Below are 56,162 nucleotides of genomic sequence, written 5' to 3'. Positions count from 1 at the left end.
CGAAGAACCAGCGCCACGGCCGGGCGACCGCCCGCTGGAGCCGGTCGTAGCCGCTGCCGGGATCGGCGCCCACATGCTCGACGAAGAGCAGGCGGCCGCCGGGCCGCAGGATCCGGGCGATCTCCCGGATTGTCGCGGCCGGGTCGGGCACGGTGCACAGCACGAGGGTGCTGACGACGGCCTCGGCCTCGCCGTCGCCCAGGCCGGTGTGCTCGGCGCCGGTGGCCCGCAGGTCGACCGTGACGCCGCGGCGGCGGGCATGGGCCAGCAGAGGCTCATGCATGTACGGGTTGGGCTCGATCGCCACCAGGCGTGTGCCGGGCCGGTAGTGCCGCAGATTGGCCCCGGTGCCGGGCCCGATCTCGACGACGGTGCCGGGCAGCGAGGCGAACAGCTCCCTTTTGCGCTCACGGAACAGCCGGTCGGCGTACCCGTCGACGCTCCGGAAGACAGCGGCGTTGAGCCGGCCGCGCACGGGGTGGGCGGTGAAGGTGGTCATTCTCCGACCCTGCCCGGCATGCCTGTCAGGCTACCGTCATCCCGCTGCCGCCCACCTGCCTCAATCGAGCCGGTAGAGAAGCCTGCCGTCGATCTCCTCGCGGGTGATGCCCAGGCCGTCGACCGGGCGGTCAGGCAGGCCCTCCCACGGGGTGCCGCCCAGCCACTCGGGCAGGACGACGACCGACTTGATGCCGGCCTCCCGCAGCCACGCGATGCTCGCCGAGTCGGGGAACGACATGCTGACCGAGCGGATCCGCTCCTGGCCGGTCGGTACGAAGGTGACCACGCCGTTGGGGACGCGCGGGAACCCGTTCGTGGTCCACAGCATGATGGACATCTCGAGGCTGCCGCCGCTGGGCAGGACCAGGATCGGCTCCTCGGCGGCGGCCATCGCGGCCGGGTGGCGCAGCAGCTCCGGATGTGAGGTCCGGTTGACCCCCTCGGCGGTGACCAGCACGAGCGGGATCAGCAGGGCGAGGCGCAGCGCGACGAACTTCGCGCGGGCCAGGACCCCCGGCCGCCAGGGCGCGGTGGCCCGCGCCTGGGCGACGAACGCGCTGACCGCGCCGGCGGCCAGCAGGGCCAGCAGCAGCGAGGACCACACCGTCAACCGGCCGGGTGTGCGCAGCGCCGACCAGCCCGGCAGGTGCTTGGAGAGGGTCAGATAGCCCGGGTCGCCGTTCCAGGGCAGGGTGGCGCCGAGGGCCAGCACCACGGCCACGGCGACACCGAGGGCCAGCAGGACCCGGTGACGGACCCGGAAGACCGACACGAACATCCCGACCGTGGCCAGGGCGATCAGGGCCACGCCGCACAGCAGCGCCATCTCGGGCGGCCACGACAGGTCGGCGCGGGCGCCCGCGTGGCGGTCACCCCACAGCCAGGACGCCTCGGGCGCGACGAAGAAGCCCCGCCACGGTGGCGAATACATCTCCGTCCAGTTCAGCCCCCGGTCGGCCTGCGGATGGAGCTCCACGACACGGGCGAAGGCGAGCCCCATGTACAGCGTGGCGCCCGCGAAGACCGCCCCGCCGATCAGATCGGCCGCCAGCAGCCGCCGCCCGAACCGCGGGCGGCCGCGCCGCCACCACGTCCAGCCGTACCAGGCCGCGACCACCAGGCAGAGGGCGAGCATGACGTACGCGAAGACGAGCCCGATGGCGAGCCCGAGGGTGATCTGCCAGGCCCCGACCAGCCAGCCGGCCAGCGCCCACCACGGGCTGTGCCGTTCCGGCCGGTGCCCCCTGCGCAACGACCAGCCGTGGCCCCGGGCGATCATGGCCAGGCTCAGCGCGATGCCGCCGGTCGAGATGACGTTGAGGTGCCCGACATGGGCGAGCCGCCACGGTGCGAACGCCCAGGCCACGCCGGCCACCGTCGCGCCGAGCGGGTGGGCGCCGAGCTGGCGGGTCAGCGCGTACGCCCCGACGAAGGCGAGGGCGTGCAGCAGGACGTACAAAATGTTGTATCTCAGAACCGCCGCTTCCATGCCCGACCCGATCATCCCGAAGGGCGCGTAGCCGAGAACGGTGTCGGTGAAGGCCAGCGAGTGCGGATCGGGGTAGAAAGTGTTCGAGTTCCACAACTGAAGGGGATCGTGCAGCAGCGCCTGCCCGGCCCAGGCGATCTGCCAGGCGAACAGGGCCGGATCGCCGATGTCGCCGGGCACGGTGTGCCGCGGGTCGCGCAACGTCGGCCAGGTCAGCGCGGCCGCCAGCGCCAGCCCGCCGAGGACGACCAGGATCCACTCGCGGCGATCCCAGAGCCGCTTCAGCGCACTTCTCCCCGCTTCGGGAGCGCTCCCACTGTCGCTCTGCTCGCCGCGGGCGACCGCGGTGGCCCCGATTCCGCTCACCTAAGCCCCCGCATTCCCCATAGCTGCCGCGACATTGTTGCACATCGATGTCGTGGGGTGACCGATGAGTTCGGCCGCCAGGGCGAGTCTGATGTCCTTGGAGAGAGGAGTCCACCATGAAGATGCCACCCGTTGTCGACGAGGCGGCCTGGCGCGCGGAACTGGACGCGCTGCGGGCCCGGGAGAAGGCGGCGACCAGGGAACTGGACGCGATCGCGGCGCAGAGGCGCAAGCTGCCGATGGTGCGGATGCCGGAATACACGCTGACCGGGGCGGACGGCCCGGTCAAGCTGGCCGGCATCTTCGAGGGAAGATCCCAGCTGATCGTCTACAACCACATGTGGAACCCGGACGCCGAGTGGCAGTGCGGCGGCTGCACCAGCCTCACGTCGGTCTACACCCGGCTGGGCTTCCTCGACAATTACGACGCCCGCTTCGTGATCGTCACCCAGGGCCCGATCAAGGACGCCCTCGCCTACGCCGACCGGGTCGGCAACAAGATGACGTGGTACTCGACGGCGGACAGCCCGTTCGGCGCCGACGTCGACGCTCCGGCCGGCGGCGGCTTCGCCATGAACGTCTTCCTGCGCGACGGTGACACGGTCTATCGCACCTGGCACACCACCGGTCGTGGGGTCGAGCTGCTCACGTACACGTTCGCGCTGGTCGACGTGCTGCCGTACGGCCGCCGGGAGGACTGGCAGGACTCACCGGAGGGCTGGCCGCAGTCGCCGGCGTACAGCGGCTGGCTCGACTCACCGGACGTGGCCCGGCTGTACGGCCCCTGATTTGCCGGAGTGCGGCATGATCGGCGCCGTGGTTGGACTGCGCCGGTTGCTCCCTCTGCTGGTCGTTCCGCTGGTGGCGGCGTGTACGGCGCCCTGGCAGGCCGCCAGCGGGCTCACGCCCACAGCGGCGCCCAGTGTTTCCCCCAGCTCCGCCGTTCCAGCCTCACCCACCGCTCCTGCGGCTCCGGTGGCGGTCGAGCCGGCGGCGGCGTGCTCGCTGATCGGCGTGCTCATCACGGCGGAGCGCGGGGACGCGGCCGCGGGATATCGGGAGATGCCGCTGACCATGCGGAACTGCGGCACCAACCCGTACGAGGTGTACGGGCGGCCGGACATCGTCGTGCTCGACGAGGACGGCCGCCCGCTGAAAATCGCGGTCGTGGCCAGCCGGCACTACACCGCGGCGCCGCGGCGGCTCGTGCTGAAGCCGGGCACGAGCGCGCGGGTGGTGCTGTCCTGGCGCAACACCGTGACCAGCGTCAGCGGCGGGGCGGACACGGGGGAGTCCCTGGCGGTGGCCGCGTCCGAAGGCGGGACACGCCAGCTGGTCACCCTGCCGGCGCCCCTCGACCTGGGCAACACCGGCCGGCTTGAGGCGAGCGCCTGGTTCTAGGGTGTGCCGTGTGACGGCTGTGGCGGAGGCGTGGGCCCGCATCGAGCGCTGGTTGCATGAGCACACCCCGAAGAGTGAGGCCCTGCTCGCCGGCCCGGCGGCGCCGGAGGCGATCGCGGTCGCGGAGACCCGGCTGGGCGTCGCGTTCCCGGCGGAGCTGGTCGAGTCCCTGCTCCGTCATGACGGCCTCACCGAGTGGGACAACCTTCTGCCGGAAACGACACCGATCGGCCTCGGAGAAATCGTCGAACACTACGAGATCCGCATGGACGTGGCGGCTGACGTCGACGGCTTCGCCGTGCACGAGCCTAATTCCGAGCCGTGGTGGCACGAGCTCTGGTTGCCGTTCGGAGACGCGGAGGGTGACCTCCAGGTGATCGATATGAGGCCGGGCCCTCAGCGCGGCCGGTTGGGCTCGGCGCCCCATGACAACCCCGCCGACTTCTCAGACGCGTGGCCGTCCCTGAGCGCCTATTTGTCGGCGGTGGCGGGCGCTCTGGAGCAGGGCGCCCCCTGCGGCGTGTGGCATCCCTACATCACCGAGGACGAGACCCTGTGGTGGGACCTGGCCGGAAAGGAGGAACTGAACGGCGAACCGCTCCGCCCGGCCAGCTGCCGGGCGGGCTAGGTGAGCGCGCCGAAGGCTGGGTGTTTGGTCAGCCAGGACGCGTAGCGGGGGCGGCGGTCGACGATCTCCAGGTAGGAGGCTGTGGCCAGCGTGGCCACCTCCGCCGCGTACGGGGAACGGGGGTCCCAGCCCAGCATGTGGCGCCAGCTCAAGGGGGAGTCGGTCAACGGGACCGCTACCGCGCCGGGGACGTCTCGTACTGTGGCCTGGCACAGGGCCACCGCCCGGCCCGACGTGACCAGGTCGAAGACGGCGCCCGCGTCCAATTCGTACGGGAAACGCGGTGCGAAGCCCGCCCGGGCGCAGGCGGCGGCGAAACACTCGTTGAAGCAGCCGTCGCCGGGGGCGCTCACCCACTGCTCGGCCGACAGTTCGCTCAGGCTCACCTCCTCGCGGGTGGCCGCCGGGTGGTTCTCGTCGACCAGCACCCACACCGGGTCCACGCAGAGGGCTCGCCATGACAGGCCGGACAGGTCGTCGGTGCCGGGGCGGCCGGTGGCGCACGCTCCGACCAGGGCGTAGTCGAGGCGGCCCTCCTGGACCAGGCGGACGATCTCGTTCTCCGACCACGTCGAGTGGACCGAGACGGGGCTGGACGGGTACGCGTCGGCCAGGCGCTGGACCAGGCCGGCGACGATCGGGCCGTTGGTGGCCCCGATCCGGAACCGGGCGTCGGCGCCCGCCGTCACCAGGACGCCGGCGTCGTCGTGCAGGCCGCTGACCGCGGGGATCAGCACCCTGGCCCGGGCCAGCACCAGGTCGCCCAGCTCGGTCGGGAGGACGCCGCGGCGGCCCCGCACGAACAGGGGGCCGCCCAGCATGCGCTCGACCCGGCGCAGCTGGGTGGCCAGGGCCGGCTGCGCGACGCCGAGGACGGCGGCGGCTTTGGTGACGCTGCCGGCGTCGGCTATCGCGCAGACCAGTCGCAGGTGGCGCAGTTCCAGCTCCACCGGGACGAGAGTAGTTCATCAATGTCTCACGGAGGTCCCCGAAGCTCGGGCCGCGGCGGCGCGGCCACCCCGGTAGCCGAAGACCACGGCGGGGGCGATCGTCGCGCCGGGACCCGGATAGGTGCGGCCCATGACCGACGCCGTGGTGTTCCCGGCGGCGTACAGGCCCTCGATGACCTCGCCCGAAGTGTCGATCACCCGGGCATCCGCGTCGGTCAGCAGGCCGCCCTTCGTGCCCAGGTCGCCCGGCACCAATTGCACCGCCGTGAACGGGCCCTTCTCCAGCGGGCCCAGGTTCGGGTTCGGCTTGACGCGGGGGTCGCCGTAATAGTTGTCATATTCCGTGCGGCCCCGGCCGAAGTCCTCGTCCACCCCGGACCGGGCGAAACCGTTGAACCGGTCGACCGTCGACCGCAGTCTCGCCGGTTCCATGGCGAGCTCGGCCGCCAGGGCCTCGATCGTCGGCGCCGAGCGGACGATGCCGGCCGCCCGCAATTCCTTCGTTCCCGTGAGGAACGCGTTGAAGAGATAACGGCGGCGATGCCGTACGTCCAGAATCAGCCAGCTCGGAATGGCCGGCACCGTCTTGTCGCGTTCCAGCATGGCGTGACCGAAGTCGATGTAGCTGGCCGATTCGTTGGTGTAGCGGGAGCCCTGCGAGTCGACCACGATGCTGAACGGCATCGACCGCTCGGACAGCACGAACTGGCTGGTGCCGTTGGGCAGCGGCACCGAGGCGCCCCACCAGGCGTCGTCCATCAGCTCCAGCCGGGCGCCCAGTTCGGCCGCGATGTCGATGGCCTGTCCCAGATCGCCCTCCGGCGCCGAGCTGTATCCGGGGATGCCGTGGTGCTTCTCGCGCCATTCGCTGTTACGCGCGAAGCCGCCCGCCCCGAGGACTACTCCGCCCAGCGCTCTCACCCGTACACCCGAACCCAGAACCGCGCCCACGACGGCGCCGGAAGCGTCCCGCTCGAGCCCGGCCAGCGGGGTTTGCAGAAGGACCTCCGTGCCCTGGCGCCGCACGATGTCCATCAGGCTGGCCGACAATGCCGAACCGATGCCGTAAAGGCGTTTCCCGGTGGCGAGGCCACCGATCGTCCGGAAGACGAAACGCGCGCCGCGCACGAATCCGCTCGGGGTCGACCACGCGCGCGAAAGCAGCCAGACGTCATCGGTCTTCAGCGGGGCCGGCATGCTGTCGAGGCCGCGGAAACTGTCGCGCATCGGGCCCAGCTTGCGAATGTCGAACGGCTCGGCCTCGATGCTGCGCCCGGTCATGCCGCCGGGCCGGTCGGGGTAGTAGTCCGGATAGTCCTTGGCCGCGGTCCAGCGCACGCCCCGCTTGGCCAGCAGCTCGAAGACCTCGGGGATCGTCTCGACGAAGGCCTGACGGCGTTCCGGCGAGCTGGCCGGCCCGGCGTCGCCGATGGCCTCTTCCATGTACGTCAGGGCTTTCGCGACCGAGTCCTCGCGCCCGTGCTTGCCGATCAGCGGGTTGGTCGGCATCCAGAGGCCGCCGCCGCTGAGCGCGGTCGTGCCGCCCCACTTGGCCGTGCTCTCGACGACGAGCACCCGCATCTTCGCCTCGGCCGCGGCGATGGCCGCGCTCAGGGCGGCGGCGCCGGTCCCCACTACCAGTACGTCAACTTCACGATCCCACGCCACGACGCCTCCCTTTACTAGCCGATCGGCTAGGCAGCAAGGTAGCCGGGCGGCTAGTTCAAGACAAGGGGTCGCTACGATCCTGGGCATGAGTGCTCGCGATCGGGTCATCGGCGCCGCCCTCGACCTGTTCGCCGAGAACGGGGTCAGCGGCACGTCGCTCCAGATGATCGCCGACCGTCTGGGTGTCACCAAGGCGGCGGTGTATCACCAGTTCCCGACCAAGGAGGAGATCGTTCTGACCGCGATCGCGCCCGCCATGGAGCGCCTGGTCGCGCTGGCCGAGTCCACGGCCCGTCTGCGGAGCCGTCCGGCCCGGGTGCGGCACGCGGTGGCCGGCGTGGTCGATCTGGTCGTCGAGCACCGGCGGCTGTCGGCGGTGCTGAGCTTCGACCCCGTGGTGATCCAGCTCGTACGTCCCCACCCGGCCATGCGCGCGGTGGAGAGCCTGGTGGACATGCTCGCCGGTCCCGATCCCGATCCGGCCACCCGGATCGGCGTCACGATGGTGAGCGGCGGCCTGATCATCGCCGGCACCGACCCGCACCTGGCCAAGATGGACGACGAAGACCTGCGGGGCTTGCTCACCGCGTCCGCGTTGCGCCTTTTGGGGGTACGCCCGACGCGCGCCACCGTCACCTGATCAAGCTACATTTACGACATTTCCGATTCGGCACCCCTAGCGTTTCCGGCGTCACGTCGCCACGTTCCGGGGGGTACGCATGAGGAGAGTCCACCGCCTGCTGGCGGCGTCGCTGCTGATCGGCAGCGCCGTCGTCACCGCCACCTCGCCCGCCACCTCGCCCGCTGCCGCGGCGGCTCTCGCGGCCGCCGAAGCGGAACCCGCGCACCCGCCGGTCGTGGCCGCTCCTGGCGGTGGTCAGGGCGGCGCCGCGCCCGGTGGTGGTCAGGACGGCGCCGCGCCCGGCACCGTGATCAGCTCGTCGCCCGCGACGCTGCCCAAGGAACTCGCCGCGGCCGCCACCGGGCGGCTCGTCAAGTACGTGACCACCGACGTCCGGGGTGAGCGCATCACCGCGACCGGCCTCGTGCTGACCCCGCGCGCCAACCGCAAGGACCACGTCGTCGTCTGGGCGCACGGCACCACCGGCCTCGCCGACCGCTGCGCGCCCTCCACCCACCTGGACGTCTTCTGGCCCGAGGCCCGCGCCGCCGTCGCCGAGCTGCTCAGCCGGGGCTGGACCGTGGCCGCCCCCGACTATCCCGGCCTCGGCACCCCGCAGGCCCACCCCTACCTGATCGGCGGCAGCGAGGGGCGGTCGATCATCGACAGCGTCCGCGCCGCCCGCCGCCTCAACCCTTCCCTGGGCACGAAGTACGCGATCGACGGGCACTCGCAGGGCGGGCAGGGCGCCCTGTTCGCCAACCAGCTCGCGCCGTCGTACGACGGCGACCTGCAGCTGCGCGGCACGGCGAGCATCGCCCCGGTCTCCAACGTCGACGTGCTCGCCCCGCAGATCCCCGGCACGCCCGGCCAGGGCTACCTGGTCATGGGTGTTTACGGCCTCAACGCGGTCGAGCCCTCGTTCCGCCCGGCCGACGTGCTCGCCGCCCCCGCCCGCCAGCGGGCCGGCGTCCTGGAGACCGGCTGCCTCACCGAGATCCTCGCCGCGTACGCGCCGCTGACCGCCGCCCAGCTGCTCAACGGCGGCCAGCTGCCCGCCGCCTGGGTGGCCAAGCTGGCCCACTACGACAACCCCGGGCAGACCGCGCCCAGCGCCCCGATCCTGATCGTCCAGGGCACCGCCGACGAGGCCGTGCCGGCCGCCGTGACCGACATCCTCGTGGACCAGCTCGACGACTACCGCCCGATCCGCTACGACAAGCTCCCCGGCCAGACCCACGACGGCGCGGTGTTCGCCTCCACCGAGACGGTCGCCGACTGGATCGGCGACCGCCTCCGCTGAGGTCAGACCCCGGCCGTGTCGAGACGGGACAGCTGCTCGTCGCTCAGCTTCACATCGAGCGCGGGCAGCATGTCCTCGAACTGCCCGGGCGTGCGCGGCCCGATCAGCGGCAGCACCCGGGGCGAGCTCTGGTGCATCAGCCAGGCCAGCACGAGCTGGTTCGGGGTGACCCCGGCCTCGTCGGCCACTTCGAGAAGGGCCGCCAGCCGGGCATCGGTGTCGGGGCCGCCGTAGGAGCTGAAGACCCAGTGCTCGGCCCGCTTGGCGGCCGAGTCGTAGATGCCCTTGAGGATCGGCGAGTAGGCGACCAGCGTCTGGTCGTCGTGCTCGCGCAGGTAGTCGAGCTGCTCCCCGTCGACGATGGAGGCGCTGTCGGCCCCCGCGTTCGGCCGCAGGTACGAGTGCTGCTGCTGTACCGCGACCGGCAGCGGCCACCCGTTCGCCCGGCAGAGCCCCCGGATCCGTTCGAGCCGCCAGGTGCGGACGTTGGACCAGCCGAGGTGACGTACCTTGCCCGACTGAACCAGACCGGCCAAGGCCTCCAAGGTCTCCTCGAGCGGCGTGTTCCGGTCGTCGACGTGCACGTAGAACAGGTCCACGTGATCGGTGCCGAGCCGCTTGAGGCTCCCGTCGAGCGCGGTGCGCAGGGTTTCCGCCCCCGCCCCTTCGAAGGTGCGCCGGGCCAGCTCCCAGTCCGGCGTCCCGTCGGCCGCCCACAGGTCAGGGGAGTAGTGAGGCAGCGCCGTGGCCTTGGTGGCCAGGAAGACCTCGTCGCGCCGGTTGCCCTGGCGCATCCACCGCCCGAGCAGCTCTTCGCTCTCACCGCCGCGGCTGTCCCGCCGGGCCCACCACTCGTAACAGTTGGCGGTGTCCACGAACGACCCGCCCACTTCGAAGTACCGATCGAGAATACGGAACGAGTCCTTCTCATCGGTCGCGTTGCCCATCTGCATGGCCCCCAGCGCCAGCCGGCTGACCTGCTGTCCGGTACGGCCCAATTCGATCGTCTGCATGGGGGGAACGCTAGGTCTTCGAGCGCACTCGAGGTCAAGAGGCGGAACAGCATCCTCCGGTTGGTCCTAGGTTGTGTCTCCTCAGGCGAGACCCGTCACGCCGGACATCCGGAACCATTTGCCGGTGAGCCAGCGGATGCCCTCTGCCGATGAACCTCGATTCCCGAAGGTCGCGACCCACCTGCCCGAGTCCGACATTCGGGCGGTGGCCAACTTTCTGATCAGAACGGAGAAGGATCTCAGTCACGGTTCGCACGCTAGAGAGGCGCTGATCGGAGAGGCTGTCCGGCGGCAACCGGAGATCGCGGCCGACGTCCGGGCCGAGGCAAGAAAGATGCAGGCTGTCGCCTTTGTGTCCCTGGCCGACCGGCTATCTCTCGGCGTATTGCCAGCGACGATCGTCCTGGCCGCCCTCACTGCGTTCAAAATTGTGCCGATGGTGGCCGAGACGCCCACGGGAGGCGGATGGTTTCTCGTAGGTCTCGTTACGGCGGTGATAATTGTCGGTTTCGGTTTTTCGGTGACGTCGTCGCGTCGCTGGTTGAATCGTCTGATAGAGCGTCGGAATGCTCATCTTCTATATTATCGAGCCGTTGCCGAGAGCGTCGGAAAAATCCTTCGTCAGATTTCTTTCGAGTGGGATTCGGACGAAGTCCTGTGGGGTCCGCTATTTGCTTCGACTCATGCGCCCACGCTGGTCGGGATCGGTATCGAGAACGCCATATCGTCAGAGACTTACCAAGAGTTGCATCAATTCGTCAAGCAGCATCCCACCTCGGCGATCGGCATCGCGGGACCGCGCGGGGTCGGCAAATCCACTCTCATGGCGAAATTGACGAATGATCGATCGTTGCCATCGCTGGGTGTGGTCATTCCCTCGCCGAAGCGCTATGAACCCGCGGCGCTCGTCCGGCTCATCCACAGTGCGGTCGCCAATACAATCCTGGGGCGCAACTCTTCCGACGGAGGGCGTCAGCCTTTCCGGCGAGCGCCGTCGCACGTAACCGTTCGGCGCGTCGTCAGCGTGGCTCTCGTCTTCCTGCTCGCCGTGGGGTTGCTGGTCGGATGGATGCTGGATCAGCAGGACGCGGCTTATGCCGCGGCCGACAAGGGCTGGCGGGTCAGCAACGTTTCGATCTTCCTCGCGATGGCCACCTCGGCCTTGATCGGGGCGGTCCTGGCCTCCGCCTGGCGGGCGGCGTGGATCCACTTTCCCGGCAATCGGGGACCGGCGTTCTCGCCCACGCGGCTGGCTCGGCAGCAGATCGACTTCCTGCGTTTCAGCATGGCCGGGCAGACCAAGACGAAGGGTGGCTGGCGCGGCGGCGGGTTCCGGTTCGAGGCCGAGGATCAGGTCAGCCACACCGAGCGCGACCTGACCGAGGCGGAACAGGTCGACGCCTTGCGAGACTTCCTGTTCCAGTTGACGGCCCGCTTCGGCATTCGCGTCATCATCTGCATCGACGAGCTCGACAAAATAGACAAGCCCGACGATGTCGTCTCCATCGTGAACGGGGTGAAGGACCTGTTCCATCAGGAGGGCGTACACATCCTGGTTTCGGTCTCCACGGACGCCATGCATTCCTTCGCCGCTCGCGGCGTCCTTGTCCGGGACGTCTTCGACTCGGCTTTCGACACGGTGATCGAAGTCCGGCGGATGGGGCAGCTGGAAAGTCGCGAACTGCTCAAAGGGCGGGTGACCAGCTTCTCCGTGCCCGCCATGATGTTCTGTCACGCCTGGGCGGGTGGACACCCGCGGGATCTGATCCGGGTCGCGCGCCACTGCGTCAAGGTGCGGGCCGGCAATCAGGCGGATCTTCCACTGCGGTCGGTCGTCGACTCGGTGGTGCTCAGCGACACTTTGGAGGTCGTCGACGCCGCGATCGAGAAATTGCGCAGCGACGCGGAGAAGGAGCAGGACGAGGTGGTACGCGACCTGATCGCTTTCCGCCTGTTGCTGGCCGAGGACACCGCGTCACCCGTGCACGAGCAGATCCGGGCGGTCACCGCAGCTATGGAGCTTCCCCGGCTGGCGGAGGCCAACACCGAGGCCACCGCGCTGGTCAACGCGCTCGCGTTCTATGTGGATCTCGCGGCCGTGATCAGCCGGTACTTCTGGCAGGGCCGGTCTTTCGCCGAGTGGCAGACCGAGGAGACCGCGGTGGCGATCCAGCTGCTCGCGGAAGCTCAGGCGACGCTGTCCAGGCACTCCGCCGAAGCCGAGGCGAAGGTGGACAAGGCGAAGGCGCTCCTCAGTTGATGACGTGAATACTGTGGCGCCGTGGATGTTGCGGTGGTTCTTCGGAAGTATGACGGGCGGCTGCATCGGCGGCTTGTCATGCGCAGGCTGGGGGAGGACTCGCACGGTGTGTGGCTCGGGGCCCCGGCCGGCACGGCAGTGCACTCCGGGATGGCGGGAAAGGGCTTCGTGACTCGGCATGACACCGTGCGGCTGGTGCCGGCCGGGCAGTGGTGGTCCGCGATCTTCTTCGGTGAGCCGGGTGAATGGGATGTCTACTGCGACGTCACCACGCCGGCCACCTGGCTCGGGCCGGGGACGGTGGAGATGGTCGATCTGGATCTCGATGTTCAGCGGGAGCGGGACAGCGGGCGTGTGGAGCTGCTGGACGAGGACGAGTTCGCGGTGAACGCGCGGGTCTACGGCTACCCGGCCGATGTTGTCGCCGGGGCGCAAAGGGCCGCCGGGTGCCTTGTTGCCGGCCTTGGGGGCCGCGTCGAGCCGTTCGGGGTTTCGGGTAAAGGGTGGCTTCAGCTCTGAAAACCGGCGATCAGTCGGCCCAGCAAGGCTGTGCGCTCGGCGATGCCCGAGACTGACACCCACTCGTGGCGGGCGTGGGCTCCTCCGCCTCTCGGGGCCAGGCCGTCGACGGTGGGGATGCCCAGGGCGCCCGTGGTGTTCGTGTCGGCGGCGCCGTCGGCGGGGCGTCCGTCCACCGTCTGGCCGATCGAGGCGGCTGCCTCGGCTACGCGGGCCAGCAAGGCGGCGCCGGCCTCGGTGGGGGTCCAGGTGGCGCGGTGGGCCAGCAGGGTGGTTTTGATGCGGGCGCGGTCCCGTACGGGGGTCAGGTCGCTCAGAGCGGACAGGACGGCCTCCTCGTTCTCCGCGTCCAGGAAGCGCAGGCCCAGGTCGGCGTGGGCGCGGCCGGCGACCACGTTGGTGCGGCCGCCGCCCTCGATGGTGCCGACATTGAGCAGCACAGGGCGGTTCCGGACCAGGTCGCGGACGCGCAGGAGCTGGTCGAGGAGCTCGTCGATGGCGTTGACGCCGGCATCGGGGTCGAGGGCGGCGTGGGCCTCGATGCCGGTCACCTCGACGCGGGCCCTGGTGCTGCCGCGGCGGCCCGTCTTGAGGGCGCCGTCAGGGTGCGGGGGCTCCATTCCCAGTACGGCCTCGGCCTTCTCGGCCTCGGAGCGGACCAGGCCGGTCGCGGTGGGGGAGCCGACCTCCTCGTCCGCGACGACGAGCACCCGGATCTCGGGGCCGTCGTGACCCGCCTGCGGCGCGGCGGCCAGGAGGGCCGCGAGGCCGGACTTGGTGTCGTACACACCCGGGCCTTTGATTTTGTCGCCCTCGACCAGCCACGGCATGTCGCGCAGCGTGCCCACCGGCCAGACGGTGTCGTAGTGGCTGAGGAACAGCAACGGGCGCCCGGGGCGGCCGGGCCGGGACCAGAGCAGGTGGCCGTCCTCGCGGTCGGTGTGGAAGCCGGCCCGGGCGGCGTCCGACGAGAGCACCTCGGCCAGCTCGTCCAGTGCCCTGCGGTCACCGGTCGGCGACTCGATCAGCGTGTACCTGCGCAGTGCCTCGATCGCGTCCATATACGAACGCTAAGTTCGGGTCCAAGCGTTGTCAACGCGCCAGACAGGGTGCATGATGCCGGTTATACGATTCGTATCTTAGTGCGAAGCGCGAGGGGGTGGCCGGGTGATCGTGGTGCGTGATCTCGCCGGGCTCGGCGAGTGGACGGCGGCGTCGGCGCTCTACCGATCCGTCTTCGGCTATGAGCAGCCCGAGTTCGGGGTCAGCCCGCGGCTGCTGGCGGCCCTGCGGGAGAACGCCGGGACCGTGATCGGCGCGTTCCGGGAGGCCGAGCTCGTCGGTTTCTGTTACGGGTTCAGCGCGGTCGAGGAGGGCGAGCTCTACCACTACTCGCAGGCGGCCGCGGTCGCGCCGGGCCTTCAGGGCGCGGGCGTGGGGCGCAAGCTCAAGCAGGCGCAGGCCGAAGCGGCGCGGGGGACGGGGGCGCGGACGATGCGGTGGACCTTCGATCCGTACGCCCTGCGCAACGCCCACTTCAACTTCACCGTCCTGGGCGCGACAGCGATCCGGTTCCTGCCCGACTATTACGACGACGGGGATTCGGACCGACTGCTGGTCTCCTGGGACTTATATAAGCCTTATGCCGAAAAATTGGATATATCGATTGTTGTAACCCCCGCTACGGATCGGCTCGCCGCTCCCCACGCCGACGACCGGGCAGCGCTGAGGGAACGCCTCAAAGCCGAATTCGCCAGTGGCCGACGGCTCGTCAGTGTGGAAAGGCAACAAGTCCCGGACCAGGTGGGCTACACGTTCGTGCGGAACGTCCAGTGACCACACCCGCCGAGCGCTTCGACCGCAACGTCCAGCGGCGGTCGGCCCAGGTGCTCAAGCAGCGCGTCCTCGAACAGCAGCGGGCCGAGTTCGGCAAGGCGCTGGCCTGGGCGGCCGAGCACGACGCGATCGAGCGGGCGGCCGCCCGCATCGTCTCGGCCCGGCGGCGGTTCGTGCTGGGCAACGGCAAGTCGCAGGCGTACGCGGCCCTGCTCGCGGCCGACCTCAGCGCGGGCCTCTCCGGCGTGCAGTCGGTCACGCGGCCCCTCGACATGCTCGCCGACATCCGGCAGGGCGACCTGCTCGTCGCCGTCTCCATGGAGCGCTATCGCCGGGACACTGTGGACGTCGCCGAGGCGTACACCCGGCACGGGGGTGAATTGATTCTCGTGACCGACGCCCCGGACGCGCCCCTGACCGGCGCCGCCGCCGTCGCCATCGTGGTCGAGCCGGACAGTGCCTCGTACGCCAACTCGCCCACCTCGATCGTCCTGGCCCTGCACCTGCTGGCCACCCTGGCCATCGCCAGCTCCAAGGGCGCGGGCCGCCGTCTGCACGAACGCGACGCCCTCGCCGCCGAACTCAACCTCTACGTGGACGAGACATGACCGACATCCAGACCGTTCAGCTGCGCCGCGTCCGCCTGCCGCTGGTGCACGAGTTCCAGACCAGCTCGCACGCCAAGCGCTTCCTGGAACACATCCTGGTCACGCTGACCGACGCCGACGGCGCCGTGGGGTGGGGCGAGATCGCCTCGCCGAGCGGCCCGTTCTACTCGGCCGAGACCGTCGAGTCGTGCTGGGCCGTGGCCCGCGACCACCTGGCGCCCCAGGTTCTCCGAGGCGGTTCGGTCACCGTGCGCGGAAATCAGTTCGCGCGGGCCGGCTTCGACATGGCCGCCTGGGATCTGCGGACGAGAGCCGACGGCCGATCGCTCGCCGCCGCCCTGGGCGGAACGCGGACGAAGGTGGAGGCCGGCGTCTCCCTCGGCATCGAGCCCACCATCGACGCTCTCCTGGAGCAGGTCGCCCAGCGGGTCGGCGAGGGCTACCGCCGGGTCAAGCTGAAGATCGCCCCCGGCTGGGACGTCGAACCGGTGCGGGCCGTCCGTTCCGCGTTCCCGGCGGTTCCGCTGCACGTCGACGCCAACGGCGTCTACACCCCGGACGACATCGACGTGATGAGGGAACTCGACGCCTTCGGCCTCTTGATGATCGAGCAGCCGTACGGGCCACGCGCGCTCGCCGCGCTGGCCGACCTGCAGAAGCGGCTGTCCACGCCGGTCTGCCTGGACGAGTCGATCGAGGAGCTCGACGACCTGCACACCGCCCTGCGCCTGGGATCCGGCCGCGTTCTGAACATCAAGGTGTCGAGGATGGGCGGGCTGACCGCGGCCGTACGGGCCCACGACCTGGCCCAGGAGCACGGGATCCCGGTCTGGTGCGGAGGCATGCACGAGTTCGGCATCGGCCGTGCCGCGAACGTGGCCCTGAGCGCCCTGCCCGGCTTCACCCTGCCGTCCGACGTGTCCGGCTCCGACAAGTACTACGCCCGCGACGTCACCACCGAGCCCGTCGTCAGCGTCGACGGGCTGGTCGAGGTGCCCACCGGGCCCGGGCTCGGCTACGAGCCGGACCTGGAGTTCATCTCGGCCCACACCAACGATTCCCTTGAGATATATCGAAGTTAATCGAAACAATGGAGTCTCTTGGCACCCCCACCAAGGAGGCTCCGATGGCCCGTCGCATCCTCGTCGTCCTGCTGCTGATCCTCGGCATCGCGCTCGTGCCCACCGCCGCACACGCCGCCGACTCGAAGGCCACCGTCCTGTCCAACTGGAGCCAGCCCACCGAGGCCAGCTTCAACGCCTGGAACGCGGCCCGCAACAACCGCGCCCCCTGGGCGTCCTACGGCTTCGACTGGTCCACCGACTACTGCTCGTCCAGCCCCGACAACCCGCTCGGGTTCGCCTTCGAGATCCCCTGCTGGCACCACGACTTCGGCTACCGCAACTACAAGGCCATCGGCACCTTCCCGGCCAACAAGTCCCGCGTCGACGACACGTTCTACGCCGACCTGAAGCGCGTGTGCGCGACGTACAGCGCGGCCGTCCGCCCGGCCTGCACGAGCCTGGCGTGGACGTACTACCAGGCGGTGAAGGTCTTCGGTTCGCTCACAGCCGTACAGCAGAAGGACCTGGACCGGGCCGCGGCCCTTCTTTAGCCTCCACCAGCCGCCGCCACATGACCGCCCGCTCGGCGGCGGAGACCTCGTCGAGCGTGAGTCCGAACAGGTCGGCCAGGGCCGCGAAATAGTCGCCGGGAGTCTCCAGAGCCGTGCGGCTGACCGTCTCCGACACCCGGGACAGGGTGAGACCGCGCAGCACGTCGGCGCCTCCGGCGTCACGGCGCTGCGCGGTCGCCGTGCGCACGAAGCCGGACTCGGGCGAAGTGGAGAGGAACTGGTGCTTATCGGCGAAGGCGGTCATCTCGGCCGCCTCGGCCCGGAAATCCATGCCGAGGAAACCCCCGCGCGGGTCATGGTCGAAACGCCAGCCGCCGGGTTCGGCTTCGGAGGGGCGCAGGCCGTACGTGAACGGGCCCTGCCGATGGAGGCCCTCGACCAAGGGGAGGGGCTCGTGCAGCCCGTCACCCATGCCGAGATCGACCAGCCACCGCCCGTCCGGAGCCTCGGCCGATGGTAGACCGGAGACGGTGAGCACGAGGTGGTTGGCATCGGCCCCGGGCGGGCGGCCGGTCGTCGGTTGCACGCCGCCGACGTGGCGGCTCACGTGAAAGCCGAGCGCGCGGAGCAGCGCGGAGAACGCGCCGTTGAGGTGGTAGCAGTATCCGCCGCGCCCGCGAACGATCCGGTCGACCGACTCGGTCGGGTCCACAGTGGTCGGCCGTCCGAGCCAGATCTCGAGGCTTTCGTACGGAACACGCTCGGCGTGCGCCCGATGAAGCTCGGTGAGCGCTTCTATGCTGGGTGAGCGCCCCGCCCTCCCGTCCAGCCCCAAGCGCCGAAGGTAGCCGTCGACATCGATCCCCGTGTTCATGACGCCAGTAAACTGGCTCCCTTTGACCCTGGGCGCGATCGATGCCGCGCTCCGCCGGTGGGCGGAAACCGGCGAGGCGGCCGGCGGGCGGTACTTCTTCACCACAGACCTGGTCGTCACGCCGCGGCCGGGCCTCACCGCGATGATCGACGCGATCGAGGGTCTCGTCCGCGAGGGGGAGATCGGCGAGGCCTGCTCGGTCGTTCCAGCCGGGCTATGAGAGGCGGGGTGCGGTCTTCGTGGCGGTCCAGACGCCAGCGATGAACAAGGCCGGGATCAGCAGGAAGAAGAACAGGTTGTGCTCGCGGCCGTCGTTGGTCAGCACCAGAGCCAGGGTGAACGATGCCGCGACGAGGCCGATCGCCGACCAGGCGTAGAAGCGGCGGGAGTAACGGCGCGGAGCGGGCACGTCGGTGACCGTCACGCCCGGGTTCAGTCTGATCCACTCGTGGGCCACCTCCAGCGGGATGCCCGGAATGCGCAGGTCGCCGAGGGGAGTGCGGTAGGGATCCAGGTCGGGGCGGCCCCGGCCCTCGGCCAGGTTCCAGAGCGGGGTGATCAGCGTGCCCGCCAGGGCCAGGAGCGAGCCCTCGGTGACCCCGACGATCAGGAAGACGATCGAGAGCAGCGAGATCGGCAGCGACAGCGGGGCCAGGCGGGTGTGACGGCGGATCGCGCGGGCCGTGGTCGCGTCGACCGGCAGGCGCTGGGACGGGTGGCGGCGGAAACGCCACACGCTCATCGGCACGTCGACCCATTCCGGGTCGGGGGAGCCGTCGGTGACGGCCAGGGCGGGCATCCGCACGTCGGCGACGAGGGCGGCGGGAACGACGAGATCCATGGTCGGCCCAGCGTAGCCAGCGCGGGCACGATAGCCGAGTCGGCCGAAACCCGTATAACGGGCTGTCGGCTCACCTAGAGTCGGCTTTCGGGGGAAAGCCGACCGAAAGGGGTGCGTGGTGTTCGAGCCGATGCTCATCGGGGGCGCGGCCCATTTCGACTGGGCCGAGCCGGACGGGGTGCTCGCCACCTACGTCTCGCAGATGGACCGCCTCAGCGACGCCGTCGATCCGGGCGTGCCGCTCGGTCTCAGCGTCGGCGGACTGCTCATCAGCGGCGAGCTGATCCCGCAGTGGCAGTGGTTCGCCGAGGTCAGTGAGCTCAACGACCACGAGGACGCGTTCTACGTGGGCACCGCCGAGCACGTCAAGGAGCAGTCCGACCTGGCCCACGCCGCGATCAAGTCGCGGGACGTCGGCGACGAGGTCACCCAGCGGCAGTACGCGGCCCTGATGACCCCGACCCGCTACATCCACCTGCGCAACGCCCGCATCCACTACCCGGGCACCCAGGCCACCAAGGGCCGCCTCTGGCGCGGGCGCCTGGCCGACATCTCGGGCTGGACCCCCGGAGCCAGCATCTAAATCGCTGTCGCTCGATCGAACGGCCCGGTACGAAGATCCGGTGTTCTTCGTATCCGTGTTCCTGCTCGGCATCGCCGACTCGATGGCCCACTCGTACATCGTGCTGTTCGGCGCCGATGTCGTCGGGCTGACGCCGTGGCAGATCGGCGTCTGGTCGTCGGTGGCCGCCCTCGGCGGCATCACGATCGGCTGGTGGCTGGGCCGGCGGTTCGACCGGCGTCCCTCGCGGTGGTACGCGATCGCCGTGATCTCGCTGGGCTCCGCCGGCTACGCGCTGTTGCCCCGGGTGTCGAGCTTCTTCGTGCTGCTTCTGATGGCGGCGACCGTGCTCGGCGCCATGGGCGCGGCCTTCCCCCAGCTTTTCGCCCTGGCCCGTTCCGCGCTCGGCGACGGCCCGGCCGGGCAGCGGTCGGCCCCGCTGCTGCGAGCGGCCTGGTCGCTGGCCTGGGCCGTCGGCCCGCTGCTGGGCGCGCTCGTGCTGTCCCGCAGCGGCTACACCTGGTTGATGTGGTCGGCCGCCGCCGTCTTCCTCGTGACCGCCTTGACCCTGCTCGCTGTGCCCCGGCCCCGGGCCGCCGAGGTCACGGCCTCCGCCCCGGGCGGCACCCCGGTGCTGCTCACCGCCAGCGTCACCCTGTTCTTCACCGCGATGTTCGCCGGCGGTCTGGCCCTGCCGCTGTTCGTCACGCGTGGCCTGCACCAGACGGCCGCGTCGGTCGGCGTGCTGCTGAGCGTCTGCGCCGCGGTCGAGGTGGTGGCCACGCTGGGACTGGCCGTTCTGCCGGACCGGGTCAGCCAGCGGGCCGTGATCCTGGGCGGCTTCGGCTCGTTCGTCGCCTACTACGCGCTGACTGTGGTGTCCTCGGGCATGGCCATGCTGCTGATCGGGCAGGCTCTGCGCGGCGTGGGCATCGCGATCGTCGGCGCGGCCGGCATCCGCTACTTCCAGGATCTGCTGGCCCCGGCCACCGGCCGCGCGACCACCCTGTTCGCCAACGCGACCACGGCCGGGCTCCTGGTCTCCGGCATCATCTCCGGCGTGGCCGTCGAGCAGCTCGGCTACCGGGCGACGCTGGTGCTGTGCGGGGTGGCGGCCGCCCTCGGCGGGGTGGCCTTCCTTCTCGGTTCGGGCCGGGCCTACGCCGCCGCCTCCAGGTCGAGGACGAAGATCGAGCCGCCGTCCGGGTTGGGCGTGTAGCGGATGTCGCCCTCGTTGGCCCGGGCCAGGCCACGCACGATGTAGAGCCCCAGGCCGGTGCCGCGCACGCTGGTCGCGTCGCGTTCGGCCCGGGCCAGCCGCTCGAACAGGCGCGGCCGGAACTCGGCCGGCACGCCCGGTCCGTTGTCGGCGACGCTGACGCTGACCCGGGTGCCGTCGTGGCCGATGGTGATCGAGGTGGCCCCGCCGCCGTACTTGCCCGCGTTCGACAGCAGGTTGGCCAGGATCTGCTGGAGATGCCCGGGATTGCACAGCGCCCGCCGGTCGTCGCCGAGCACCCGCAGGTCTTCCAGATCCATCGCCACCAGGGCCTGGGTGATCTGGTCGCGCAGAGAGACAATTTGCCGTACGGCTGTGAGTGAACCCGCGTCGATCGACACCATCGCGAGAACCTCACGCACGATGTCGTCGAGCCGGCCCGCCTGCCGGGCGATCGCCTCCACGGCCCGCTCGCGCATGGCCTCGCCGGCGCCCTCGGTCAGCACCTCGGCGTAGCCGCGGATCGACGACAGCGGGTTGCCGATCTCGTGCCCGAGCATGCCGATGATGTCGAGCTTGAGCCGGTCGGCCGCCTCCAGCTCGGCGTTGCGCTCGGCCAGCGCGGCCGCGGCCCGGTCACGGTCGGCTTCGGCGGCCCGGCGGGCGGACACGTCGGTGATCACGCCGATCAGGTGCTTCGGGCGGCCACCCACCTCACGGACGACCGAGAACGTGGCCGACACGTCGACCCAGTGCCCGTCGGCGTGCCGCAGGCGGCCCTCCTGCGTGTAGGCGTCCCGTTCGCCGGTGAACAGGTCGGCGCGGTGCCGGCGGCTCTCCAGCAGGTCGTCCGGGTGCACGAAGTCGCGGTCGTGGCGGCCCACCAGATGCTCGACGGTGTGGCCGAGCATCGCCGCGTAGGCCGGGTTGACCGACACCAGCGACCCGTCCAGCCCGTAGACGGCCTGCCCGGCCGCCGAATGGGTGAACTGGGCCCGGAACCGCTGCTCGCTCTCGGCCAGGGCCTGCTCGGCGGTGCGGGCCGCCGTCACGTCGGTGTTGATCTCGAGGATCTGGTCGGCCGGCAGGTGCAGCACCTGGCGGCTGAGCACGGTGACGACCCGGCCGGTGGCGGTCAGGTGCTCGAGCGGGCCGTCCCAGTGCCCGTCGCGCACCAGGCCGTCGCGCGCGTCCTGCTCGGTGCACTCGTCCGGGAAGACCGTGGACAGCAGCCGGTGGATGTTCTTGCCGGCGACCGCCGACAGCGGCCAGCCGTACAGCTGCTCGGCGCCCGCGTTCCACCAGCGGATGGTGCCGTCGAGGTCGCGCACGATCACCGCGGCCGGGATCAGCTCCAGCAGGCGGGCCTGCCGGCGCATCTGCGCCTCGGCGGCCCGCTGCGCGGTCACGTCCTCGGCCTGGCTGACCAGGTAGAGCGGCCGGCCGGTGTCGTCGCGGACCTCGGCCGTCCGCGACGACACCCACACCTCGTGGCCGTTCTTGTGCAGGTAGCGCACGACCGACCGGCCGGGGGTGGCGTCGGCCGGGCGGTCGTCCGGGTGCACGATCTCGGCGTACGTCATCCGCAGCAGCTCGTCGGCGGCGTAGCCGGTGATCGCCGACAGGGCCGGATTGGCCTGAAGGTAGCGGCCCGGCACGCCGTCGGCCAGGCTGATCAGGCCGAGCCCGAGCGGCGAATTGTCGAACGTCATCCGGAAACGGGTCTCGCTCGCCTCCAGCAGGGCCAGCGCGTGGGTGCGCTCGACCAGCAGGGCGGCGTTGCGGGCGGCGTCGTCGGCGTGCTGCAGGGCCGAGCTGAGGCTGTCGGCGAGCAGGGCCAGCTGCTGCACCTCGGTGGCGTCGAACGCGCCGGGCCGGGCCGAGGAGACCTTCAGGCAGCCGATCACCCGGTTCTCGGCGTGCAGCGGGGCGATCATCATCGAGCCGATGCCGTGCCGCACGCAGGCGGCCCGGTCCACCCGGGGATCGGCCGTGGTGTCGGAGCAGTACGCGGGCGCGCCGGTGGTCAGCACCTGGCCGCTGAGCGAGCCGGCGACCGGCACGTGGGCGTTGTGCGCGGCGGCCAGAGTGCCGGCCGTGGCGGCGTACACCAGGTCGTCGCCCTGGACGAGCTCGACCGTGGCGCCGTCGGCGTCCTCGAAGAGCTCGACGGCCCGGGCCGCGACCACGCGCAGCGCCGCGTCCCGGTCGGCCGCGGCGGCGGTGACGTCACGCTGCACGGCCAGGGTGGCCCGCAGGCGCTGCACCTCACGCTCGGCGGCGAGCGCGGCCGCCCGCTCGGCGGTGATGTCCTGCAACTGCACGAGCCGCCAGCGGCGCCCGTCGGGACCGGGGATCAGCGACAGGCTGACCCGGGTCCAGCTGATCCGGCCGTCGGCGTGCCGCAGCCGGTTGTCGTACTGCACGTCGGCCGACCCGCGCAGCAGCGCGAGGCGGGCCCGGGCACTCGCCTCGATGTCGGCCGGATCGGTGATCTCGCGGTGGGTCAGGCCGATCAGCTCGTCGACCGGGCGCCCGGTCAGCGCGGCCGCGGCCGGGTTGGCCCGCCGGAACCGTCCGTGCTCGTCGGCGATGAGCAGCCCGATCGGGCTGCCGTCGAACGCGGTGCGGAACTGCTCCTCGCTGCGCTCGTGGGCCTGCTGGGCGGCCAGGGTGGCGGTGACGTCGACCAGCTGGGCCAGGAAGTGCGCGGGCGCGCCGTCGTCGTCGCGCAGCATGGTGACGGTCAGCAGGCAGTGGGTCAGCCCGCCGTCGCGGCGCCGGTAGCGCTTGTGCGTGCGGTAGCTGTCGATCCGCCCGGCCAGCAGGTCGGCCGCCTGCGCGGTGTCGTTGTCGTAGTCGTCGGGGTGGATGATCGCCCGGCGGGTGCACGCGAGCAACTCGTCCGGCGTATAGCCGAGCATGCCGGCGATGGCCGGGTTGACCCGCGCCCACTCGCCGTCCAGGCCGACCACGGCCATGCCGATCGGCGACGACTCGAACAGGGCGCCGAACGAGGGTGGCGCCGCCGCACGAAGCATGTATACCTAATCGGCGGCGCCGGAACCTATTTGAGGTTAGGCGGCGATCCCTCGCTTGCCGAACAGCCGCCGCAGCAGGCTGCGGCCGCCGGCCACGGCGTCGCCGGTCTCGGAGAGCAGGCGGTCACCGGCGATCGCCCACTCGGCCAGCAGCGACGCGGCCCGGTCCATGGTGCGGCGGGCCTGCTCGAAGTCGTCCTCGTCGTGGCGCAGCAGCCACAGACGGCGCGCCTGGTCCCAGGCCCGCGCCCGCGTCACGGTCACGAGCATGCGCTGGCTCCAGTCGTCGAGCGGCCCGACGAACTTGTCCAGCTCCATCTGCCAGCGGTCGGAGAAGCCGCGGCGCAGCGGCGGGATCTCCTCGTAGAAGATCTCGTTCACCAGCAGGTAGTCGGGGTGGATGACGTCGTCGCCGGGCTCGGGCGCGCCCAGGTCGGCCCAGGTGGCGATCAGGGCCAGGGCCAGATCGTGGTTGATGTGCGCGTTGACGCCGAGCATGGCCGCGGTCAGGCGGGTCATCTCGACGTCGCCGGCCCGCTTGAAGAGCACCTCCCACACGTCGGGGGTGTCCTCGTTGTCGTTGTTCCACAGGTCGATGGCCGCGAAATAGCGCCGCGCGAACTCGACGTCGAGCCGCTCCAGGAACTCGGGCGAGTTGACCCCGTCGACCAGAGCCGAGTCCACCCGCCGGGTGATCTTCAGATAGAGCTCGTTGAAGGCGGACACGCGGTTGTTGGCCGGGCTCGGCGGCAGCTCGTCGAGGATCTGCTGCATGGTGACGAGCATGGCGATCACCTCGCCGATGGTCGCGGGCTTCTTCACCAGGCAATCGGTCACCTGCGAGCCGAGCGGCGCCCAGCCCCGCCCGGAGGGGATCGTCAGGGCGGACAGCTCGAGCCGCTTCTCGCGCAGAAGCTCCGCGCTGCCCTGCGCGGCAGCACGATCGAACGTCGAAGTCATGGCGCCACTCTCCACAGCGAAACACCGTTTCGCCACCAACTTGTCAGTAACCTGTCCCGCGAGATCCGTCACAGCCGGAAAACCGGTCGACCGGGGGAGGGTCATCTTGTCTGACATCTGACCTTTAGCACCGCCAGGGCCCTCGCTGAGTCCACATTCCTGCTTCGAATGGATTCTCGGCCGTGGCCCTTCACGAGCATGCCCGCAACAGGCGGGTTCTCGGACAGAACTTCCTTCACGACCCCATTGCCGTACGCCGGGTGGCCGACGCCGCCTCCTTGCAGGCCGGCGAGCTCGTCTACGAAGCGGGCGCCGGTCGCGGGAAGCTCACCCATGAGCTTCTGCGCCGGTCGGCACGCGTCGTGGCGTACGAAATCGACGCAAGCATGGCGGGAGTACGCCCGCGAACGCACTGGCGACTACGGCCGCTGGTCCAAACTGACCGTCCGCACATGGCCGCTCATCGCTTGGGAGCTGGCCGGGCGTGTGCCGCGCGGCGCGTTCCGCCCGATGCCCCGCGTGGACGGCGGCGTCCTGCGCCTGGCCCGCCGGGCCGTACGGCTGGACGCCGAACCGGCCGGGGAGGTGTGGCCGGAGCAGTGGCTCACCCTGTTCCGGCTCCTGTCATGTGAATAGCCCCCGGTTGGCGCGGCTCCACCGGATCCGCTCGGCCGTCTCGTCGAGGAAGCCGCTGGCCTGCCATTCGGCCTGGGGCTGCCGGCCCTGCCGGGCCAGCAGCTTCGCCCGCTCCCAGACGATTTCCTGCTGTGCGATGACCTCGTCCACGTCGACCGCTGTGCCGTAGGCGCCGGCGAATATCTCCATCCGGCGCCGCCTGTCCGGTGGCGTGGGATAGCGCAGCCACCGCAGACAGGTCTCGTCGTCCCGGAACGGAGCGACATATTCCAGCGCGTACGCCACGTCGTGTGCCGGCCTCGCCGGCCACGCGTAGTCCCAGTCGATGATCCCGACGGGCCGGTTGCCGTGCCACACCAGGTTCCACGGGCCGAAGTCCCCGTGACAGACGATCTCGTCGCCGGCCATGGGGCCGGTCCGCCCGGCCCAGTCGCTCGCCGGCCGAAACCCTTTCACGGCCTCGTGATAGTCCCGCAGCAGCCGCGCCATGGCCACCAGCCCGTCCTCGTCGACGACCTTCGCCCAGCCGTCGGGCCCGGACTCGCCGTCGACATAGGTCAGCACCTCCCGGCCCTCGTCGTCGATCCCGAGCACCCGGGGCGCGAACGGGAAGCCGACCGCCTCCAGATGACGCAGCAGCTCGTGCACGGCCGGCGACCAGGGCTGCAACGGCCGCCGCACGGTGTCGCCGACCCGGACGACCTGCCGATGCGGCTTGTCCTGCAACAGCTCCGGATCGGTCACGACCGTACCCCGGCGGCGGCCAGGACCGTGTCCAGCCGGGCGTCGAGCGGGCCGCTCAACTCCAGGACCGGGGTGTCCGCCCAGGCGCCGAGCGGATCGTCGTACATCAGCTCCAGCAGCGCGTCGTTCATGCGCGTGCGCAGGCCGGGCAGTTCGGCGCCGGGCAGGATCCGCTCGGTCTCCGGCGTGATCACCGTGATGACGAGCAGGTCGAGGGTGGCGAAGGCCCGGCGCAACCCGACCGGGTCGGCCTGCTCGGCCGGGTCGGCGCCGCCGGCGGCCAGATAGGCCAGATAGTCGAGCGGCGACCGGTCGAAGACGGTCCCGGACGGTGAGGGCGGCGCCAGCAGACTCCGCACCGAGCAGCCGATCATCGCCCGGTAGTCCTCGGCCGACGGCGGGAAGTCACACTCGTACCCCTGGTCCTCCAGAAGGTAGTACGGCTCCTCGGCCATCACGTGCCCCGGCAGGCGCGCACAGATCGCCTCGCCCAGCGTGGTCTTCCCCGTTCCATGCGTCCCGGAAATCGCTATCCGCATGATCTATCCCCGTCCCCGCGCGAGCAGTCCGGTGAACCAGACCGCCTCGTCGATCGGGACCATCTCGGCCCTGGACCAGAATGCACGGGCCGTGCCGGTGGCGCGTCCGGGCGCCGCCTGCAGTGTGGGGGCATCGCCCCTATCAGCGACACCGATACCGGCGGCCAGGAGGAGGATGCGCTTCACCCCGCGATGCTAGCGATCACGGCCAACGAGCGCTGCGTTCCCTCGGCGGGGCGCCGGCGGCGCTCGACCTCGGCGAAGCCGGCCCGGCGCAGGCGGGCGGAGAACTCACCGACCGGCCAGCGATAGGCCGTGGTCACCTTGTGGCCGAAGGGCTCCAGGCGGTCGCCGCCGTCGAAGAAGCCGGTCACCAGCACGCCGCCCGGGGCCATGGCGCGGCGGAAGCCGGTCAGGACGTCGTCGATCTCCGCCGGCGGGATGTGGATCAGCGAGTACCAGGCCAGGATGCCGGCGAGGGAGTGGGCGCCGAGGTCGTGAAGGGACCCCAGCCGGTAGTCGCCCTTGGGGAACGCCGCCCGGGCGTGGGCGATGAACGACGGGACCATGTCGAGGCCGGCCGCGTCGGCGCCGAGCGAGCGCAGGTAGTCGGTCAGGTGGCCGGGACCGCAGCCCACGTCGAGGATCCGGCCGGGCCGGTCCGCCAGATGCCGGCGGATGAGGTCCAGGTCGTCGGGGTGTGACTTCTCGCGTGAGCCGAACAGCTCGATGTAGAGATCGGCCACCGACCCGTACGCCGCACGCACCTGTTCCGAAGTCACGTCGAGACTGTAGCCATGAACCTGGACGACTATCAGAAGGCGGCCCTGCGGACCGCGGCCCCGCGAGACAAGCACAACGAGGTCTTCCACCTGCTGCTCGGTCTCGTGGGGGAGACGGGGGAGATCGCCGAGAAGGCGAAGAAGGTCGTACGCGACCACGGCAGCGACTTCTCACGGTGGGACACCGAGGACCTCAGGAAGGAACTGGGCGACGCGCTCTGGTATCTCGCCGTCCTGGCCGACCACTTCGGCTTGACGCTGAACGAGGTGGCCGCGGCCAACATCGCCAAGCTCGCCGACCGCAGCCGCCGCGGCGTCCTCGGCGGCAGCGGCGACAACCGCTAGTGCAGCATCTCGATGTGGCCGCTCTCCAGCCGGTAGATTCCGCCGACGACGTCGATGCGGCCGGCCGCCAGTGGCTCCTGGAGTTGCTCGGCCCGGCGGAGAGTGGCCACGGTCCGGCGGATGTGGTTGCGGGTGGCCCTGTCCAGGCTGTCGCCGGGCGCTATCGCGGGTGCGATCTGGTCGACCAGGAACTGGCGGGCGCCCGGTGGCCGGTGTCCGGTGCGGACCGCCTCGCGTGCGGCCGCCACCGCGCGGCAGTCGTCGTGGCCCAGCACGAACACCAGTGACATCTTGAGGTCGCTCACCGCCAGCTCGACCGAACCCAGCACGGCGCGGTCCAGCACGTGGCCGGCCGAACGGACCACACAGAGCGCCCCGGGGCCCTGCCCGAGCACCGTTTCCACCGGCACCCGGGGGTCGATGCAGCCGACGACCACCGCATAGGGCGCGCCGCGGCCGGCGTGCGTGCGGGACAGCGCCTCGAGCGGGTTCGGAGGGTCGAGGTGTCGCGCCGCCGGCCGGGGCGGGGTCGGCGCGGCGGTCGGATCGGAGAACAAGCGTCCCGGCTCCACAGGAGGAGGATGCCATGGCGGGCGGCAACGGCAGGTCGCCCTTGTCGAAGGATGCGCGGTAGGCGGCGGCGTTCTCGAGGAGGGAGTCGGCGACGCTCATGCCGTCAACACGCATCTCCCACCTACAAAGTAGGAGGTCCGAACCAGGTCATCCCCTCGCCGTGGCCCGCCGTCCAGGCCAGCGGCTTGCCGTCCAGCGCGAGGACGTTCTTGTGCCGGCCGGAGAACCGGGGCAGGTCGGGGTAGACGAGAACCTCAGGGTCCTCCACGGCGATCCAGTGGCCGGGCAGCGAGCCGGCCAGCGAGGTGAACTGGCGGCGGGTCTCGTCGGGGACCTGGTAGAGCACCGAGGTGTGGAAGACGACCAATGTCGCGTCGCGCGGGGCCGACCAGGCCAGGCCGGGCAGGTGGTCGACGAGGTCGCCCCGGATGAGGTCGGGCGGGTCGGCGGCGGCGATCGCGGCCGCTTCACGGAGCCGGGTGCGGCGCTCGCCGTGCTCGGGCCAGATCAGGGCGTCGAGCCAGGCCAGGTCGGCCGGCTTCGTGACGTCGAGCGGGTTGAGGTCGATGCCGGCACGCCACACCACCGTGGGCAGCTCCGCCGGCAGTGGGGCTCCGGTGGCCGCACAGGACAGCAGCGGGCCGGAGGTGCCGACGTGGTGCGGGCCGTAGGCGTACGAGTAACGGTCCGGATAGAGGTTGAGCCCGGCCGAGCAGCCCACCTCCAGCAGGGCGAGGGGCTGCGGCAGCGCGGCCAGGACCGGCAGCAGCAGCGCGCACCGGTTGATCTCGTTCGTCTGCGTGGCCCGGGACAGCAGCTCGCGCTGGACCGCCGGCCAGTGGGACCGGACGAATGCCGCGAACGCCGACGGCGAGTGCACGGGCCCACCGAGCAGCCGCACGACTCCGAACAGCAGGTTCGGCTGGCGCTTGGGCGGCGGCACGGTCTCCAGCAGCGCGAGCAGGCCGTCGTCGCGCGCCACCGACCGCGCCAATCGCTCATACGTGAGCGAAACCCCACGCGCCTGGCGCTCGGCGAAATCGTCATACCAATCGGCGGCCGTCATGGTCCGCATGATCGCAGACATTCACCGACCGCACTGTCCCCCTTTAACGGTCAAAAGCGGATGAGGGGGTACGCCACCTCGCCCACCCGACCGCAAGACGCAGCCGCCCGCCTTTTCGCCCGCCGCGCGCCCGGCGAGCCGGCGGCCCCGCTCCGGCGGCCGCTGGTATGCGGCCTCAACCCCACCGAGATGGCACTCCACGTAGTTGAGCCGTCACGGCATGACGTCCACACTGGAACGGTGACTGTCATTGAGGTCTACCTCGAAACGGCCACCACCGCCCACGCCCTCCTCGGCCACCCGGCCGTGGCCGAGCGCTGGGCCGCCCCGAGTGCCCTGCCCCGCCTCGGCACCGGCCCGCTCGCCGCCCACCTGGCCAGTCAGCTCGTCCAGGTGCCGCCCGCGCTCGACGCCCCGGTCGTCGACGGGCGGGTCCCGCTGGCGGAGCACTTCGCCCGCTCCACCTGGACCGACGGCGACCTCGACAGCGAGGTCAACACCTACATCCGCCGCATCTCCACCGACGCCGCCGCCGCGGGCCACCCCGCCGTGACCGCCACCGCCGGCGCGGCCCTCACCGAGTTGCGCCGCCGCCTGCCGGCCGAGGATCCCGGCCGTGCCGTCCAGCTGCCGTTCGGCCCGTGGTCGCTGACCCTGGCCGACTACCTCACCACCCGGATCCTGGAGCTCACCGTGCACGGCGACGACCTGGCCACCAGCGTGGGCGCCGATCCACCCGCCATGCCCCGGGCCGCCCTGGACGTCACGATCGGCGTGCTCTCCCGCCTCGCCGTCGAGCGCCACGGCCCCACCGCCGTCCTGCGCGCCCTCAGCCGGTCCGAGCGCGCCCCCGCGACGATCGCCGCGCTCTGATCACGCGCCGCCGGCCGGTGTCCTCCGTGCTCTGATCACGCGCCGCCCGCCGCTGGCCACCGCGCTCCGGCCACGCTGCGCCCGGCCTCGGCCACGCTGCTTTTTGTCTCACGCGACTTCGCCGACCACCTCGCGGCGCAGGGGGAGCGTGAGGGTCGCGCCGCGCTCGATCGGGCGTACGCCGGAAAGACCTTGATCTTTTGCTCTGGTCAGGAAATCCGTCAGTGGGGACTTCATCACCTTGTAGTCGTCGTAGTGGATCGGCAGGGTCAGGCGGGGCCGGATCAGGTGGGTCAGCTCCACGCCCTGCTGGTCGTCCATGGTCAGCAGCATGCCGAGCAGCCTGGTGCCGCCCAGGTGGATCAGCATGGCGTCGATCTCGCCCATCCGGCGCGGAACGGCGGCCAGCGCGGCGTCGAACAGCGTGTCCCCGGTGATGTAGAGCCGCAGGGCGCACCGGCCGTCCACCTCCAGCTCGACCACCGTGCCCATCACGTCCGGCAGCAGGTGGTCGGCCGCGCCCGGCCCGTGCCGGCCCGGCACCGCGGTGACCCGCAGGCGCTGGCGGTCGCGGGTGTACTCGTGGCACTCCCAGGTCGGCAGGCCGCTGACCGCCAGGTAGCGGCGGCGGCGCAGGCGCCGGGCGGCCTGGGGTGTGGTCAGGATCGGCAGGGTCGGCTCGATCCGGTGGCGGGCGGCCCGGTCGAAGTGGTCGCCGTGCAGGTGCGACAGGAGCATGGCGTCGACCTCGCGCATGTCCACGGCGTCCATCACCGGGTCGCGGAGCCTTTTCGACCAGGCGCCGTAGCCCAGGTAGACGCGGCTGCCGGCCGGGCCGAAGGCGGGGTCGGTGAGCAGGGTGAAGCTGCCCAACCGCAGGATGGTGGTGGCGTTTCCGACAAACGTGACGCTGGACCGCATGGGGGCCGCCTTCCCACTTCCCTCCGTTCTACACCACGCAGTGACGAAGGGATGACTCCCCGGCGTCCCAGTCCGACAGGACGCCCCGCGCCCACCACTCGTCGATCTTCAGGGCGCAGCGCGCTCCGAACAGGACGTCCCCCGCCAGTTCGGGCTCGGCCGTGGCGAAGGAGCCGCACAGGTCGTACGCGGCGATCTGCTCGTGCACCGCGTCCGCCTCCACGTGCTCGTCGTAGTAGGCGGTCGACGCCGCGTCCCCGCCGAGGCGGCGCAATCCGTTGCCGTACGCCCGGTTGGGCAGGGTCGAGGTCATCTCGTACGCCGCCAGATGGCCCAGCATCGCGCCGCGCCACCGGCGCCGCAGGCCGAACAGCGACATCACGTTGTTGACGGCCAGGGTGCGGGCCCCCACGGAGTCCACATACGTGCCGTACGTGGTGTCGAGGCCGAGCCAGCCCATCGTCTGCTTGAACAGCTCCTGATGCATCTTCGGGAGCTCCCCGCCGCCGTACTCGTCGGCCTGGATCTCGATGAGCGCGGCCTTCGCCTTGCCACCCAGGCGGGGGATGGCGAAGGTGTGCGGATCGGCCTCGCGCAGCTGGTAGACCGAGCGGTGGGCGACGAACTCGCGGAACTGCTCCAGGGTGGCCCGACCGCGCAGATAGCCGGAGAGCGACGGCCCGTCGTCCTCCTCGACGATCTTCACGAGCCCGGCCGGCACCGTGGCCGGGTCGACGCGCTCGGGCGGCCCTACGAGCTCGGTCAGCGTCGCCTCGAAGACCCGCTCGGCCGCCGCCCGCACCCGCAGCAGGTCCGGGTCCCACTCCCACAGGTCGTCGACGCCGTCCCAGCCCCGATAGGCCAGCTCGTAGCAGACGAACAGGCTCAGGTGCAGATCCTCGTCGTCGTCGAAGACCGGCGTGACGGGCAGCGAGCCACCCCGCCCGCCCAGCACGTCGATGAGGGCGGCCGAGACGGAGCCGCGGGCCGTGGGGAGCTTCATGGCCGCAAGGCTTCCCCAGGCCCGGTGAAGTAAACGATCTGTTTGATCAGCAGCTCAGTGGGCATCTGCCGGGCCATGTCGACAAAGATCGTGCCGTACCAGGACGGCCCGCTGATCGTGCGGGGCGACTTCGAGCTGCTGACCCCCGACGGCGAGACCATCGACCCCGGCCGCGGCACCATCGCCCTGTGCCGCTGCGGGCGTTCCGCCGTCAAGCCGTTCTGCGACGGCACCCACAAGGCCGTCCGCTTCCGGGCCGGCACCGGCCGGGAGACCCCGGCGCCCCGCTGAAAAGTCCCACGTTTGCCCGCGGTCGAAAAGGGTAGGCCGCTGCGGCGAATGAGGGAGCTGATGCGGGTGATCCCGTTTGGGGCGCTGTCCGGCCTGCCGGTTGATCGGGTCGTGTGCGGGGACAGTCTGGGCCGGTCGCTGCTGAGCGCGGTGGCCCGCGAGTGCGGCGCGTCGGCCGGCCGGATCCCGGTGCTGGGCCGCCTCGGTCAGCTCCCGGCCGACCAGCGCCGGGCCGAACTGGCCCGGGAGGCCCACGCCGAGGCGGTGCCGCACTACGCGGCGGCCGCCATCGACGCCGAGGCCGTCGCCGCATGGGTGACCGGGCATTACCGGGACCCGAGCTATCCGGCCGTTCTGCTCGGGTCGCCGCACGGCGCGGCGGCCCACCTCGCGGTGGCGCTCGGCGCGGCCTGGCTGCCGACCAGCTTCACCACGACCCTGACCTGGCCCGGCGGCGACGCGGGGGACTGGCCGGGCGCGCTGGAGTGGGGCGCGGCCCTGGCCGAGCGGATCCTCGAGCGCAACCCCGGCGTCAGTGTGCGGCAGGTGCACGACCCGCTGCGTGGCGGGCCACCGTGCGGGTCGACGGTCCGGCTGTATCTGCGCTGGCACCACATGCCGAAGGCGTACGAGGACTTCCTGCGCGACCGGATCACCGACGACGGCGCCACGCTGCTCCTGCGGGACCTGCGCACCTGGCCGGCCCGGTCGCTGACGTCGCGGCACAGCTTCCAGCTCGGCAGCCCGGTCGGCGGCTGGCAGCCGGAGGACTACACGATCGGCAACCCGGCGTTCCGGGTGGTCCTCGACGACCTGGGCGTGGACCGCTGGCCGATGCCGTCGGAGGCGCCGCCCCGCTACGCCGAACGTTCGGGCGAGCCGGCCTTCGGCATGGACCTCAACCGGATCGCGGTCGAAACGGGCCGCCCTTCCCACCGCGTTCTGTACGCCCAGCCGGAAACCCTGAGCGCGTGCGTCGCCGACCTGCTCCGCGAGGCGACAGTGGAGGACCGCTGCGCGGTGGCCTGCGGCCGCCTGCTCGACCCATGGCAGACCCAGGCGAGCGGCCTGGTCCCGTACTGGTGCGAGTCGGCGGCCCGCCCCGCCGTCGAGGCGGCCGAGTGGTGGCTGGCCGGAAGCCCCGCCTTTGACGAGGTGACGGTCCTGCCCGAGGCCCCCGGCCACGACAGCGACCAGGTGGCCACGCTGGCCCATTGGCGCTCCCTGACCTCCTTCGGCCGCGAGCGGGGCCGCCTCGACCAGCTGGCGGCCAGCAGATATCCGATGCTGCCCCTGGCCCCGGGCCACGCCAGCCGGGTGCTGGCCTCAGCCGGCGGCGCGCGCCCGGCGTCACCGCCGATCTCGTTGCCCCACGCGGTCTCCCGCCTCCAGAAGACCGGCACCCCCCTCGGCCTCCTGGTCAGCTGAGAGCATTTCACCGGAGGCGCACAAGTTTCTCTCAGCCGGGCGCGGCACATTGGGCCTACGCCCGACCGGGCGGGCTTGTAGTGGAGGAAAGCGCCGTGCACTTCTCGGGTCTGATCAGCGCCATCATCGTGGGTCTCGTCATCGGCGCGCTCGGGCGTCTCGTGGTGCCGGGGCGGCAGAACATCCCGATCTGGCTGACCATATTGATCGGTGTCGTGGCCGCGGTTCTCGGCACGTTCATCGCCGCCGCCATGGGCGTGGCACAGACGCCGGGCGTCGACTGGATCGAGTTGGTGATCCAGGTGATCCTGGCCGCCGCCGGTGTCAGCCTGGTGTCGGGCTCACGAAGCTACCGGTAGCTGGGACTTTGCTGCGAATAACAGCCCAGCTGAGAGTGCCGTCGTCGACCCGGGCGAGGTAGCGACCGTCGTACGGCCGGCCGGTCTCCAGCGCCGTGGCCGTCCGCTCCAGCAGTTCGGCGACCGACGCCGGCCAGCGCTCGAAATCGGTGCCGGACTCCGGAAAGTACTCGCCGACCCGGCCGTGACCGCCCGGCCGCTGGTCGACGAGTAGGTTGCCGCCGTCGACGGCCCGCGCGAACGGCACGAACGCCCGGTCCCACCCGCCGGCGACCCGGCAGTTCACCTGCCAGTCCAGCAGGATGTCGTTGAGCGCGGACGGCGCGTAGAACGGCGGCAGGTCGAACCCGAACGCCGCCGACAGCCCGTCGTGCCGGCGCAGTGAGGCGACCAGGTCGGCCGGGAACGCCACCGAAATTTGCCGCTGGACCGCGTCGATCCGGTCGGCGGACGCGGGGCGGCCCAGCGTTCCCGCGCTCACCGGAGCGTGGGCGGCCAGCCACTTCTCGATGCGCAGCCACGCTTTGTCCACCCGCGCGGTCGTGCGCGCGTCCGGCCGTGTCACGGTGACCGGACCGGCGTTCTCCGGGCAAATTACTTCGGGTGTACGCCGGGGAACAGGCACCGAGTCCGCGAGCATCGGCGCGGCTCTGTTTCCGGTAGTTCGCGTCACCTCGGCCTCGGTCCGCCCGAACCAGGCCACCCCGCACACCAGCAGGATCATGACCACGAAGACCGCCACGAGCCCCGTCACGATCCGGCGCCCACTGACCGCCGGCGGCTCCGGCTTCACAGCGGCCCGGGCCACCAGAATGTCGTCGAGCCACTCCTCGGCCCCGAGACGCCCGGCCGGCCGCACCGGAAGCGCCTCTTCGTCGGCCGCGCCCACGGTCACCACCGCCGCCGCGATGCCGTGCCCGGCCAGCGCGCCGAGCATGAGCGTGGTGTGGTTGACGGCGTCCGTGCCCGCCCCGGTCACGACGACCGCCGGCGCCCGCACCGCCTCCGCGAGATCGGCCAGCGTCCAGCCGCCGGCCCCGAGCGGAACGAGCAGCCCTTCGGGCGCCACAACGAGCACCAGCCCGTGCGCACGCCGCGCGGCCACCACCAGATCCCGCGCCTGGCCGAGGCTCAGCCGCGACACGTCGGGCAGTTCGAGCACGCCGGCCAGATGAGCCCGGGCCGGATCGTCGTCATCGACGGCCGCCCCGACACTGACCAGCCCCACCGGCACCTCGGCGGCCGCCGCGAGCGCTTTTACCGCCAGGCGCCAGTCCACATCGGCCGACGTGGCCGCGACGATCCAGATCCGTAGCCCCGGCCAACCTCGATCCACGTCGATACCTTAGCCAGTCACCCCGCCCGCCGATGCCCTCCGCGCACGGATAGCGGCTGGTGAGGCTCGAGCAGGGGTTCTGGAATGACCGGTCTGGTGTTGATGGGATGACGCCGAGAGGAGTTTCCGGTGGCCGAGTTCGCAGAGCCACCGGAGCCGCCAGACCCGGCCCGCAGGGCCTCCAAGTGGGCAACTGGAATGTCCAGCACAACACCTTTGTGATGGCCTCCGGCGATGCGGGCGGTGGGGCAGTCGCGCGGTCGAACTATGTGAAGCAGGTCCGGCAGATCGCTCCGCCCGAGCTGGTGGGCCGTGACCGCGAGTTGGCCGCGATGGTCGCTTTCTGCGCCGATCCAGCGGCTGGACCGTACATGTGGTGGCAGGCAGCAGCGTGGGCGGGCAAGACGGCGCTGATGGCCACCTTCGTCCTCGATGCCTCGACCGAGTTACGCATCGTGTCGTTCTTCATCACCGCCCGGTTCGCCGGCAGCAGTGACCGAGCCGCGTATGTGGAGGTGATCAACGAGCAACTGGCTGCCCTCTTGGGTCAGACTCTCCCGCTTCATCCGACGCCGGCTGCGCAGGAACGGCTCTATTGGACCTTGCTCGATCAGGCGGCCGAACGCTGCCGTGGGGACAATCAGCGGTTGATCCTGCTGGTCGACGGTTTGGACGAGGACCGTGGTGTCACCGCCGGCCCGCATATGCGCAGCATTGCGGCCATGTTGCCGGTCAGCCCGCCGGCCGGGATGCGGGTCATCGTCGCCGGCCGTACAGACCCGCCGATCCCGGCCGACGTGCCACCCGGACATCCGCTACGCCGTGGCGATGTGGTGCGGCCGCTGACGCGTTCGGCGCGGGCCGCCATCGTCCGTGCCGACATGCTCACCGATCTGGCCGCGTTGCGGGACGGCACCCCGCTGGGGCGTGACGTGCTGGGATTGGTCACCGCGGCCGGCGGTGGCCTGGCCAGCGGCGATCTCGCGGAACTTCTCATGCCGGCCGGGCACGAGGTCACCGAGTGGGACATCGATCAGTTGCTGGCCAGCGTGGCCGGTCGCAGTTTCTCCCGTCGAGTCGGTCACTGGCAGCCCAACCCTCCTGCGGTCTATGTGCTCGGCCACGAGGAGATTCAGCAGGATGCCGTCCGTTCCTACGGGTCGGCCCGACTGTCCGCCTACCGGGATCGGCTGCACGCTTGGGCGTGTTTCTATCGAGATCGAGGCTGGCCGCCGGACACCCCGGAATACCTGCTGCGCGGCTACTACCGTCTGCTGCTGGCCACCGGTGATCTTCGGCGTGCTGTCGACTGCGCCACCGATCAGATCCGGCACGATCGAATGCTCGACCTCTCCGGCGGCGACACTGCGGCACTCGCCGAGATCACCGATGTCCAGAACGCCATCCTCACTGATCCGAACCCCGACCTTCCCGCGCTGGCGCGGTTGGCTCACCACAGAGATCTGATCAACGCACGCAACACGAACATCCCCACCGGCCTCCCCGCAACCTGGGCGCGTCTTGGCTATCCGGACCGCGCCGAACAACTCGCCCGTGCCGTCGCTGGTGCGGTCGAGCGGGTAGAGGCGTTATCAGGCGTGGTCGCAGCCCTGGTGGACGTCGGCGATCATGACCGTGCCGAGGCGATCGCATATGCCATCTCCGATCCGGACGGCCGGGCTCGGGCATTGTCAGGCGTGGCCGCGGCTCTGGCTCATGCCAGCGATCTTGACCGTGCAGAGAAAATCGCTCGCACCATCGCTGTACCGGGCATTCAAGCGCGGGTGCTGGGCGATCTGGTGGCGGCCTTCGTCCAGGCCGGCGATCACGACCGCGCCACCGCGGCAGCTGATGCGGCCCAGCGAATCGCTGACACCATCGCTGCGCCGGACGCGCAATCGCGGGTGTTGCGCGATCTGGTGGCGGCCTTCGCCCGCGCCGGCGATCACAACCGCGCCGATGCGGTGGCAGGGACCGCCGAGCACATCGCCGAAACCATCACCGACGCTCAAGCACATGCGCTGGCGCTGCGCCTCCGTGCCGATGCGGTTGCCCAGAGCGGCGATCACGACCGTGCTGAGCGGATCGCCCGCACCATCCCCGACCTAGCCGAGCAGGCATGGGCGTTGAGGATCGTCGCTGAGGCCTCGATCCGTATCGGAGATCCCGCCCGTGCGGAGCGGATCGCCGGCACCATCACCGATCCACTCGTGCGGGCGCTGACTCTGGTGGACCTGGCAGTGTCCTTGGCCCGGACCGGCGATCGAGGCCAGGCCAGTGAGGTGGCAGGCGCCGCCGAGCGGATCGCCTCTACCATCACCACCCCGTGGGCTCTCGGTCTCGTGGCGGAGGCGATGGCAGAAGCCGGCGATCAGGGCCGTGCCGAGCGGGTCGCCCGCACCATCACCGACCCATTCGAGCGAGCGCAGGCGCTGGGTACAGTTGCTGCGGCCTTGGCGCAGGCCGGCGATCACGACCGAGCCCGTACGGTTGCCCGCGCCGCCGAGCGGGCCGCCCGTGCGATCGCCACACTGTCCGTGCGGGTGCGGGCATTGGCTGTCCTTGCCGCGGTCGTGGCCGCAAGCGGCGACCACGATCGTGCCCGCGCTTTCGCCGACGCCACGCAGAAGGCCGCCCTCACGATCGCTGACCGGTCCTTGGAATGGCAGTTTCTTGACGTCGTTGCGACGCCGCTTGTCCGGGCCGGCGACCACGACGGTGCCGAGCGGATCGCCCGCTCCATCACCGACCCATCCGCTCAAGCCCGAGCGTTGAGTGCCGTCGCCGCGGCCCTGGCCGAAGCGGGCGTTTACGACCGAGCCCGGGCGACGGCCGGCGCTGCCGAGCGAGTCGCCCGCACTGTCACCGGTTCATCCGGGCAGATGCAGACGTGGCGGAACCTGTCCATGGCGTTGGCGCAGGCCGGCGATCACGACCGCGCGGAGCGGATCGCCCGTACCATCGCCGACCCCTCCGGGCGCGCTCAGACATTGGGCTACGTCGCCGCAAGCCTGTCCCGGGCCGGCGACCTCGCGCGCGCCCGTGAAGTCGCCGCCGTCGCCGAGCAGGTCGCCCGCACCATCACCAATCCATTTGTGCGGAGATGGGCCTTGGAGGTCGTGGCCGGGGCACTGGTCCCAGTCGACGATCGCGACCATGTCCATCTCGTGGCCCACTCAGCCGGGCCGGGCATCCGAAGCTCCGATCATCCCTACATTGAGGCACAGAAGCTGGAGAGATCGGCTACGGCTCTGGCCGAAGCCGGGGACCACGACCGTGCCGAGCAGATCGCTCGTACCATTGCCTACCAGTCCATCCGGGCGCGCACGATGGGGAGTCTGGCCACTGCCTTGGCGCACGCCGGCGACCACGACCGCGCCGAGCAGGTCGTACGCACGATCGCTGATCCGTCGACGCGGGCCCAGACATTGGGGTGCTTGGCCGCGGCACGAGCCAGAACAGGCGACCACGATCGTGCTCGTGCGATGGTCGGCGACGCCGAGCGAATAGCCCGCAGTATCGCCGATCCGTACGGGCAGGCAAAGACGCTGTGCGGCCTGGCCGCCAACCTGGCTCAATCTGGTGACCACACCTACGCGCGCGTCCTGGTGGCAGCCGCTCTCAACGTCGCACCCTGGTACCTACTGCCCATGAGACAGCTCAGCGGGTTCGCCGCAGACGTTCTGACAACTCTGGCCGACTCAGCGATCTCAGCTTGATCGCCCGCCGATGCCGCCGTTCGGCGCCTGGTGCCGGCGCGGCTCAGCCGTCAGGCGCGGCCTGAGAGGTTCTCGGCGTCCAGCAGCGCTGTGATGCGGTCGGCCTCGGGGGAGCGCAGCACGATCCACAAGGCGCGGGCCTCGTAGAAGTGCTTCCGGGCCAGGTCTCGGTCGCCCAGGGCCCACAAACAGTCGCCCAGGCCGGTCAGGGCCCGGGCCTGCTGCTGGCGGTCGGCAGCGGTGACCGCGGCCTCGTGGGCGGCCGTGTGCGCCGCGACGGCGCCGGGGAAGTTGCCGGCGGCTTGGCAGTCCTCGCCCAGGCCGTTGTGGGCCCAGGCCTGGCCGTCCACGTCGGCCGTCTGTTCGAAGATCTCCAGGGACGCTCGGTGGCGCGCGGCCGCCTCGGCCAGGTCGCCCCGGCCCCGGTGGGCTGTGCCCAGGCTGTCCAGGGCCCACGCCTCCAGGCTGCGGTTGCCCAGGCGGCGGGCGATCGACAGGGCCTCGCCGACGTGGGCGACCGCGTCGTCGTGGCGGCCGAGGCGGGTCTCGACCTCGCCCAGGTTGGACAGGGCGCCGCAGGCGCCCAGCTCGTCGCCGGTGGCCTTGTAGAGGGCCAGGGCCGCCGAGTATCGGCTCGCCGCGAGCTCGTCGTCGCCCGTGCGGGACTCCAGGTTGGCCAGGTTGACCAGGGCGCGCGCCTGGCCCGTGCGGTCGCCCGCCTGCTCGTAGAGGGACAGGGCCTCGCGGTGACGGCCGGCGGCGCGCTCGTAGCGGCCCAGGCGGGTCTCGGCCACGCCGAGGTTGTTCAGGGTGCGGGCCTGGTCGACGCCGTCGCCGGCGTGGCGGAACAGTTGCAGCGACTGTTCGAGGTGGGCGGCCGCGTCCTCGTGGCGGCCCAGCTGCACCTCGGCCACGGCCAGATGGGCCAGCGCCCGGGCGTGGCCGTGGGCGTCGCCCGACGTGCGGGCGGCGTCGCGGGCGTGGCCGTGCACGGCCAGGGCCTCGGCGTGATAGCCGCCCATCAGATAGCGGAACAGCACCGCGGCCAGCCGGACCGTGTGTGACGGCCAGCCCTCGGCCGCCGTGTACGCGCTGACCATGATGAGGTTCGCGCGTTCGGCGGCCAGCCAGCGCAGCGGATCGGTGACGTCCGGCAGCGGGGTCGCGGGGGCGTCGATCGCCGGGCGGCGGTGGGCCTCGACCGGGTCGAGGCGGTTCATGGCGGCGGCCGCGGCGGCCAGGTAGAGGTCGAAGACGCGGGTCAGGGCGGCCCGTCGATCGGCCCGGCGGTCCTCGTCGGCGGCGCGGCCCGAGGCGTACGACCGAACCAGGTCGTGCAGTGTGAAACGCCCGCCGGCCGACGGCTGCACGAGGTGGTGGGCGGCGAGCTCGCGCAGGCGGGCGTCGGCGTCGGGCAGGGGACAGCCGGCCAGGGCCGCCGCGGCGTAGACGTCGAAATCCTGGCCCGGGTGCTGCGCGACCAGGCGCAGCAGGTCGCGGCCGGCGGGCGGCAGGTTGCGGTAGGACACGTCGAGCGCGAACTGCACGCCGGAGTCGAGACGGCCCGCGCGGTGGCGTTCGTCGAGCCAGTCGGCGTGGTCGGTCAGCGTCCAGCCGAGCTTGGCCCGCATGTGGCCGGCGACCAGGGCGAGCGCGAGGGGCAGGCGGCCGCAGCGGGCGGCGATGCGCTCGGCCGCCCGGGGGTCGGTGCCGGTGGGCACGCCGGGCACGTCGCGGGCCAGGAAGGCCAGCGCCTCGCCGGGGGTGAAGACGCCGACGTCGACCGTGGGCAGCCCGGGGAAGCTGCGGCGGCTCGTGACCAGCGCGACGCACCCGGCCGGGGGCAGCAGCGGCCGCACCTGGTCCTGAGACGCCGCGTCGTCCAGGACCACCAGGGTCCGGGTTCCGGAGACCTTTTTCCGGTACGCCGCGGCGCGCGCCCCGAGATCGTGAGGGAGCTGCTGGCCGGGCACGCCGAGCAGGCGCAGGAAGGCGTCGAGCACCGCCGACGGGTCGGCCGGCGGCTGGGTCTCGTCCGGGTGGAAGCCGCGCAGGGTGACGAACAGGACGTGGTCGAACTCGCCCAGTTGGTGGGCGACGTGCACGGCCAGCCGGGTCTTGCCGGCCCCGGCCATGCCGGAGATCATCACGGCCGGGCCGTCCCGGACCGCGGCCGCCACCCGGGCCGCCTCGTCCTCGCGGCCGGTGAAGCCGGGCAGGTCGTCGGGCAGGGTGTCCTGCACCCGCACCTGGGCCGCGGCCCGGGACTCGCCGCTGATCACGCGCAGCGCGTGCCGCCACTGGGTGACGTAGCCGAGGTCGCTGTGCAGGGCCTCGACCACGGCGACGACCAGCTCGTCGTCGAGGCGGCGCCGGCCCGAGCGGAAGCAGTCGACCACGGTGGTCTTGCCGACCGCCCGCGCGGCCGGGCGCCCCGCGTTGACCCGGCTGGTGATCGTCTCGTACGACGGATTGCCCGCCCAGGCCTTCAGCAGCCGCAACCCGGCGGCGAACTCGTCCAGCGTCGTGGCCTGCCCCGGGTCGGGCAGCAGGGCGAACCGGTCGGCAGCAGGCAAGGCGCGGCTCCGAGGGGGGTGAGCGGACCATCGACGGTAGTCGCTGGGCGCCACCCCGGTTGTCGGACGGCGGACATTCGGATTCGTTCGGATTCCGCCCGCGCGGGCGAATTCTGCCGCAGAGTGATGAGGCGCGGCCGGATCGGTAACGGGGGGTCGTTCCCGCCGAGACGGGAGCGGCACGACCGGCCGCGCTCCATATGGCCTCTCGGCAGGGGGCTAAGACGCGGCGGCTCCGCGGAGGAATGCGTCGACCAGGGACTCGGCGAATCCCTCCTCGGGCACCTTGGGTGCCCAGCGGAGCATGCCGTGCATCATCGACGGCGCCGTCATCATCAGCACCGCCAGCTCGATGTCGAGGTCGGCCCGCAGCTCGCCGCTCTCGATGCCGCGGCGCAGCACCCCGCGGGTCACGTCGCGCCGGGGCTCCATGACCGTCTGCCACATGTCGAACAGGTTGTCGTCGCGCAGGAACTCCGGCAGCAGGCAGGCCGTCACCTTGCTGTAGCGCTTGGCCCGCTTGCTGCGGTTGGCCTTGACCAACATGATCAGGTCGTCGCGGACCGACACGCCGCCGGGCTCGGGCAGCGGGCCCTTCATGCCGCGGATCGCGTCCATGATCAGCGCGTCTTTGTTGGGCCATCGGCGGTAGATCGTCGCCTTGCCCACCCCGGCCCGGGCGGCGACCGCCTCGATCGAGACGGCGGCGGCGCTGGAGCCCTCGGCCATCAGGTCGAGGACGGCGTCGAGGATGGCCTCGTCCGCTTGGGCGTTGCGGGGCCGCCCAGGAGCCTTACGCTCCTGGGCGGTCTCGGATGTGGCCTCGGCCGTGGTCATGTCCATCATTGTTACCGACGTGTCAGGCTTCGACCAGTTCGACGCCCTGCTCCTCGGCCAGCCCCTCGGCGCTGGTCGGAGCGGGCGCGCCGGCCGGGCGCTTGCCGGGGATCCAGATGAGCGCGACCAGGGCGCCGAGCACGGCGAACACCATCGAGCCGGCCGAGGCCCAGTGCATGGCCGTGACGAACGCCTCGTTGGCGTGCGACAGCAGCTGCGGCGCGGCCGGGCCGGCCTGTGCCGCCACACCGTACGCCCCGGAGATCGACTCCCGGGCAGCCTCGGCCGCGGCGGCCGGCAGGCCGTCGGTGGCCGAGCCGAGCTGGTCGCGGTAGACCGAGGAGAGCACGGCGCCGAGCGCGGCCACGCCGAGCGCGCCGCCGAGCTGGCGGATCGTGTTGCTGACGGCCGAGCCCACGCCGGCCTTCTCCCGGGGGAGCGCCGCCATGATCGACTCGGTGGCGGGCGGCATCACGTTGGCCATGCCGACGCCCATGATGAAGAAGGCGGCGCCGACGATCCAGATCGGCGTGGTCTCGCCGACGAAGAGCCAGACGGCCAGGCCGAGCGCGACCAGGATCAGGCCGACCGTGCTGACCGCCTTGGGGCCGAACCGCTTGACCATCGCGGCGCTGCGCGGGGCGAAGACCATCTGGGCGACCGCGAACGGGACGAACAGCGCGCCGGACGCGAGCGGGCCGTAGCCGCGCACGAGCTGGAGGTAGAACGCGCCGAAGAACATCGCGCCCATGGCGGCGAAGAAGATCAGGCCGATGACACCGGTCGAGGCCGAGAACTGCCGGTTGGCGAACAGGCGTACATCCAATGAGGGGAACTCGACCCGCAGCTCCCACAGGATGAAACCGGCCAGCACGACGGCCGCGCCGACGAGGGTGCCCCACGACTTGGGGTCGCCGAAGCCCGCGTCGCCGCCCTCGATCACGCCGTACGTGAGCAGGGTGAGGCCGATGACCGAGAGCACGACGCCGACGATGTCGATGCGGTTGGGCCGCGGGTCGCGCGACTCGGGCACCAGGAAGAGCACGAGCACGACGCCGGCGGCGGCGATCGGCACGTTGATCAGGAAGACCGAGCCCCACCAGAAGTGCTCGAGCAGCAGGCCGCCGACGATCGGGCCGATCGCCACGCCGAGGCCGACCGCGCCCGCCCACACGCCGATGGCGCGGCCGCGCTCACGCGGCTCGAAGACGTTCGCGATGATCGAGAGAGTGGCCGGCATGACGGCCGCGGCGCCCAGGCCCATCAGGGCGCGGGCGGCGATGAGCTGGTTCGCCGAGTCGGCGTAGCTGGACACCAGCGAGGCGATCGCGAAGATCGCGAGGCCGGTGACCAGGGTGATCCGGCGGCCCAGCCGGTCGGCCAGGATGCCGGCGGTGAACAGCAGGCCGGCGAAGACCAGCGTGTACGAGTTGATCGACCATTCCAGCTCGCTCTGCGTCGCGCCGAGCCCGTGCACCGGGTCGGCGATCGTCCGCAGGGCGACGTTGAGAACGGTGTTGTCCAGCACGACCACCAGCAAGCTGATGACCAGGACACCGAGGATGGCCCAGCGCCGGGGATGCCCGGCGGGTGCCGTCACGGTTTGGTCCATCTGGTGTTTCCCCCACGTTTCGATACGAGACTGTTCCGTATTCCTGGAGCCTAAGCGAAACGAGACGTATCCGTATCGGAATGTGGGGCCGGTCACGATTGCTACCGGGCCGCAACTGACTGAGAGTGACCTCGGCACCACGCACTGCCGATCGTCGGAGCATGCTGAACATCAGGACCTGGCTACCGGCCGGCGGGGGACTGCGCGACGAGGACTGGATGCGCCGTCACCGCTTGCTGACGCTGATCCTCGCCGTGTGCGTGGGCGGGCTCACCGTCTTCGGCGCCTGGCAGGACGAGCTGAGCGACCCGCTCACGCTCACCCTCCTGTTCACCACCCTGGCCTGCGTGGTCGCGGCCCGGTCGTTCAGCGGCCGCCGGCTGTCCTCGTCGTTCGTGTCGCTCGGCTTCACCGCCGCGTGCGCGGACTTCGTCGTGATGTGCCACGGCCAGACCGAGGCCCACTTCACGTTCTTCATCTCGGTCGCGGCGCTGGCTCTCTACCGCGACTGGGCGCCGTTCGGCATGGTCCTGGTGGCCACCACGGCCCACCACGCGCTGTTCGGTGTCTTCGACGCCGAGGCCACCTACGGGCACCACTCGGCGCAGCAGCACCCGCTGTTCTGGGCCGTCCTGCACGGCGTGGCCGTGCTGTTCGCGGCCGCCTTCCAGGTGGTGGCGTGGCGCCTGACCGAGGCCGAGGAGGCGCGGGCCAAGGCGCACCTCGACAAGAGCCAGGCCCAGCTCGGCATCGCCTTCGACGAGACGCCGGTCCCGATGGCGATGATCTCGCCCGAGGGCGTCCTGCTGCGCACCAACTCCGCCTACCGGTCCTGGCTGCGCCTGCCGGACGAGCTGCCGGCCGGCTTCCGCGTGTCCGACCTGCCGATCTCGCCGATCGGCGCCAAGGGCAGCGCCCTGGCCGAGCTGGTCGCCTCGCCCGACTCGGCCGTGCTGACCCGCCAGTACCAGCGCCACGACGACGGCTCGATGCTCTGGGTCGAGGTGCACAGCACCGGCCTGCGCGACGCCGCCGGCAACCTCGAGATGGTCTTCGTGCACTGCCTCGACGTCACCGACAGCCGCATGCACGAGGAGGAGCTGCGTCACCAGGTACGTCACGACGCGCTCACCGGGCTGCTGTCGCGCCCCGGCTTCGAGAGCGACCTGGTCGACATGCTGGCCGAGCGCAACGCCCCGGTCTGCGTGCTCTACCTCGACGTCGACCGCTTCAAGTCGATCAACGACGGTCTCGGCCACGCGGCCGGCGACGAGCTGCTGCGCGCGCTGGCCGTCCGCCTGGAGGGTACCGTGCCCGCCGGCTCGCTGGTCGCCCGCCTCGGCGGCGACGAGTTCGTGGTGGCCCTGGCCGGCCCGATCGACGCCGGCTGCAAGGCCGGCCGCGACATCCTGGCCGCGTTCACCGAGCCGCTCGCGCTGAGCAGCGGCCACATGCAGATCTCGGTCAGCGTCGGCATGGCCGTGGGCCGCTCGCCCGAGCAGGCCGAGGACGCGGTGCTGGCCGCCGACACGGCGATGTACGCGGCCAAGCGGGCCGGCGGCAACCGCCTGCAGGTCTTCAGCGACGAGATGCGGGTGGCGGTCAAGGAGCGGATCGCGGCCGAGGCCCGGCTGCGGGCCGCCCTGGCCGGCGACCGCGAGGCGGCCCTGCCGGTCTGGTTCCAGCCGATCGTCAACACGGCCACCGGCCGTATCGTGGGCGCCGAGGCCCTGGTCCGCATGTTCACGCCCGAGGGCAACCTGCTCGGCCCGGGACACTTCATCCCGGCCGCCGAGGAGACCGGCCTGATCGTGGCCCTCGGCGAGCACGTGCTGCGCCTGGCCGTGCGGCACCTGATGGCGTGGAAGAACCAGTTGCCGTACATCTCGGTGAATGTCAGCCCGCGCCAGCTCGCCGAGCCGGACTTCGTGCCGATGGTCGCCGCGGTGCTGGCCGAGAACCCGGGCCTGGACCCGTCCCGCGTGGTCCTGGAGATCACCGAGACGGCCCTGCTGGGCTCCTCGGTCGACGTCCGCGAACGCCTGGAGTCGATCAAGGCGCTCGGCGTGCGGGTGGCCCTGGACGACTTCGGCACCGGATACAGCTCGCTGACCTGGCTCCAGTCGGTCCCGGCGGACGTGGTGAAGCTCGACCGCTCGTTCGTGGCCGGCCTGGCCGCCGACCCGCGCAAGTCGTCGATCATCTCGGCCGTGCTGTGGCTGGCCCGCTCGCTGAACATGACGGTCGTGGCCGAGGGCGTCGAGGACCCGGAGGACTGGAAGGCCCTCCAGGCCGCCGAGTGCCCGTCCTGCCAGGGCTACCTGTTCGGCCGCCCGCTGCCCGCCTCGGAGTTCGAGCTGATGCTCCCGTTCCCCGAGACGACCCGGGCCCGCCAGCTGGCCAGCTAGAAGACGGGCGGCCCGTCCCTCACTCGGGGGACGGGTCGCTGTCGCTTCCGAGCAGGACCGAGCCGCCGGAGTCCTGGCTCACCTTCTTGCCCAGCGTCAGCACGACGACGAGGTAGAGGGCCATCCCGGCCACCAGGCCGATCGAGTACCAGCCGAAGGCGTCGCCCTGCGTGGGATCGAACAGCGAGGTCACCACCCCGCCGCCGACCACACCCACGACGGCGGCGATGTCGGAGACGCTCGACGTCGGCCCGGACCGGGCCAGCGACCGGTACGTCACATAGCCGACGACGACGCCGAAGCAGACGGCGCCGATGCTGATGACGGTCTGGCTAGTTCCCATTCGTTCCTCCGAGGCGCAGGGTCAGGTCGGCGGCGCAGTACGGGGTGTAGGCCAGGCCCATGACGTTGCCGCGGGCCAGCAGGCTCCAGCGCATGCGCCGCATGGCCTCGCCCACCGGCACGTTGCGGGCCAGCTCGGCCAGGAAGAGTTCCATGGCCAGGCCGGCCAGGCGCTGCTCGAGCGTCACCTCGGTGGCGACCACGCCGGCCGCGCCCGCGGTCTGCGCGAAGGCGTCGGCGAAGCCGGCGAGCGTCGCGGCCAAAACCTCGCCCGTGTGGCAGGCGTTGAGCACGACGAGCGGCTCCCGGCCACTCCAGTGGGGGTAGGGCCAGTCGTAGTAGCCGGCCCACTTGCGGACATCGAGCGGCGTGAAGGAGTCGCCGCTGCCGAGCACGATCGTCGCCTTCGAGGCGGTGGCGCCCTCGTCCAGCTGCCGGTCGCAGTGGGCGTAGACGTAGACCAGGTCCATGTCGGCCGGGGCCAGCCGCCGGCCGAAGGTGTCACGGCTCTCGATCTGGGGCGGCACCACCCCGAGAGCGGCACTCCGCAGGACGGCCAGATGCCGTAGACCCTCGGTCTCGCTCTGCTTCTCGGCGCTCAGCCGCGAGTTCCAGCCGACCACCGTGGCCACGGGCAGGTCCGCCCGGTCGGAGACGACATGCGTGAGGCCGCGCTCCTCGCCCAGGTTCGGCGGCACCTCCAGGATGTGCGCCAGACCCCAGAAGCCGTACGGGCAGAGCACCGACGCCCCGGCCCGCGGGTGGCTGTCCTCGTGGGGGCAGACCCCCGGCTGATCCGGGCCGATCCCGCGCACGCTCGGGCAGAGGTACGGCGCCTGGTCGCCGGACTGCATGGGCAGGTCGTAGACGATCTGCCACGGGATGGTCAGCTTCTCGCTCGCGATCCGCCCGCACTGCACGACGGCCGGCCCGGCCGCCGCCTCGTGGAGAAGCATCTGCCTGATCTGCGGCCAGTCACCGCGGCCGAAGACGCTGGAGTGCAGGTCGCTGCCGACGCGGGCCAGCGCCAGCAGGTCGGCCTCGAACGCCGGCTGCTTCTTGGCCTGGCTCTCGTCGTACGTGCTGGTCCACTTGTCCTTGACCTTGACGAGATGGGTCTGGAAGAGCCGGTTCCGCGCGGTCTTGCAGGCGTTCTCGGCCTGCTGGTCGCTGTAGGAGAAGGCCATCGGCTCGGCGCTGACGCCGTTCACGTAGACCCGGCCGTCGCTCCCGGCCGGCGGTGCCGCGAAGACGCTGAGCTTGCGGTCGCGGAACGGGCCGAGGTCGGCGAAGGAGCGGGTCAGCGAGTAGACGACCGTCGCCGTGAGATGCGCCGGCGAGGTCATCGGCAGGCCCACCTCGTGGACGTGGACGACCGCGGCGCCGTAGTAGAGGGCCAGCCGGACGACCAGGTGGGCCGGCGCGGCCGGCGTGATCAGGGTGATCGTCGCGAAGGGGGTGCGCTGCCCGGGCGTACAGAAGTGGGAATTCGATCCTGGTGGGCAGGGGCAGACGTAGCTGTCGCCGTCCTCCGGCAGGTAGAGCCAGCGCTGCTCGAACCCGGACGGTGTGTGGACGACCAGTTGCAGCCAGAGGCCGCCGGGTGGGAGCCGGTCGCGGGGGAAGCCGGCCTCCTCGGCCGGAAGGAGGCTGCTGTCGTCGCGGCGGCCGATGTTGACCAGCAGGTCATAGGCGGTCGCGGGAAGCAGCGCGGCGTCGCGGGCGACGTCGGCGCCGTCGCGGCACAGCCTCGTGTTGACGTATCGCCGGGCCGGGCCGGGTTCGTCCGGTAGGTCGTAGTCCTCGAACCCGTCGGGAATGCCCGGCGGGCTTCCTTGGACGCCCGGGGTGATGCCACGGTAGCCGGGCTCCGGAACGTCGTAGAGAAAGCCGTACAGATTGCTGTCGTACGGCCCCAGCAGCTCCACGATCCGGTACGCGGCCTCGTCGTCGCCGGTGGCCGCCAACTGCCGGAGCAGGGCGGTCACCTCGTGGCGCACGACCGGCCAGTCCGGGCCGACGATCTCCGGTAGCTGGTCCCAGACGGCCAGAAGGTAGTCCCCGACCGGCGACTCGGGGAAGGTGGGTTCCTCAGGCCAGTCGGGATCCATGCTATTCAGATATCAGCGCGGTACGCGCTCGTCCATAGAGGAGTCGCGTTTTACCTCTCCAGGATGGCCACCACGCCCTGGCCGCCGGCGGCGCAGATGGAGATCAGGCCGCGGCCGGAGCCCTTCTGGGCCAGCAGCTTGGCCAAAGTGGCCACGATGCGGCCGCCGGTGGCCGCGAACGGGTGGCCGGCGGCCAGCGAGGAGCCGTTGATGTTGAGCTTGGCGCGGTCGATCGAGCCGAGCGGGGCGTCCAGGCCCAGGCGCTCCTTGGCGAACTCCGGTGACTCCCAGGCGGCCAGGGTGGCCAGGACCTGGGAGGCGAAGGCCTCGTGGATCTCGTAGTAGTCGAAGTCCTGCAGGGTCAGGCCGTTGCGGGCCAGCAGGCGCGGCACCGCGTACGCCGGGGCCATCAGCAGGCCCTCGTCGCCGTGCACGTAGTCGACGGCGGCGGTCTCGGAGTCGACCAGGTAGGCCTGCACGGGCAGGTGGTGGGCGGCGGCCCACTCCTCGGAGCCGAGCAGGACCGTCGAGGCGCCGTCGGTCAGCGGGGACGAGTTGCCGGCGGTCATCGTGCCGTTCTCGCCGCCGAAGGCCGGCTTCAGCTTGGCCAGCTTGTCCAGGCTGGTGTCGGCCCGCAGGTTCTGATCGCGGGTCAGCCCCAGATAGGGGGTCACCAGATCATCGAAGAAGCCCTTGTCGTACGCCGCGGCGAGCCGCTGATGCGAGGCGAGCGCCAGCTCGTCCTGTGCCTCGCGGGCGACGCTCCAGCGGACGGCGGTGATGGCCGCGTGCTCGCCCATGGACAGGCCGGTGCGCGGCTCGGCGTTGCGGGGCACGTCGGGCTTGAAGGCCAGAAGCGGGTTCAGCTTGGCCAGCACCCGCAGCCGGTCGCCGAGCGAGCGGGCCCGGTTGAGCTCGAGCAGCGTGCGGCGCAGGTCGTCGTTGAGTTGGAGCGGGGCGTCCGAGGTGGTGTCGACGCCGCCGGCCACGCCCGCGTCGATCTGGCCCAGCGCGATCTTGTTGCCGACCAGGATGGCCGTCTCGAGGCCGGTGCCGCAGGCCTGCTGCACGTCGTAGGCCGGGGTGGTGGGGTCGAGACGCGAGCCCAGCACCACCTCGCGGGTCAGGTTGAAGTCGCGGGAGTGCTTGAGCACCGCGCCGGCGACCACCTCGCCCAGCCGCTCGCCGGCCAGCCCGTGGCGGGCCACCAGGCCGTCGAGGGCGGCGGTGAGCATGTCCTGGTTCGACGCCCGCGCGTACTTGCCGTTCGAGCGGGCGAACGGGATCCGGTTGCCGCCCAGCACCGCGACCTTGCGTGGCACGGTTGCCTCCTTGGAAGTCGCCTAGCTACCGATCAGTAGGCTACCAACCCCGGGCCCGAGTAGGCTGCGGCCCATGGGTGACAGGTACGCGAGTTTCGCGAACTCCGGTCCGGGCCGGAACCTCGTCAAGCGTCTCGGGCTGCCCGATCCGCCGCGGCTGCGCCGATACAAGGCCGGCGATCCGGTGGCGGCGGGCCCGGTGCTGCTCGGGGGCGCCCCGGGCGGGCGGCTGGGCGAGGAGATTCGCAAGGTCCTTTCCGGTACGGCGACAGAGGTGCTCGACGCTCCGGCCGGGCCGCACGGCGCGCTGATCTTCGACGCGACCGGGATCACCAGCACGGCCGCCCTGAGCGAGCTGTACGACTTCTTCCACCCGAACGCGCGCTCGCTGGCCCGCTCGGGCCGCGTGATCGTGCTCGGCACCCCGCCCGCGGACGCCGCGTCGCCCGGGGAGGCGACGGCGCAGCGGGCGCTGGAAGGGCTGACCCGCAGCATCGGCAAGGAGTTCGGCCGGGGCATCACCAGCCAGCTGGTCTACGCGGCGCCGGGCGGCGAGACGGCGATCGAGTCGACGTTGCGTTTCCTGCTGAGCGGCCGTTCGGCGTACGTCTCGGGCCAGGTCGTCGAGATCGGCGCCGGAACGCCGCCGGCCCCGGCCGACTGGGAGCGGCCCCTGGCCGGCAAGACGGCGCTGGTCACCGGGGCGGCCCGGGGGATCGGCGCGTCCATCGCGCGGGTGCTGGCCCGCGACGGGGCCGACGTGATCGCGCTCGACGTGCCGGCGGCTGGGGACGCCCTGGCCGGCGTCGCGAACGACGTACGGGGAAGGGCTCTGCAGTTGGATCTGACCGCCCCCGAGGCCGGGGAGCGGCTGGCGTCCTATCTGAGCGGCCCTCTGGACATCATCGTGCACAACGCGGGGATCACCCGCGACCGGACGATCGCCAAGATGGACGCCGCCGGGTGGGGGAGCGTGCTGTCGGTCAACCTGATCGCGCCGGAGCGGATCAACGCGGTTCTGATCGAGCGTGGCCTCATCCGGCCCGGCGGGCGGATCGTCGGGGTGTCGTCGATCGCCGGCATCGCGGGCAACCGCGGGCAGACCAACTACGCGACCAGCAAGGCGGGCGTGATCGGGCTGGTCCGGTCGACGGCGCCGGCGTTGCTGGAGAAGGGCATCACGATCAACGCGGTGGCGCCGGGCTTCATCGAGACGGCGATGACCGCGAAGATGCCGCTCATGCTGCGCGAGGCCGGGCGCCGGATGAACAGCATGTCCCAGGGCGGTCTGCCGGTCGACGTGGCCGAGACGATCGCCTGGTTCGCCTCGCCCGGCTCCGGGACCGTCACCGGCAACGTGGTGCGGGTCTGCGGGCAGAGCCTGCTGGGGGCGTGACGCGATGGCCGTCGAGGAGCTGACGTCCGACCCGGCCGGTAACACGCTGCGGGCGGCGCTCGGGCTGATTCCGCGCGGACGGCGCTCGTCGCTGCCTTCGCTGGAATTGATCAGGCGCTCCGTCGGCGTCGATCGCGACCACCTCGCGCGTTACGCTCACGTGTGCGGATTCCGGCTGTCCGACACCGTTCCGGCCACCTATCCGCACGTGCTGGCTTTTCCGTCGGTGATGCGGTTGCTGACGGCTCCGGACTTTCCCTTCCCGGTGATCGGGCTGGTGCACATCGCCAACCGGATCACGGTTTCCCGGCCCGTCTCGGCTTCTGACATTCTTGATTTCTCCGTACGGGCGGCCGACCTGCGCCCGCATTCGCGAGGACAGCAGGTGGACGTGATCGTCTCCGCTTCCGTCGCGGGTGTTCCGGTGTGGTCGTCGGTCTCGACGTACCTGTCGAAGACCTCTTCCGGCTCTGGTTCTGTTTCTGTTGCCGAGGCGCCTTCGCCGTCGGCGGTGTGGCGGGTTCCGGCTTCGGTCGGCGGCGCCTATGCCGCGGTCAGCGGCGACCGGAATCCGATTCACACGTCGCGGATCGGGGCCCGGCTGTTCGGATTCCCGCGGCCGATCGCGCACGGCATGTGGAGCCTGGCCCGTTGCCTGGCCTTCTTCGAGGGGCGGCTGCCCGATTCGTACACGGTGGACGTGGCCTTCAAACAGCCGATCCTGCTGCCGTCCACGGTGTCGTTCCACGCCTCGCCCGGCCTCGGTTTCGAGCTCTACGGCAAGCGTCCTCACCTTGCGGGCCAAGTGACGCCTGCGTAGGGTTACCCGTTTCGTCCAGGAAGGTCCCGCATGGAGTTCTGGCTCGATCTGAATGAAGAGCAAAACGACCTGCGCGAATGGGTGCACGGCTTCGCGGCGAACGTCATCCGGCCGGCTGCCGCCGAATGGGACGAGCGCGAGGAGATGCCCTGGCCCGTCCTCCAGGAAGCGGCGAAGATCGGGCTGTACGGCTTCGAATTCCTGGTCAACACCTGGTCCGACATGGCCGGGCTGTCGCTGCCGATCGCCAACGAGGAACTCTTCTGGGGCGACGGCGGCATCGGGATGGCCATTTCCGGCACGTCGCTGGCGGTGGCGGCCATCTATGGATCGGGCACACCGGAACAGCTCGTGGAATGGGTGCCGCAATGCTTCGGTGACGCGTCCGATCCGGCCGTCGGCGCCTTTTGCACGACCGAACCTTCCGCCGGCTCCGACGTGGGAGCGATGCGCACGCGTGCTGTTTACCACGAGCCATCCGACTCGTGGACCCTCAAGGGGCAGAAGGCGTACGCGACAAATGGCGGCATCGCCAACGTCCACGTTGTCACGGCCTCCGTCGACCCGGCGCTCGGCTCGCGAGGCCAGGCGGCCTTCATCGTGCCGCCGGGCACGCCGGGCCTCGTGGGGTCGAAGAAGCTGAGGAAGCTCGGGCTGCGGGCGTCGCACACGGCCGACGTGTTCCTCGACGACGTGCGGGTGCCCGGGTCGTGCCTGCTCGGCGGCAAGGAAGCGCTGGACGAGCGGCTCGCCCGGGCCCGTGCGGGCCAGAAGGCGTCGCGCCAGGCGGCGATGCGGACGTTCGAACTGTCCCGGCCGGCGGTGGGTGCGCAGGCGATCGGGATCGCGCGGGCGGCGTACGAATACGCGCTCGACTACGCCCGTGACCGGGTCCAGTTCGGAAGGCCGATCGTGGAGAACCAGGCGATCGCGTTCGCCCTGGCCGACATGAAGACCGAGATCGACGCGGCCCGGCTGCTGGTGTGGCGGGCGGCGTGGATGGGCCGCAACGACAAGCCGTTCGAGGCGGGCGAGGGCTCGATGTCGAAGCTGAAGGCGGGCGAGGTCGCGGTGGCGGTCACCGAGAAGGCGGTGCAGATCCTGGGCGGGGCGGGATATCTGCGCGACCATCCGGTGGAGCGCATGTACCGGGACGCGAAGATCTACACGATCTTCGAGGGCACGTCGGAGATCCAGCGCCTGGTCATCTCCCGGGCGATCACCGGGATGCAGATCCGCTGATGTTTGTCGTACGGACGATGGCCCGCCGAGGGTTGCTCAATCCAGGGAATCCGGTGCGGATCGTCAGGCAGTTCGCGTCGCTGGGGCGATGGGGTTTCGGGCTGGCGGGGGAGCTGAGGCAGGCGGCGGCGCGCAGCCCGGGGCGGGTGGCGGTGATCGACGAGAAAGGGCCGACGACGTACGGCGAATTGCTGGACCGCTCGTCGAGGTTGGCGGAGGGGTTGCCGTTCGCTGCGGGCGACCGGGTGGGGCTGCTGCGCCGCAACTCGGCGTCGATGATCGAGACGCTGATCGCGGTGACGCAGATCGGTGCCGATCCTGTCCTGATAAATACGGGTCTGTCGGTTGCGCAGTTAGCCGCCGTCGTCGATGACCAGCAGTTGCGCGGGTTGGTGTACGACGACGAGTTCGCTTCGGCACGGGCGTTGTCCACAGGGCGTCAGCACGATCTTGGGGAAGTGCGGGAGGATGTCCCTCGGGATGGGGGTCCCCCTTTGGGAGGGCGGGGTCTGCCTGCGGAGTGCACGTTCCTGGGCGAGGGCGACATCGAACGGCTGATCGCGGCGCCGCGCGCTGGCGGGAGGCTTCGGCCTCCGGCACGGTCCGGGCGGACGATCGTGCTGACCTCGGGGACGACGGGCACGCCGAAGGGAGCGCGGCGGCCCACCCCGAGCGGATTCTCGCCCCTGTGTTCGATCATCGATCGGATCCCGTTGCGGGCCGGGGTCCGGATGCTGATCGCGGCGCCCCTGTTCCACGCCTGGGGTTTCGCGGCGCTGCAGATCGCCCTCGCGCTGCGCGCCACCATCGTCCTGCGCCGTAGGTTCGAGCCGGGGGACGCCCTGGGCACGGTGGCCCGGGAGAACTGTTCGGCGCTCGTCGGGGTGCCGGTGATGGTGCAGCAGATCATGGAGCAGCCGGCGCGGAAGGTGCCGCTCAGCGTGGTCGCCGTGAGCGGGTCGGCGCTGCCCGGTGGGCTGGCCACGCGGTTCATGGATCGGTACGGCGACATCCTCTACAACCTGTACGGCTCCACGGAGGCGTCCTGGGCGTCGATCGCGACGCCGGCCGACATGCGGGCGGCGCCGTCGACCGCCGGGCGGCCGCCGCACGGGACGGTCGTCCGGGTTGTCGACGAGGAGGGGAAACTGGTTCCGGTGGGCACGCCGGGCCGGTTGTTCGTGGGCAACGAGATGCTGTTCGAGGGATACACGAACGCCGCCTCCGGCGACGTCCGCGATGGGCTGCTGGCCACCGGCGATGTCGGGCATCTCGATGAGGACGGCCGGGTGTTCATCGATGGCCGGGCCGACGACATGATCGTGTCGGGGGGCGAGAACGTCTTCCCCTCCGAGGTGGAGAACCTCCTGGCCGATCTTCCGCAGGTGCGCGAGGTGGCGGTGATCGGCGTGCCCGACGAGAAGTACGGCCAGCGGCTGGCCGCGTACGTGGTGCCCCGCGACGGCGCCGACCTGGACGAGGACGCGATCCGCGAGCATGTGCGTTCGCATCGCGCCCGTTTCTGCGTACCCCGGGACGTGGTCTTCCTGGACGCCCTGCCCCGCACCACGACCGGGAAGGTTCTCACCCGGGAGCTCCCGCGCTCGTAGGCGGGTCCCAGTGGTAGGGCGTCGACGTGGTGATCTGCTGGAAGCCGAGCCGGCGCAGGATGGGCGCGCTGTACGGTGACGCGTCGACATGCAGCAGCCGGAAGCCGCGGTCGACGGCCTCGCGGGCCCGGAAGGCGACCATGGCGCGGTAGAGGCCGCGCCCGCGCCAGTCCGGCAGCGTCGTGCCGCCCAGCAGCGCGACGAAGTCGGTGCCGGGGTGGTAGACCGCCCAGGCGGTGCAGGCGAACCGGCCGCCGGCCTCGGCGACCAGGATCGTGATCTCCCCGGGGGCGGCCGCCACCTTGGCGCCGAGAAGGGGCGCGAGCCAGGAACAGTCGAACCCCCACACCTCGGTCTGCTGGTCGGCGATGCGGCGGAGGTCCTCGGGCGCGCTGACCTGGCGCAGCACGACACCGTCGGGGAGGACCGGATCGGCGGCCACCGTGTCGGCCTGGCCCAGCAGCACGGCCGACGGTTCCTTCGGGACGAAGCCCGCCGCGACCAGCCGCTCGGGAAGCTCGGCGGGCAGGTCATGCCCCCGCAGCTTCCACTCGACACCCTGACCGCGGGCCTGGAAGTAGTCGCACTGGCGCCTGATCAGGCGGTCCAGCGCCGCGCCGGTGACGCCGATGTCGCGCGGCGTCCGGACGCGCCCCACGTGCTCACCGACGACCCGGACGACCGGCCCGTCGGGCTCGTAGGTCACGCCGGCCGGCACGGTGCCGGGCGGCATGCGCATGTGCGCGTCGTAGGCGGCCAGGAGCGCGGCGATATCGACCATCGTCACATCGTGCCCCGGGAGACCGATATTGTGCACCGATGGATCGGACTGCTCTGGTGACAGGTGCTTCCTCGGGGATCGGGCGGGCGACAGCGGCGGCTCTGGTGGCGGCCGGATACCGGGTGCTCGGGACGTCGAGGAAGCCCTCGTCGGTCGCCGATCCGGTGCCGGGCGTCGACTATGTGCCGCTGGAACTCGACGATCCGGAGTCGATCGAGGCGCTGGCCGGGACGCTCGCCGACGTCGACGTGCT

Annotated in this window: 51 protein-coding genes and 2 pseudogenes (2 of these 53 cut by a window edge); 27 read left to right on the top strand and 26 right to left on the bottom strand. The window is 71.2% G+C overall.

Translation table 11 applies throughout. The annotated features are described in order from the left end of the window. Positions 1–499 carry the 5' portion of a class I SAM-dependent methyltransferase gene (locus tag ACFY36_RS13920; RefSeq protein ID WP_499746311.1) on the bottom strand. The gene continues 137 nt to the left of window position 1, outside the view, so 499 of the gene's 636 nt are visible here — the first part of the coding sequence; the start codon lies at positions 497–499; its stop codon lies off the left edge, out of view. A 60-nt stretch (positions 500–559) separates the two neighbouring features. Beyond that, complete coding sequence (locus ACFY36_RS13915) at positions 560–2,356, bottom strand: hypothetical protein (protein ID WP_499746310.1); 1,797 nt, start codon at positions 2,354–2,356, stop codon at positions 560–562. Positions 2,357–2,472: 116 nt separating this feature from the next. Between ACFY36_RS13915 and ACFY36_RS13910 the strand changes: the two genes are divergently transcribed. From ACFY36_RS13910 to ACFY36_RS13900, 3 genes are read left to right on the top strand one after another with little or no spacing between them, the layout of a single operon-like run. After that, positions 2,473–3,144, top strand: coding sequence for a DUF899 domain-containing protein (locus tag ACFY36_RS13910; RefSeq protein ID WP_499746309.1), 672 nt, complete (start codon positions 2,473–2,475; stop codon positions 3,142–3,144). Positions 3,145–3,172: 28 nt separating this feature from the next. After that, entirely contained in the window at positions 3,173–3,757 is a 585-nt protein-coding gene (locus tag ACFY36_RS13905) for a DUF4232 domain-containing protein (protein ID WP_499746308.1), read from the top strand. A 10-nt stretch (positions 3,758–3,767) separates the two neighbouring features. Next, positions 3,768–4,385, top strand: coding sequence for an SMI1/KNR4 family protein (locus ACFY36_RS13900; protein ID WP_499746307.1), 618 nt, complete (start codon positions 3,768–3,770; stop codon positions 4,383–4,385). On the opposite strand, the gene ACFY36_RS13895 is transcribed toward ACFY36_RS13900, so the two are convergent. Then, positions 4,382–5,335 carry a LysR family transcriptional regulator gene (locus tag ACFY36_RS13895; RefSeq protein ID WP_499746306.1) on the bottom strand — a complete coding sequence of 318 codons (954 nt, stop codon included), beginning with the start codon at positions 5,333–5,335 and terminating at the stop codon, positions 4,382–4,384. The two genes, ACFY36_RS13900 and ACFY36_RS13895, sit on opposite strands and share 4 nt — an antisense overlap. 18 nt (positions 5,336–5,353) lie before the next feature. After that, a complete protein-coding gene (locus tag ACFY36_RS13890; RefSeq protein ID WP_499746305.1) occupies positions 5,354–7,003 on the bottom strand; it encodes an FAD-binding protein in 1,650 nt (549 codons plus the stop codon). An 85-nt stretch (positions 7,004–7,088) separates the two neighbouring features. On the opposite strand from ACFY36_RS13890, the gene ACFY36_RS13885 reads away from it, so the two are divergent. Both ACFY36_RS13885 and ACFY36_RS13880 read left to right on the top strand, forming a co-directional pair. After that, positions 7,089–7,643 (top strand): TetR/AcrR family transcriptional regulator, encoded by a 555-nt coding sequence (locus tag ACFY36_RS13885; protein ID WP_499746304.1) that lies wholly within the window; start codon positions 7,089–7,091, stop codon positions 7,641–7,643. A 79-nt stretch (positions 7,644–7,722) separates the two neighbouring features. Continuing rightward, positions 7,723–8,928 carry a lipase family protein gene (locus ACFY36_RS13880; protein ID WP_499746303.1) on the top strand — a complete coding sequence of 402 codons (1,206 nt, stop codon included), beginning with the start codon at positions 7,723–7,725 and terminating at the stop codon, positions 8,926–8,928. Between the two features lie 2 nt (positions 8,929–8,930). Here ACFY36_RS13880 and ACFY36_RS13875 read toward each other — a convergent pair whose 3' ends face one another. After that, positions 8,931–9,941 (bottom strand): aldo/keto reductase, encoded by a 1,011-nt coding sequence (locus ACFY36_RS13875; protein WP_499746302.1) that lies wholly within the window; start codon positions 9,939–9,941, stop codon positions 8,931–8,933. A gap of 124 nt (positions 9,942–10,065) precedes the next feature. On the opposite strand from ACFY36_RS13875, the gene ACFY36_RS13870 reads away from it, so the two are divergent. Together ACFY36_RS13870 and ACFY36_RS13865 are read left to right on the top strand one after the other, a co-directional pair. Beyond that, complete coding sequence (locus ACFY36_RS13870; protein WP_499746301.1) at positions 10,066–12,201, top strand: P-loop NTPase fold protein; 2,136 nt, start codon at positions 10,066–10,068, stop codon at positions 12,199–12,201. A 21-nt stretch (positions 12,202–12,222) separates the two neighbouring features. Further along, positions 12,223–12,720, top strand: coding sequence for a DUF402 domain-containing protein (locus tag ACFY36_RS13865; protein ID WP_499746300.1), 498 nt, complete (start codon positions 12,223–12,225; stop codon positions 12,718–12,720). Here the strand turns inward: ACFY36_RS13865 and ACFY36_RS13860 are convergent. Next, positions 12,711–13,781 (bottom strand): M20/M25/M40 family metallo-hydrolase, encoded by a 1,071-nt coding sequence (locus ACFY36_RS13860; protein ID WP_499746299.1) that lies wholly within the window; start codon positions 13,779–13,781, stop codon positions 12,711–12,713. The two genes, ACFY36_RS13865 and ACFY36_RS13860, sit on opposite strands and share 10 nt — an antisense overlap. Positions 13,782–13,887: 106 nt before the next feature. On the opposite strand from ACFY36_RS13860, the gene ACFY36_RS13855 reads away from it, so the two are divergent. The 4 genes from ACFY36_RS13855 to ACFY36_RS13840 are packed head-to-tail and all read left to right on the top strand — an operon-like array spanning position 13,888 to position 16,779. Beyond that, positions 13,888–14,556, top strand: a complete 669-nt coding sequence (locus ACFY36_RS13855) for a GNAT family N-acetyltransferase (RefSeq protein ID WP_499746298.1) — start codon at positions 13,888–13,890, stop codon at positions 14,554–14,556. Next, positions 14,553–15,164 carry a MurR/RpiR family transcriptional regulator gene (locus ACFY36_RS13850; protein ID WP_499746297.1) on the top strand — a complete coding sequence of 204 codons (612 nt, stop codon included), beginning with the start codon at positions 14,553–14,555 and terminating at the stop codon, positions 15,162–15,164. The genes ACFY36_RS13855 and ACFY36_RS13850 overlap by 4 nt, the downstream gene beginning before the upstream one ends. After that, positions 15,161–16,246 (top strand): o-succinylbenzoate synthase, encoded by a 1,086-nt coding sequence (gene menC, locus ACFY36_RS13845; RefSeq protein ID WP_499746296.1) that lies wholly within the window; start codon positions 15,161–15,163, stop codon positions 16,244–16,246. Before ACFY36_RS13850 ends, menC begins: the two co-directional genes overlap by 4 nt. Before the next feature lie 44 nt (positions 16,247–16,290). Next, a complete protein-coding gene (locus tag ACFY36_RS13840) occupies positions 16,291–16,779 on the top strand; it encodes a phospholipase (RefSeq protein ID WP_499746295.1) in 489 nt (162 codons plus the stop codon). On the opposite strand, the gene ACFY36_RS13835 is transcribed toward ACFY36_RS13840, so the two are convergent. After that, complete coding sequence (locus ACFY36_RS13835; protein WP_499746294.1) at positions 16,730–17,614, bottom strand: arylamine N-acetyltransferase family protein; 885 nt, start codon at positions 17,612–17,614, stop codon at positions 16,730–16,732. The two genes, ACFY36_RS13840 and ACFY36_RS13835, sit on opposite strands and share 50 nt — an antisense overlap. A gap of 22 nt (positions 17,615–17,636) precedes the next feature. On the opposite strand from ACFY36_RS13835, the gene ACFY36_RS13830 reads away from it, so the two are divergent. Continuing rightward, a complete protein-coding gene (locus ACFY36_RS13830) occupies positions 17,637–17,834 on the top strand; it encodes a hypothetical protein (protein ID WP_499746293.1) in 198 nt (65 codons plus the stop codon). Here the strand turns inward: ACFY36_RS13830 and ACFY36_RS13825 are convergent. Then, the gene (locus ACFY36_RS13825; protein ID WP_499746292.1) at positions 17,829–18,455 is read right to left on the bottom strand and encodes a hypothetical protein; all 627 of its coding nucleotides are present in this window, start codon (positions 18,453–18,455) and stop codon (positions 17,829–17,831) included. The genes ACFY36_RS13830 and ACFY36_RS13825 overlap by 6 nt on opposite strands. 118 nt (positions 18,456–18,573) lie before the next feature. Between ACFY36_RS13825 and ACFY36_RS13820 the strand changes: the two genes are divergently transcribed. Together ACFY36_RS13820 and ACFY36_RS13815 are read left to right on the top strand one after the other, a co-directional pair. Further along, positions 18,574–19,038, top strand: coding sequence for a GvpU-like protein (locus ACFY36_RS13820; protein WP_498660786.1), 465 nt, complete (start codon positions 18,574–18,576; stop codon positions 19,036–19,038). 40 nt (positions 19,039–19,078) lie between these two features. Beyond that, the gene (locus ACFY36_RS13815) at positions 19,079–20,236 is read left to right on the top strand and encodes a sugar efflux transporter (RefSeq protein WP_499746291.1); all 1,158 of its coding nucleotides are present in this window, start codon (positions 19,079–19,081) and stop codon (positions 20,234–20,236) included. On the opposite strand, the gene ACFY36_RS13810 is transcribed toward ACFY36_RS13815, so the two are convergent. Further along, positions 20,176–23,277 (bottom strand): PAS domain S-box protein, encoded by a 3,102-nt coding sequence (locus ACFY36_RS13810; RefSeq protein WP_499746290.1) that lies wholly within the window; start codon positions 23,275–23,277, stop codon positions 20,176–20,178. The two genes, ACFY36_RS13815 and ACFY36_RS13810, sit on opposite strands and share 61 nt — an antisense overlap. A gap of 36 nt (positions 23,278–23,313) precedes the next feature. Next, positions 23,314–24,237, bottom strand: coding sequence for a DUF5995 family protein (locus ACFY36_RS13805; RefSeq protein WP_499746289.1), 924 nt, complete (start codon positions 24,235–24,237; stop codon positions 23,314–23,316). Between the two features lie 182 nt (positions 24,238–24,419). On the opposite strand from ACFY36_RS13805, the pseudogene ACFY36_RS13800 reads away from it, so the two are divergent. Beyond that, positions 24,420–24,873 (top strand): annotated as a pseudogene (locus tag ACFY36_RS13800) (rRNA adenine N-6-methyltransferase family protein). Here the strand turns inward: ACFY36_RS13800 and ACFY36_RS13795 are convergent. From ACFY36_RS13795 to ACFY36_RS13780, 4 genes are read right to left on the bottom strand one after another with little or no spacing between them, the layout of a single operon-like run. After that, entirely contained in the window at positions 24,862–25,617 is a 756-nt protein-coding gene (locus tag ACFY36_RS13795; protein WP_499746288.1) for an aminoglycoside phosphotransferase family protein, read from the bottom strand. The pseudogene ACFY36_RS13800 and the gene ACFY36_RS13795 overlap by 12 nt on opposite strands. Continuing rightward, on the bottom strand, positions 25,614–26,156 hold the full coding sequence (locus ACFY36_RS13790; protein ID WP_499746287.1) for an AAA family ATPase: 543 nt from the start codon (positions 26,154–26,156) through the stop codon (positions 25,614–25,616). The genes ACFY36_RS13795 and ACFY36_RS13790 overlap by 4 nt, the downstream gene beginning before the upstream one ends. Before the next feature lie 3 nt (positions 26,157–26,159). Next, positions 26,160–26,342, bottom strand: coding sequence for a hypothetical protein (locus ACFY36_RS13785; RefSeq protein WP_499746286.1), 183 nt, complete (start codon positions 26,340–26,342; stop codon positions 26,160–26,162). Beyond that, positions 26,339–26,938, bottom strand: a complete 600-nt coding sequence (locus ACFY36_RS13780) for a class I SAM-dependent methyltransferase (RefSeq protein WP_499746285.1) — start codon at positions 26,936–26,938, stop codon at positions 26,339–26,341. The genes ACFY36_RS13785 and ACFY36_RS13780 overlap by 4 nt, the downstream gene beginning before the upstream one ends. Before the next feature lie 15 nt (positions 26,939–26,953). On the opposite strand from ACFY36_RS13780, the gene ACFY36_RS13775 reads away from it, so the two are divergent. Next, on the top strand, positions 26,954–27,283 hold the full coding sequence (locus tag ACFY36_RS13775; protein ID WP_499746284.1) for a nucleoside triphosphate pyrophosphohydrolase family protein: 330 nt from the start codon (positions 26,954–26,956) through the stop codon (positions 27,281–27,283). Here ACFY36_RS13775 and ACFY36_RS13770 read toward each other — a convergent pair. Next, positions 27,280–27,855 carry a carbonic anhydrase gene (locus ACFY36_RS13770; RefSeq protein WP_499746283.1) on the bottom strand — a complete coding sequence of 192 codons (576 nt, stop codon included), beginning with the start codon at positions 27,853–27,855 and terminating at the stop codon, positions 27,280–27,282. The genes ACFY36_RS13775 and ACFY36_RS13770 overlap by 4 nt on opposite strands. A 122-nt stretch (positions 27,856–27,977) precedes the next feature. Continuing rightward, the gene (locus ACFY36_RS13765; protein ID WP_499746282.1) at positions 27,978–28,922 is read right to left on the bottom strand and encodes a DUF2332 domain-containing protein; all 945 of its coding nucleotides are present in this window, start codon (positions 28,920–28,922) and stop codon (positions 27,978–27,980) included. Between the two features lie 240 nt (positions 28,923–29,162). Between ACFY36_RS13765 and ACFY36_RS13760 the strand changes: the two genes are divergently transcribed. Then, positions 29,163–29,795, top strand: a complete 633-nt coding sequence (locus ACFY36_RS13760) for a maleylpyruvate isomerase N-terminal domain-containing protein (protein WP_499746281.1) — start codon at positions 29,163–29,165, stop codon at positions 29,793–29,795. Positions 29,796–29,903: 108 nt separating this feature from the next. Here ACFY36_RS13760 and ACFY36_RS13755 read toward each other — a convergent pair whose 3' ends face one another. Both ACFY36_RS13755 and ACFY36_RS13750 read right to left on the bottom strand, forming a co-directional pair. Next, positions 29,904–30,716 carry an MBL fold metallo-hydrolase gene (locus tag ACFY36_RS13755; protein WP_499746280.1) on the bottom strand — a complete coding sequence of 271 codons (813 nt, stop codon included), beginning with the start codon at positions 30,714–30,716 and terminating at the stop codon, positions 29,904–29,906. 28 nt (positions 30,717–30,744) lie between these two features. Next, on the bottom strand, positions 30,745–31,719 hold the full coding sequence (locus ACFY36_RS13750) for an iron-containing redox enzyme family protein (protein ID WP_499746279.1): 975 nt from the start codon (positions 31,717–31,719) through the stop codon (positions 30,745–30,747). A gap of 75 nt (positions 31,720–31,794) precedes the next feature. Here ACFY36_RS13750 and ACFY36_RS13745 point away from each other — a divergent pair, with 75 nt between their 5' ends. From ACFY36_RS13745 to ACFY36_RS13735, 3 genes are all read left to right on the top strand, one after another. Beyond that, positions 31,795–32,010 (top strand): CDGSH iron-sulfur domain-containing protein, encoded by a 216-nt coding sequence (locus tag ACFY36_RS13745; protein WP_499746278.1) that lies wholly within the window; start codon positions 31,795–31,797, stop codon positions 32,008–32,010. 66 nt (positions 32,011–32,076) lie between these two features. Further along, on the top strand, positions 32,077–33,438 hold the full coding sequence (locus ACFY36_RS13740; RefSeq protein WP_499746277.1) for a hypothetical protein: 1,362 nt from the start codon (positions 32,077–32,079) through the stop codon (positions 33,436–33,438). A gap of 95 nt (positions 33,439–33,533) precedes the next feature. Next, entirely contained in the window at positions 33,534–33,797 is a 264-nt protein-coding gene (locus ACFY36_RS13735) for a GlsB/YeaQ/YmgE family stress response membrane protein (protein ID WP_499746276.1), read from the top strand. On the opposite strand, the gene ACFY36_RS13730 is transcribed toward ACFY36_RS13735, so the two are convergent. Then, on the bottom strand, positions 33,763–35,133 hold the full coding sequence (locus ACFY36_RS13730; protein ID WP_499746275.1) for an SMI1/KNR4 family protein: 1,371 nt from the start codon (positions 35,131–35,133) through the stop codon (positions 33,763–33,765). The genes ACFY36_RS13735 and ACFY36_RS13730 overlap by 35 nt on opposite strands. A gap of 185 nt (positions 35,134–35,318) precedes the next feature. Here ACFY36_RS13730 and ACFY36_RS13725 point away from each other — a divergent pair, with 185 nt between their 5' ends. After that, positions 35,319–38,852: a hypothetical protein gene (locus ACFY36_RS13725; RefSeq protein WP_499746274.1), complete on the top strand. Its 3,534-nt coding sequence runs from the start codon at positions 35,319–35,321 to the stop codon at positions 38,850–38,852. A gap of 50 nt (positions 38,853–38,902) precedes the next feature. Here the strand turns inward: ACFY36_RS13725 and ACFY36_RS13720 are convergent, their stop codons facing one another. The 3 genes from ACFY36_RS13720 to ACFY36_RS13710 form a co-directional block, all read right to left on the bottom strand. Beyond that, positions 38,903–41,428, bottom strand: a complete 2,526-nt coding sequence (locus ACFY36_RS13720; RefSeq protein WP_499746273.1) for a tetratricopeptide repeat protein — start codon at positions 41,426–41,428, stop codon at positions 38,903–38,905. Positions 41,429–41,647: 219 nt separating this feature from the next. After that, the gene (locus ACFY36_RS13715; RefSeq protein WP_499746272.1) at positions 41,648–42,274 is read right to left on the bottom strand and encodes a TetR/AcrR family transcriptional regulator; all 627 of its coding nucleotides are present in this window, start codon (positions 42,272–42,274) and stop codon (positions 41,648–41,650) included. Positions 42,275–42,287: 13 nt separating this feature from the next. Then, entirely contained in the window at positions 42,288–43,877 is a 1,590-nt protein-coding gene (locus ACFY36_RS13710; RefSeq protein ID WP_499746271.1) for an MFS transporter, read from the bottom strand. 161 nt (positions 43,878–44,038) lie between these two features. Between ACFY36_RS13710 and ACFY36_RS13705 the strand changes: the two genes are divergently transcribed. After that, positions 44,039–46,285 carry a putative bifunctional diguanylate cyclase/phosphodiesterase gene (locus ACFY36_RS13705; protein WP_499746270.1) on the top strand — a complete coding sequence of 749 codons (2,247 nt, stop codon included), beginning with the start codon at positions 44,039–44,041 and terminating at the stop codon, positions 46,283–46,285. 19 nt (positions 46,286–46,304) lie between these two features. Here ACFY36_RS13705 and ACFY36_RS13700 read toward each other — a convergent pair whose 3' ends face one another. The 3 genes and pseudogenes from ACFY36_RS13700 to ACFY36_RS13690 form a co-directional block, all read right to left on the bottom strand. Next, positions 46,305–46,628 carry a hypothetical protein gene (locus ACFY36_RS13700; protein WP_499746269.1) on the bottom strand — a complete coding sequence of 108 codons (324 nt, stop codon included), beginning with the start codon at positions 46,626–46,628 and terminating at the stop codon, positions 46,305–46,307. Then, positions 46,618–48,738, bottom strand: coding sequence for a CHAT domain-containing protein (locus ACFY36_RS13695; RefSeq protein ID WP_499746268.1), 2,121 nt, complete (start codon positions 48,736–48,738; stop codon positions 46,618–46,620). Before ACFY36_RS13695 ends, ACFY36_RS13700 begins: the two co-directional genes overlap by 11 nt. 50 nt (positions 48,739–48,788) lie before the next feature. After that, positions 48,789–50,063, bottom strand: a pseudogene (locus ACFY36_RS13690) (acetyl-CoA C-acetyltransferase); the annotation flags it as partial. Between the two features lie 70 nt (positions 50,064–50,133). Here ACFY36_RS13690 and ACFY36_RS13685 point away from each other — a divergent pair. Genes ACFY36_RS13685 through ACFY36_RS13670 form a run of 4 tightly spaced genes read left to right on the top strand, consistent with a single transcriptional unit; the run spans position 50,134 to position 55,128 of the window. Beyond that, positions 50,134–51,456 (top strand): 3-oxoacyl-ACP reductase, encoded by a 1,323-nt coding sequence (locus tag ACFY36_RS13685; protein ID WP_499746267.1) that lies wholly within the window; start codon positions 50,134–50,136, stop codon positions 51,454–51,456. 4 nt (positions 51,457–51,460) lie between these two features. Continuing rightward, positions 51,461–52,276, top strand: a complete 816-nt coding sequence (locus ACFY36_RS13680) for a MaoC family dehydratase (RefSeq protein WP_499746266.1) — start codon at positions 51,461–51,463, stop codon at positions 52,274–52,276. A gap of 30 nt (positions 52,277–52,306) precedes the next feature. Further along, entirely contained in the window at positions 52,307–53,518 is a 1,212-nt protein-coding gene (locus ACFY36_RS13675; RefSeq protein ID WP_499746265.1) for an acyl-CoA dehydrogenase family protein, read from the top strand. Beyond that, positions 53,518–55,128 (top strand): AMP-binding protein, encoded by a 1,611-nt coding sequence (locus tag ACFY36_RS13670; protein WP_499746264.1) that lies wholly within the window; start codon positions 53,518–53,520, stop codon positions 55,126–55,128. The genes ACFY36_RS13675 and ACFY36_RS13670 overlap by 1 nt, the downstream gene beginning before the upstream one ends. Here ACFY36_RS13670 and ACFY36_RS13665 read toward each other — a convergent pair. Beyond that, a complete protein-coding gene (locus ACFY36_RS13665) occupies positions 55,103–55,909 on the bottom strand; it encodes a GNAT family N-acetyltransferase (RefSeq protein WP_499746263.1) in 807 nt (268 codons plus the stop codon). The two genes, ACFY36_RS13670 and ACFY36_RS13665, sit on opposite strands and share 26 nt — an antisense overlap. Positions 55,910–55,947: 38 nt before the next feature. On the opposite strand from ACFY36_RS13665, the gene ACFY36_RS13660 reads away from it, so the two are divergent. Then, positions 55,948–56,162 carry the start of an SDR family oxidoreductase gene (locus ACFY36_RS13660; RefSeq protein ID WP_499746262.1) on the top strand. It continues 583 nt past the right edge of the window, so only the first 215 of its 798 coding nucleotides appear in the window; the start codon lies at positions 55,948–55,950; its stop codon lies off the right edge, out of view.

The sequence above is a fragment of the Actinoplanes sp. NPDC000266 genome, from assembly GCF_042899005.1.
Taxonomy (GTDB): Bacteria; Actinomycetota; Actinomycetes; order Mycobacteriales; family Micromonosporaceae; genus Actinoplanes.
The sequence above is the reverse complement of the archived record's forward strand: the minus strand, read 5'-3'. Positions and strand labels throughout refer to the sequence as shown.

What these genes read in the sequence shown, in the direction of transcription:
- ACFY36_RS13750 (WP_499746279.1), bottom strand. Translation starts at nt 31,719, where the DNA reads ATGAAGCTCCCCACGGCCCGCGGCTCCGTCTCGGCCGCCCTCATCGAC.
- ACFY36_RS13710 (WP_499746271.1), bottom strand. Translation starts at nt 43,877, where the DNA reads ATGGACCAAACCGTGACGGCACCCGCCGGGCATCCCCGGCGCTGGGCC.
- ACFY36_RS13840 (WP_499746295.1), top strand. Translation starts at nt 16,291, where the DNA reads ATGGCCCGTCGCATCCTCGTCGTCCTGCTGCTGATCCTCGGCATCGCG.
- ACFY36_RS13700 (WP_499746269.1), bottom strand. Translation starts at nt 46,628, where the DNA reads ATGGGAACTAGCCAGACCGTCATCAGCATCGGCGCCGTCTGCTTCGGC.
- ACFY36_RS13790 (WP_499746287.1), bottom strand. Translation starts at nt 26,156, where the DNA reads ATGCGGATAGCGATTTCCGGGACGCATGGAACGGGGAAGACCACGCTG.
- ACFY36_RS13680 (WP_499746266.1), top strand. Translation starts at nt 51,461, where the DNA reads ATGGCCGTCGAGGAGCTGACGTCCGACCCGGCCGGTAACACGCTGCGG.
- ACFY36_RS13910 (WP_499746309.1), top strand. Translation starts at nt 2,473, where the DNA reads ATGAAGATGCCACCCGTTGTCGACGAGGCGGCCTGGCGCGCGGAACTG.
- ACFY36_RS13705 (WP_499746270.1), top strand. Translation starts at nt 44,039, where the DNA reads ATGCTGAACATCAGGACCTGGCTACCGGCCGGCGGGGGACTGCGCGAC.
- ACFY36_RS13810 (WP_499746290.1), bottom strand. Translation starts at nt 23,277, where the DNA reads ATGCTTCGTGCGGCGGCGCCACCCTCGTTCGGCGCCCTGTTCGAGTCG.
- ACFY36_RS13695 (WP_499746268.1), bottom strand. Translation starts at nt 48,738, where the DNA reads ATGGATCCCGACTGGCCTGAGGAACCCACCTTCCCCGAGTCGCCGGTC.
- ACFY36_RS13835 (WP_499746294.1), bottom strand. Translation starts at nt 17,614, where the DNA reads ATGAACACGGGGATCGATGTCGACGGCTACCTTCGGCGCTTGGGGCTG.
- ACFY36_RS13825 (WP_499746292.1), bottom strand. Translation starts at nt 18,455, where the DNA reads ATGGATCTCGTCGTTCCCGCCGCCCTCGTCGCCGACGTGCGGATGCCC.
- ACFY36_RS13745 (WP_499746278.1), top strand. Translation starts at nt 31,795, where the DNA reads ATGTCGACAAAGATCGTGCCGTACCAGGACGGCCCGCTGATCGTGCGG.
- ACFY36_RS13670 (WP_499746264.1), top strand. Translation starts at nt 53,518, where the DNA reads ATGTTTGTCGTACGGACGATGGCCCGCCGAGGGTTGCTCAATCCAGGG.
- ACFY36_RS13765 (WP_499746282.1), bottom strand. Translation starts at nt 28,922, where the DNA reads ATGACGGCCGCCGATTGGTATGACGATTTCGCCGAGCGCCAGGCGCGT.
- ACFY36_RS13755 (WP_499746280.1), bottom strand. Translation starts at nt 30,716, where the DNA reads ATGCGGTCCAGCGTCACGTTTGTCGGAAACGCCACCACCATCCTGCGG.
- ACFY36_RS13880 (WP_499746303.1), top strand. Translation starts at nt 7,723, where the DNA reads ATGAGGAGAGTCCACCGCCTGCTGGCGGCGTCGCTGCTGATCGGCAGC.
- ACFY36_RS13860 (WP_499746299.1), bottom strand. Translation starts at nt 13,781, where the DNA reads ATGGACGCGATCGAGGCACTGCGCAGGTACACGCTGATCGAGTCGCCG.
- menC (WP_499746296.1), top strand. Translation starts at nt 15,161, where the DNA reads ATGACCGACATCCAGACCGTTCAGCTGCGCCGCGTCCGCCTGCCGCTG.
- ACFY36_RS13775 (WP_499746284.1), top strand. Translation starts at nt 26,954, where the DNA reads ATGAACCTGGACGACTATCAGAAGGCGGCCCTGCGGACCGCGGCCCCG.
- ACFY36_RS13885 (WP_499746304.1), top strand. Translation starts at nt 7,089, where the DNA reads ATGAGTGCTCGCGATCGGGTCATCGGCGCCGCCCTCGACCTGTTCGCC.
- ACFY36_RS13685 (WP_499746267.1), top strand. Translation starts at nt 50,134, where the DNA reads ATGGGTGACAGGTACGCGAGTTTCGCGAACTCCGGTCCGGGCCGGAAC.
- ACFY36_RS13675 (WP_499746265.1), top strand. Translation starts at nt 52,307, where the DNA reads ATGGAGTTCTGGCTCGATCTGAATGAAGAGCAAAACGACCTGCGCGAA.
- ACFY36_RS13875 (WP_499746302.1), bottom strand. Translation starts at nt 9,941, where the DNA reads ATGCAGACGATCGAATTGGGCCGTACCGGACAGCAGGTCAGCCGGCTG.
- ACFY36_RS13715 (WP_499746272.1), bottom strand. Translation starts at nt 42,274, where the DNA reads ATGATGGACATGACCACGGCCGAGGCCACATCCGAGACCGCCCAGGAG.
- ACFY36_RS13805 (WP_499746289.1), bottom strand. Translation starts at nt 24,237, where the DNA reads ATGACTTCGACGTTCGATCGTGCTGCCGCGCAGGGCAGCGCGGAGCTT.
- ACFY36_RS13665 (WP_499746263.1), bottom strand. Translation starts at nt 55,909, where the DNA reads ATGGTCGATATCGCCGCGCTCCTGGCCGCCTACGACGCGCACATGCGC.